This window comes from Ideonella sp. (assembly GCF_041287625.1).
GTDB lineage: Bacteria > Pseudomonadota > Gammaproteobacteria > Burkholderiales > Burkholderiaceae_C > Ideonella.
Genome location: NZ_JBGGNH010000043.1, coordinates 57672 through 113579, shown reverse-complemented (window position 1 = coordinate 113579; position 55908 = coordinate 57672). Strand labels below are relative to the sequence as shown.

Annotated in this window: 54 protein-coding genes (2 of these 54 running past the window's edge); 33 read left to right on the top strand and 21 right to left on the bottom strand. The window is 68.6% G+C overall.

All coding sequences use genetic code 11. The annotated features are described in order from the left end of the window. From rsfS to ACAH41_RS17285, 5 genes are all read right to left on the bottom strand, one after another. Positions 1 to 546, bottom strand: the 5' portion of a protein-coding gene (gene rsfS / locus ACAH41_RS17305) for a ribosome silencing factor (RefSeq protein WP_325656651.1). It extends 318 nt beyond the left edge of the window; the window shows 546 of its 864 coding nt (coding positions 1-546); it begins with the start codon at positions 544 to 546; the stop codon falls past the left edge of the window. Further along, positions 547 to 1143, bottom strand: a complete 597-nt coding sequence (nadD, locus tag ACAH41_RS17300) for a nicotinate (nicotinamide) nucleotide adenylyltransferase (RefSeq protein ID WP_325656654.1) — start codon at positions 1141 to 1143, stop codon at positions 547 to 549. It lies immediately after the preceding gene. An 89-nt stretch (positions 1144 to 1232) separates the two neighbouring features. Then, entirely contained in the window at positions 1233 to 2168 is a 936-nt protein-coding gene (hemF, locus tag ACAH41_RS17295; protein ID WP_325656656.1) for an oxygen-dependent coproporphyrinogen oxidase, read from the bottom strand. Between the two features lie 7 nt (positions 2169 to 2175). Next, complete coding sequence (purD, locus tag ACAH41_RS17290; RefSeq protein ID WP_325656658.1) at positions 2176 to 3465, bottom strand: phosphoribosylamine--glycine ligase; 1290 nt, start codon at positions 3463 to 3465, stop codon at positions 2176 to 2178. A 5-nt stretch (positions 3466 to 3470) separates the two neighbouring features. Next, positions 3471 to 4193, bottom strand: a complete 723-nt coding sequence (locus tag ACAH41_RS17285; protein ID WP_325656660.1) for a YebC/PmpR family DNA-binding transcriptional regulator — start codon at positions 4191 to 4193, stop codon at positions 3471 to 3473. Positions 4194 to 4306: 113 nt separating this feature from the next. Between ACAH41_RS17285 and ACAH41_RS17280 the strand changes: the two genes are divergently transcribed. After that, positions 4307 to 5875, top strand: a complete 1569-nt coding sequence (locus tag ACAH41_RS17280; protein WP_325656661.1) for a helicase HerA-like domain-containing protein — start codon at positions 4307 to 4309, stop codon at positions 5873 to 5875. A 6-nt stretch (positions 5876 to 5881) separates the two neighbouring features. Here the strand turns inward: ACAH41_RS17280 and ACAH41_RS17275 are convergent, their stop codons facing one another. Beyond that, positions 5882 to 6826, bottom strand: coding sequence for a hypothetical protein (locus ACAH41_RS17275; protein ID WP_325656662.1), 945 nt, complete (start codon positions 6824 to 6826; stop codon positions 5882 to 5884). A 122-nt stretch (positions 6827 to 6948) separates the two neighbouring features. Here ACAH41_RS17275 and ACAH41_RS17270 point away from each other — a divergent pair, with 122 nt between their 5' ends. From ACAH41_RS17270 to ACAH41_RS17245, 6 genes are all read left to right on the top strand, one after another. Further along, positions 6949 to 8094: a histidine kinase gene (locus ACAH41_RS17270; protein WP_325656663.1), complete on the top strand. Its 1146-nt coding sequence runs from the start codon at positions 6949 to 6951 to the stop codon at positions 8092 to 8094. 24 nt (positions 8095 to 8118) lie between these two features. After that, positions 8119 to 8934: a LytTR family DNA-binding domain-containing protein gene (locus tag ACAH41_RS17265; protein WP_325656665.1), complete on the top strand. Its 816-nt coding sequence runs from the start codon at positions 8119 to 8121 to the stop codon at positions 8932 to 8934. A 115-nt stretch (positions 8935 to 9049) separates the two neighbouring features. Next, positions 9050 to 9358 (top strand): 2TM domain-containing protein, encoded by a 309-nt coding sequence (locus ACAH41_RS17260; RefSeq protein WP_325656667.1) that lies wholly within the window; start codon positions 9050 to 9052, stop codon positions 9356 to 9358. A 180-nt stretch (positions 9359 to 9538) separates the two neighbouring features. Beyond that, the gene (locus ACAH41_RS17255) at positions 9539 to 11365 is read left to right on the top strand and encodes a glutamine--tRNA ligase/YqeY domain fusion protein (protein ID WP_325656669.1); all 1827 of its coding nucleotides are present in this window, start codon (positions 9539 to 9541) and stop codon (positions 11363 to 11365) included. Positions 11366 to 11526: 161 nt separating this feature from the next. Further along, entirely contained in the window at positions 11527 to 12696 is a 1170-nt protein-coding gene (locus ACAH41_RS17250; RefSeq protein ID WP_325656672.1) for an acyltransferase, read from the top strand. A 231-nt stretch (positions 12697 to 12927) separates the two neighbouring features. Next, positions 12928 to 14016, top strand: coding sequence for a porin (locus ACAH41_RS17245; RefSeq protein WP_325656674.1), 1089 nt, complete (start codon positions 12928 to 12930; stop codon positions 14014 to 14016). A 67-nt stretch (positions 14017 to 14083) separates the two neighbouring features. Here ACAH41_RS17245 and ACAH41_RS17240 read toward each other — a convergent pair whose 3' ends face one another. Next, on the bottom strand, positions 14084 to 14776 hold the full coding sequence (locus ACAH41_RS17240) for a TetR/AcrR family transcriptional regulator (RefSeq protein WP_370538389.1): 693 nt from the start codon (positions 14774 to 14776) through the stop codon (positions 14084 to 14086). A gap of 164 nt (positions 14777 to 14940) precedes the next feature. On the opposite strand from ACAH41_RS17240, the gene ACAH41_RS17235 reads away from it, so the two are divergent. The 6 genes from ACAH41_RS17235 to treF are packed head-to-tail and all read left to right on the top strand — an operon-like array spanning position 14941 to position 23181. Continuing rightward, complete coding sequence (locus tag ACAH41_RS17235) at positions 14941 to 16113, top strand: isovaleryl-CoA dehydrogenase (RefSeq protein WP_325656675.1); 1173 nt, start codon at positions 14941 to 14943, stop codon at positions 16111 to 16113. Position 16114: 1 nt separating this feature from the next. Beyond that, positions 16115 to 17746, top strand: coding sequence for a carboxyl transferase domain-containing protein (locus ACAH41_RS17230; RefSeq protein WP_325656676.1), 1632 nt, complete (start codon positions 16115 to 16117; stop codon positions 17744 to 17746). 4 nt (positions 17747 to 17750) lie between these two features. Beyond that, positions 17751 to 18539, top strand: a complete 789-nt coding sequence (locus ACAH41_RS17225; RefSeq protein ID WP_325656677.1) for an enoyl-CoA hydratase/isomerase family protein — start codon at positions 17751 to 17753, stop codon at positions 18537 to 18539. A 27-nt stretch (positions 18540 to 18566) separates the two neighbouring features. Then, positions 18567 to 20588, top strand: a complete 2022-nt coding sequence (locus ACAH41_RS17220) for an acetyl/propionyl/methylcrotonyl-CoA carboxylase subunit alpha (protein ID WP_325656679.1) — start codon at positions 18567 to 18569, stop codon at positions 20586 to 20588. Position 20589: 1 nt separating this feature from the next. Then, on the top strand, positions 20590 to 21510 hold the full coding sequence (locus tag ACAH41_RS17215) for a hydroxymethylglutaryl-CoA lyase (RefSeq protein WP_325656681.1): 921 nt from the start codon (positions 20590 to 20592) through the stop codon (positions 21508 to 21510). A gap of 51 nt (positions 21511 to 21561) precedes the next feature. Further along, positions 21562 to 23181: an alpha,alpha-trehalase TreF gene (treF, locus tag ACAH41_RS17210; protein WP_325656683.1), complete on the top strand. Its 1620-nt coding sequence runs from the start codon at positions 21562 to 21564 to the stop codon at positions 23179 to 23181. Here the strand turns inward: treF and asd are convergent. Both asd and ACAH41_RS17200 read right to left on the bottom strand, forming a co-directional pair. Continuing rightward, the gene (gene asd, locus ACAH41_RS17205; RefSeq protein ID WP_325656685.1) at positions 23178 to 24032 is read right to left on the bottom strand and encodes an archaetidylserine decarboxylase; all 855 of its coding nucleotides are present in this window, start codon (positions 24030 to 24032) and stop codon (positions 23178 to 23180) included. The genes treF and asd overlap by 4 nt on opposite strands. 81 nt (positions 24033 to 24113) lie before the next feature. Beyond that, positions 24114 to 24692, bottom strand: coding sequence for a DUF1415 domain-containing protein (locus tag ACAH41_RS17200; protein WP_325656687.1), 579 nt, complete (start codon positions 24690 to 24692; stop codon positions 24114 to 24116). A gap of 102 nt (positions 24693 to 24794) precedes the next feature. On the opposite strand from ACAH41_RS17200, the gene ACAH41_RS17195 reads away from it, so the two are divergent. Together ACAH41_RS17195 and ACAH41_RS17190 are read left to right on the top strand one after the other, a co-directional pair. After that, positions 24795 to 25610 (top strand): ParA family protein, encoded by an 816-nt coding sequence (locus ACAH41_RS17195; RefSeq protein ID WP_325656689.1) that lies wholly within the window; start codon positions 24795 to 24797, stop codon positions 25608 to 25610. 43 nt (positions 25611 to 25653) lie between these two features. Continuing rightward, positions 25654 to 26049 (top strand): methylglyoxal synthase, encoded by a 396-nt coding sequence (locus tag ACAH41_RS17190; protein ID WP_325656691.1) that lies wholly within the window; start codon positions 25654 to 25656, stop codon positions 26047 to 26049. Between the two features lies 1 nt (position 26050). Here ACAH41_RS17190 and ACAH41_RS17185 read toward each other — a convergent pair whose 3' ends face one another. Continuing rightward, on the bottom strand, positions 26051 to 26584 hold the full coding sequence (locus ACAH41_RS17185) for a M48 family metallopeptidase (protein ID WP_325656693.1): 534 nt from the start codon (positions 26582 to 26584) through the stop codon (positions 26051 to 26053). Between the two features lie 81 nt (positions 26585 to 26665). Between ACAH41_RS17185 and ACAH41_RS17180 the strand changes: the two genes are divergently transcribed. From ACAH41_RS17180 to ACAH41_RS17160, 5 genes are all read left to right on the top strand, one after another. Beyond that, positions 26666 to 27076: a heme-binding protein gene (locus tag ACAH41_RS17180; protein ID WP_325656695.1), complete on the top strand. Its 411-nt coding sequence runs from the start codon at positions 26666 to 26668 to the stop codon at positions 27074 to 27076. Positions 27077 to 27218: 142 nt separating this feature from the next. Next, the gene (locus tag ACAH41_RS17175; protein ID WP_325656697.1) at positions 27219 to 27605 is read left to right on the top strand and encodes a response regulator; all 387 of its coding nucleotides are present in this window, start codon (positions 27219 to 27221) and stop codon (positions 27603 to 27605) included. Further along, entirely contained in the window at positions 27602 to 28288 is a 687-nt protein-coding gene (locus ACAH41_RS17170) for a hypothetical protein (protein ID WP_325656699.1), read from the top strand. The genes ACAH41_RS17175 and ACAH41_RS17170 overlap by 4 nt, the downstream gene beginning before the upstream one ends. 141 nt (positions 28289 to 28429) lie before the next feature. After that, positions 28430 to 29317: an HDOD domain-containing protein gene (locus ACAH41_RS17165; RefSeq protein ID WP_325656701.1), complete on the top strand. Its 888-nt coding sequence runs from the start codon at positions 28430 to 28432 to the stop codon at positions 29315 to 29317. A 243-nt stretch (positions 29318 to 29560) separates the two neighbouring features. Continuing rightward, positions 29561 to 30646 carry a hypothetical protein gene (locus ACAH41_RS17160; protein ID WP_325656703.1) on the top strand — a complete coding sequence of 362 codons (1086 nt, stop codon included), beginning with the start codon at positions 29561 to 29563 and terminating at the stop codon, positions 30644 to 30646. A gap of 106 nt (positions 30647 to 30752) precedes the next feature. Here the strand turns inward: ACAH41_RS17160 and minE are convergent, their stop codons facing one another. From minE to ACAH41_RS17130, 6 genes are all read right to left on the bottom strand, one after another. After that, entirely contained in the window at positions 30753 to 31013 is a 261-nt protein-coding gene (gene minE, locus ACAH41_RS17155) for a cell division topological specificity factor MinE (protein WP_141290049.1), read from the bottom strand. A 5-nt stretch (positions 31014 to 31018) separates the two neighbouring features. After that, a complete protein-coding gene (gene minD, locus ACAH41_RS17150) occupies positions 31019 to 31834 on the bottom strand; it encodes a septum site-determining protein MinD (RefSeq protein ID WP_325656707.1) in 816 nt (271 codons plus the stop codon). 157 nt (positions 31835 to 31991) lie between these two features. After that, positions 31992 to 32816, bottom strand: a complete 825-nt coding sequence (minC, locus tag ACAH41_RS17145) for a septum site-determining protein MinC (protein WP_325656710.1) — start codon at positions 32814 to 32816, stop codon at positions 31992 to 31994. Then, positions 32716 to 33894 carry a tRNA-dihydrouridine synthase gene (locus ACAH41_RS17140; RefSeq protein ID WP_325656711.1) on the bottom strand — a complete coding sequence of 393 codons (1179 nt, stop codon included), beginning with the start codon at positions 33892 to 33894 and terminating at the stop codon, positions 32716 to 32718. The genes minC and ACAH41_RS17140 overlap by 101 nt, the downstream gene beginning before the upstream one ends. Before the next feature lie 105 nt (positions 33895 to 33999). Further along, complete coding sequence (locus ACAH41_RS17135; RefSeq protein WP_325656713.1) at positions 34000 to 34236, bottom strand: hypothetical protein; 237 nt, start codon at positions 34234 to 34236, stop codon at positions 34000 to 34002. 79 nt (positions 34237 to 34315) lie between these two features. Next, complete coding sequence (locus tag ACAH41_RS17130; protein WP_325656714.1) at positions 34316 to 34528, bottom strand: hypothetical protein; 213 nt, start codon at positions 34526 to 34528, stop codon at positions 34316 to 34318. 31 nt (positions 34529 to 34559) lie between these two features. Between ACAH41_RS17130 and ACAH41_RS17125 the strand changes: the two genes are divergently transcribed. From ACAH41_RS17125 to ACAH41_RS17085, 9 genes are all read left to right on the top strand, one after another. Then, a complete protein-coding gene (locus tag ACAH41_RS17125) occupies positions 34560 to 35570 on the top strand; it encodes a hypothetical protein (protein WP_370538385.1) in 1011 nt (336 codons plus the stop codon). Positions 35571 to 35789: 219 nt separating this feature from the next. Further along, a complete protein-coding gene (locus ACAH41_RS17120) occupies positions 35790 to 36752 on the top strand; it encodes a hypothetical protein (RefSeq protein WP_325656721.1) in 963 nt (320 codons plus the stop codon). A gap of 198 nt (positions 36753 to 36950) precedes the next feature. After that, entirely contained in the window at positions 36951 to 38069 is a 1119-nt protein-coding gene (locus ACAH41_RS17115; RefSeq protein WP_325656723.1) for a hypothetical protein, read from the top strand. A 13-nt stretch (positions 38070 to 38082) separates the two neighbouring features. Next, complete coding sequence (locus ACAH41_RS17110; RefSeq protein ID WP_325656725.1) at positions 38083 to 38703, top strand: DUF938 domain-containing protein; 621 nt, start codon at positions 38083 to 38085, stop codon at positions 38701 to 38703. A gap of 127 nt (positions 38704 to 38830) precedes the next feature. Further along, positions 38831 to 40876 carry a prolyl oligopeptidase family serine peptidase gene (locus ACAH41_RS17105; RefSeq protein ID WP_325656727.1) on the top strand — a complete coding sequence of 682 codons (2046 nt, stop codon included), beginning with the start codon at positions 38831 to 38833 and terminating at the stop codon, positions 40874 to 40876. 232 nt (positions 40877 to 41108) lie between these two features. Further along, positions 41109 to 42008: a hypothetical protein gene (locus ACAH41_RS17100; protein WP_325656729.1), complete on the top strand. Its 900-nt coding sequence runs from the start codon at positions 41109 to 41111 to the stop codon at positions 42006 to 42008. Positions 42009 to 42020: 12 nt separating this feature from the next. Continuing rightward, on the top strand, positions 42021 to 43250 hold the full coding sequence (locus ACAH41_RS17095; RefSeq protein WP_325656731.1) for a choice-of-anchor X domain-containing protein: 1230 nt from the start codon (positions 42021 to 42023) through the stop codon (positions 43248 to 43250). A 243-nt stretch (positions 43251 to 43493) separates the two neighbouring features. After that, positions 43494 to 44819: a M20/M25/M40 family metallo-hydrolase gene (locus ACAH41_RS17090; protein WP_325656733.1), complete on the top strand. Its 1326-nt coding sequence runs from the start codon at positions 43494 to 43496 to the stop codon at positions 44817 to 44819. Between the two features lie 80 nt (positions 44820 to 44899). Then, a complete protein-coding gene (locus ACAH41_RS17085; RefSeq protein WP_325656735.1) occupies positions 44900 to 45463 on the top strand; it encodes a peroxiredoxin in 564 nt (187 codons plus the stop codon). Positions 45464 to 45470: 7 nt separating this feature from the next. On the opposite strand, the gene ACAH41_RS17080 is transcribed toward ACAH41_RS17085, so the two are convergent. Next, complete coding sequence (locus ACAH41_RS17080) at positions 45471 to 45701, bottom strand: RNA-binding S4 domain-containing protein (RefSeq protein WP_325656737.1); 231 nt, start codon at positions 45699 to 45701, stop codon at positions 45471 to 45473. Between the two features lie 349 nt (positions 45702 to 46050). Here ACAH41_RS17080 and rsgA point away from each other — a divergent pair, with 349 nt between their 5' ends. Further along, the gene (gene rsgA / locus ACAH41_RS17075) at positions 46051 to 47127 is read left to right on the top strand and encodes a ribosome small subunit-dependent GTPase A (protein WP_325656739.1); all 1077 of its coding nucleotides are present in this window, start codon (positions 46051 to 46053) and stop codon (positions 47125 to 47127) included. An 84-nt stretch (positions 47128 to 47211) separates the two neighbouring features. Here rsgA and ACAH41_RS17070 read toward each other — a convergent pair whose 3' ends face one another. Both ACAH41_RS17070 and ACAH41_RS17065 read right to left on the bottom strand, forming a co-directional pair. Beyond that, positions 47212 to 49476: a TonB-dependent receptor gene (locus tag ACAH41_RS17070; RefSeq protein ID WP_325656741.1), complete on the bottom strand. Its 2265-nt coding sequence runs from the start codon at positions 49474 to 49476 to the stop codon at positions 47212 to 47214. A 254-nt stretch (positions 49477 to 49730) separates the two neighbouring features. Continuing rightward, positions 49731 to 49877, bottom strand: coding sequence for a hypothetical protein (locus ACAH41_RS17065; RefSeq protein WP_325656743.1), 147 nt, complete (start codon positions 49875 to 49877; stop codon positions 49731 to 49733). Between the two features lie 484 nt (positions 49878 to 50361). Here ACAH41_RS17065 and ACAH41_RS17060 point away from each other — a divergent pair, with 484 nt between their 5' ends. Further along, on the top strand, positions 50362 to 52092 hold the full coding sequence (locus tag ACAH41_RS17060; RefSeq protein ID WP_325656745.1) for a DEAD/DEAH box helicase: 1731 nt from the start codon (positions 50362 to 50364) through the stop codon (positions 52090 to 52092). Here the strand turns inward: ACAH41_RS17060 and ACAH41_RS17055 are convergent. Next, the gene (locus ACAH41_RS17055) at positions 52008 to 54077 is read right to left on the bottom strand and encodes a M3 family metallopeptidase (RefSeq protein ID WP_325656747.1); all 2070 of its coding nucleotides are present in this window, start codon (positions 54075 to 54077) and stop codon (positions 52008 to 52010) included. The two genes, ACAH41_RS17060 and ACAH41_RS17055, sit on opposite strands and share 85 nt — an antisense overlap. Positions 54078 to 54239: 162 nt before the next feature. Between ACAH41_RS17055 and ACAH41_RS17050 the strand changes: the two genes are divergently transcribed. Together ACAH41_RS17050 and ACAH41_RS17045 are read left to right on the top strand one after the other, a co-directional pair. After that, positions 54240 to 55349: an oxidoreductase gene (locus ACAH41_RS17050; RefSeq protein ID WP_325656749.1), complete on the top strand. Its 1110-nt coding sequence runs from the start codon at positions 54240 to 54242 to the stop codon at positions 55347 to 55349. 9 nt (positions 55350 to 55358) lie between these two features. Next, a complete protein-coding gene (locus ACAH41_RS17045; protein WP_325656751.1) occupies positions 55359 to 55859 on the top strand; it encodes a nuclear transport factor 2 family protein in 501 nt (166 codons plus the stop codon). Between the two features lie 9 nt (positions 55860 to 55868). On the opposite strand, the gene ACAH41_RS17040 is transcribed toward ACAH41_RS17045, so the two are convergent. Further along, positions 55869 to 55908, bottom strand: the final stretch of a protein-coding gene (locus tag ACAH41_RS17040; RefSeq protein ID WP_325656753.1) for a methyl-accepting chemotaxis protein. Its footprint extends 1514 nt past the window's final position; the window shows 40 of its 1554 coding nt (coding positions 1515-1554); its start codon lies beyond the right edge, outside the window; the stop codon is at positions 55869 to 55871.

Here is a 55908-nt window from a genome sequence, read left to right as displayed (position 1 = left end):
GGCCAGCTTGCCGCCGCTGGTCTTGCGGGCCGGACGCGAGGTCGGTGCCGCGGCCAGGCTGTCGTCGCTGCGCTTCTTGCCCTTGACCGGCGCCGCCAGCGCTTCGGCCTTGGCCGAGGACATCTTCGGCTTGGCGGCCTTCGCCGGCTTGGCCGCCGGTTCGTCTTCCTCTTCGGAAGCCTTGACCAGCGAGACCTTGCTGCTGCCGAGCTTCATGTTGACCGGCTTGCCGCCCCAGATCTCTTCGAGGCGGTAGTAGTCGCGAATGGCGGGCTGCATGATGTGGGCGACGGCAGCGCCGCAGTCCACGATGATCCATTCGCCGTTGTCCTGGCCTTCGGTGCGCAGCACCTGCAGGCCGGCACCCTTGACCGACTCGCGCACACTGGAAGCGAGGGCCTTGGTCTGGCGGTTGCTGGTGCCCGAGGCCACGATGACACGCTCGAACAGCGGCGACAGGTGCTCGGTGTTGAAGACCACGATGTCCTGGGCCTTCACATCTTCGAGGCCATCGACGATGGCGCGTTGCAGTTTGCGGATGTCCATTCAGCGGCCGGGGGGCGCCCGGTAGAGGAGGTGTTGATCAATATAGCGCGCCACCGCCTCACCGACCAGCGGTGAAACCGGCTGCCCGGCAGCGATGCGTTCGCGGATGCCGGTGGCGCTGATGTCGGTACGGGGCAGCGGCAGCACGTTCATGGCGTGCGGCAGGCCCGACCAGGCGGCCGGCGGACTGGGACTTCGGCCCTCGCGAGCAGCGACGGCAAATGAGACCAGGGAGCGCAATTGTGCCGCATCGCGCCAGGTGTCGAGCCTGGCGTACTGATCCTGCCCGATCACCAGCACCAGTTCGGCCTCTGGAAACTCGGCTTTCAGCTCGCGCGCGGTGTCCACCGTGTAGCTCGGCCCCTGGCGCTGAAGCTCGCGCACATCGAGTCGTTGCCGAGGCTCGGCGGCCATCAACAGTTGCACCATCGCCGCCCTGTGCTCTGCTGGCGCCAGCGCACCCGCGGGCTTCTGCCAGGGCGCGCCGGCCGGCAACCAACGCAGCTCGTCCAACTGAAGCGCCTGCACCGCAATGCGGGCCAGCGCCAGGTGTGCCAGATGCGGCGGGTTGAAGCTGCCGCCGAACATTCCGATCATTGGCGCCGCTCGCCGAACGGGTACGTTCGCCGATCCCCCGAGGGGATGCGGGCCGGCTTGGGGCGGCCCGGCGCTCGGCCCGCGGCGCCTCACAGTGCCTCGTCGGCCCAGTTCGCCCAGTCCCGCGGGCGCAGGAAGTCGCTGTAGAGCCGCGCCTCGGCGGTGCCGGTCTCGGGCGCCCAGTCGTAGCGCCAGTTGGCCATCGGCGGCATGGACATCAGGATGGCCTCGGTGCGGCCACCGGACTGCAGGCCGAACAAGGTGCCGCGGTCCCACACCAGGTTGAACTCGACGTAGCGCCCGCGCCGGTAAGCCTGGAAATCGCGCTCTCGCTCGCCGTACGGCATGTCGCGGCAGCGTTGCAGGATGGGCTCGTACGCGGCCAGGAAAGCGTCACCCACGGCACGGGTCATCGCGAAGCTCTGCTCGAAGCCGAGCTCGTGGAAATCGTCGAAGAAGATGCCGCCAATGCCGCGCGGTTCCTGCCGGTGCTTCAGGAAGAAATACTCGTCGCACCACTGCTTGAAGCGCGGGTACAGCGCCGGGCCGAACGGCGCCAGCGCGTCGCGGCAGCTGCGGTGGAAGTGCGCCGCGTCTTGCTCGAAGCCGTAGTACGGCGTCAAGTCCATGCCGCCACCGAACCACACCACCGGCCCACGGCCCTCGGGCTTGGCGACAAAGCAGCGCACGTTCATGTGCACCGTCGGCACATAAGGGTTGCGCGGGTGGAAGACCAGCGACACGCCCATGGCCTCGAACGGCGCGCCGGCCAGCTCGGGCCGGTGCGCGCTGGCCGAAGGCGGCAGCTGCTGGCCCTGCACATGGCTGAAGTTGCAGCCACCGCGCTCCATCAGCTGGCCGCCTTCGATCAGCCGCGTGATGCCGTCGCCCGTCAGCCGGCCGCCGGGCTCGCGCTGCCAGGCGTCGGTGAGAAAAGCCTGCCCGTCCAGCTCGGACAGGCGGGCCACGATGCGTTCCTGCAGGCCCAGGAAGTAGGCCCGCAGCGCCTGGGTGTCCACGCTCATGCCCGGTTCAGCGCTTGATCGCGCGGTGGCCGATGTCGGTGCGCCACTGCGCGCCGTCGAAGGCAATGCCTTGCATCAGCTCGTAGGCGCGCTGCTGCGCGGTGCGCGCCGAGTCGCCCAGCGCGGTCACGCACAGCACCCGGCCACCGGAGGTCAGTGTCTGGCCGTTCTTGGCCACGGTGCCGGCGTGGAAGACCATGCCGTCCTCGGTGCCGGCCGCATTCGCCGGCAGGCCGGCGATGGCATCGCCCTTGCGCGGTTCGGCCGGGTAGTTGGCGGCGGCCATCACCACGCCCAGCGCGAAGCGCCGGTCCCATTGCAGCGTGACCTGGTCCAGCGTGGCGTCGGTCGCGTGCAGCATCACGTCGACCAGGTCGCTCTTGAGCCGCATCATGATGGGCTGGGTTTCCGGGTCGCCCATGCGGGTGTTGAACTCCAGCGTCTTGACCTGGCCGTCGGGCGAGATCATCAGCCCGGCATACAGGAAACCGGTGAATGGAATGCCGTCCTTGGCCATGCCGGCAATCGTCGGCAGGATGACCTCGTGCATCGCGCGGGCGTGCACATTGGGCGTGACGACCGGGGCCGGCGAATAGGCGCCCATGCCGCCGGTGTTCGGACCGGTGTCGCCGTCGCCAATGCGCTTGTGGTCCTGGCTGGTGGCCAGCGGCAGCACGTTCTTGCCGTCGCACAGCACGATGAAGCTGGCCTCTTCGCCCTGCAGGAATTCCTCAATCACGACCCGCGCGCCGCCGGCGTTGTGCACCACGCCCAGCGCATTGCCTTCGAGCATGAAGTCGATCGCCTCGTGCGCCTCAGCCAGCGACATGGCCACGACCACGCCCTTGCCCGCCGCCAGCCCATCGGCCTTGACGACGATGGGCGCGCCGATCTTGTCGACATAAGCGTGGGCCTGGGCCGCGTCGGTGAAGGTGCCGTAGGCCGCGGTCGGAATCGCATGCCGCTGCATGAAGTCCTTGGCGAAGGCCTTGGAGCTTTCGAGCTGGGCCGCCGCCTTGGTCGGGCCGAAGATGCGCAGGCCGCGGGCGCGAAAGATGTCGACCACGCCCTGCGACAGCGGCGCCTCGGGGCCGACCACCGTCAGGCCGACCTTCTCCTTCTGCGCGAAATCGGCCAGTGCCGTGGGGTCGGTGATGGGCACGTTGGTCAGCCGCTTGTCGAGCGCGGTGCCGCCGTTGCCGGGCGCCACGAAGACGCGCTGCACCTTCTGGCTTTGCGCCAGTTTCCAGGCCAAAGCGTGTTCACGGCCGCCGGAGCCGATGACGAGAATGTTCATGGCAATCAGCCCAGTTCGGCGTTGTGAAACACATCCTGCACGTCGTCGAGGTCCTCGATTGCGTCCAGCAGTTTTTGCATGCGCTCGGCGTCGTCGCCGGTCAGTGCAATGGTGTTTTCAGCCCGCATCGTGACCTCGGCGATTTCCGGCTTCAGGCCGGCGGCCTCCAGCGCGTTTTTGACCGCTTCGAATTCGGTCGGCGGCGTGAGCACCTCGATGGCACCGTCGTCGTCGGTGATGACGTCATCGGCGCCGGCTTCCAGCGCCACTTCCATGACCTTGTCTTCCGACACGCCCGGCGCGAACACCAGCTGGCCGCAGTGCTTGAACTGGAAGGCCACCGAGCCTTCGGTGCCCATGTTGCCGCCGTACTTGCTGAAGGCATGGCGCACGTCGGCCACGGTGCGCACACGGTTGTCGGTCATGCAGTCGACGATGATGGCCGCGCCACCGATGCCGTAGCCCTCGTAGCGGATTTCCTCGTAGTTCACGCCTTCGAGGTTGCCGGTGGCCTTGTCGATGTTGCGCTTGACCGTGTCGACCGGCAGGTTCACCGCCTTGGCCTTTTCGACCGCCAACCGCAGCCGCGGGTTGGCCGACACGTCGCCGCCACCCAGCCGGGCCGCGACCATGATTTCACGGATGACCCGCGTCCAGGCCTTGCCCCGCTTTTCGTCCTGACGACCCTTGCGGTGTTGGATATTGGCCCATTTCGAGTGACCAGCCATGACAGAGTTCTCCTGCGCCCGGGCACGCCAAAGCCGGCCCGGGGCATTTCAAGTTTCTTGGATAGACTGAGATTTTACTTGGTGGCCCTGTGGGCCGCCACGAGGAGACTTCGATGGCCGACCCCCTGCTCGTCGCGCGGCATGGCAACACAAGCTGTGAGCTGCTGCCCGAACTGGCCAACCGCCACGGCCTGATCACCGGCGCCACCGGCACCGGCAAGACCATCACGCTGCAAACCCTGGCCGAGGGGTTCTCCCGCATCGGCGTGCCAGTCTTCATGGCCGACGTGAAGGGCGACCTGACCGGCATCAGCCAGGCCGGCAGCCTGAGCCCCAAGCTGGCCGCGGTACTGAAGGAGCGCGGCCTGGACGCGCCCACACCTACCGCCTGCCCCACCACGCTGTGGGACGTGTTCGGCGAGCAGGGCCATCCGGCGCGCGCCACCGTCAGCGACATGGGCCCGCTGCTGCTGGCCCGCATGCTGGCGCTCAACGAGACCCAGGCCGGCGTGCTGAACCTGGTCTTCAAGATCGCCGACGACCACGGCCTCCTGCTGCTGGACCTGAAGGACCTGCGCGCGATGCTGCAGCACGTGGGCGACAACGCCTCGCAGTTCACGACCGAATACGGCAACGTCAGCGCCGCGTCCATCGGCGCCATCCAGCGCGGCCTTTTGCAGATCGAGCAACAGGGCGGCGACCAGTTCTTCGGCGAGCCGATGCTGAACATCGCTGACTTCATGCAAACCTCGGATGGATCAGGTGTGATCAACATCCTGTCTGCCGACAAGCTGATGAACGCGCCGCGGCTCTACGCCAGCTTCCTGCTGTGGATGCTATCTGAGCTGTTCGAGACGCTGCCCGAGGTCGGCGACCTGGAAAAACCCAAGCTGGTGTTTTTCTTCGACGAGGCCCACCTGCTGTTCAAGGACGCCCCGTCGGCACTGGTCGAGCGCATCGAGCTGGTGGTCCGCCTGGTGCGCTCCAAGGGCGTGGGCGTCTATTTCGTGACGCAGAACCCGCTGGACGTGCCCGACAGCGTGCTGGGCCAGCTTGGCAACCGGGTGCAGCACGCGTTGCGCGCCTTCACGCCGCGTGACCAGAAGGCCGTCAGGAGCGCCGCCGAGACCATGCGCGCCAACCCGGGGCTGGACATTGCCACGGCCATCACCGAGCTCGGCGTGGGCGAGGCGCTGATCAGCTTCCTGGACGCCAAAGGCCGGCCCTGCATCACCGAGCGGGTGTTCGTGCTGCCGCCCGGCGGCCAGATCGGCCCGATCACGCCGGCCCAGCGCCAGGCGCTGCGCGAAGGCTCGCTGGTGGCGGGCGTGTACGAGGCCGCGGTGGACCGGGAGTCGGCCTACGAGAAGCTGCGCGGCGGTGCCGCGGCATCGCCAGCGCCGGGTGCCAGGCCCACCGCCACCAGCATGCAAACGCCAACCGCCGGCCAGCCCGCGCCCAGCGAGGCCGAAGGCCCGGGCTGGATGGCCGGGGTGAAGGACGGCCTCAGCGACCTGCTGTTCGGCTCGACCGGCCCACGCGGCGGCAGGCACGACGGGCTGGCGCAAACCGTTGCCAAGTCCGCCGTGCGCACCATTGGTTCCAGCGTCGGCCGCGAGATCGTGCGCGGCGTGCTGGGCTCCATCCTCGGCGGCGCCACGGCCAGCCGGCGACGCCGCTGAGCCCCGTCAGAAATACAGCGCCACGACCTCGCTGACCTGGTCGCTGTCGGCACCTGCCTGCACCAGCGGGATGGCGACCACGGTGCGCAGCCCGACTGCGTCCAGCTCACGGGCCAGCGCCTGGCCTGCCGGCTCTGGGCCGGTGCAGACCTGGGCCACGCCGGTGGACAGCGCCTTGCCGATGGCGCCCAGCGCCTGCACCGGCAGGCTTTCGGTGGACAGCCGGCCGCGCGCCTCGCAAAAGCCGAAGCCACGCTGCAGCATCGGCCCGTTGGCATCCGGCAGCCAACCCTCCACTCGCCTGGCAATCGGCGTGGCCTGGGAAGACAGCAGGCTGAGCACCCAGCTGCGATCAGGATCCCGGCCAGTGCAGGGCTGTGCCAGGCCGCGCACCAGCCCGGCATCGGCCGCAGTTTCGGCGCGCAGGAAATGCGGTGCCTCGTCCAGTTGCGCCATGAACACCGCCTGCTCGCGTTGCCAGGCCAGGCCGGGCAAGCCGCTGCCCCGCGGCAGGAAGGCGTCGCGGGTCAGCGCCTCCAGCGCAGTGTCGCCACCGAAGATGCCATCGTCCAGCCTCAGGTCGGACGTGATGCGAGGATCGTTGCGCCAGAGCTCGATCGCACCGGCCTGGACCTGGACTTCGCCGCACAGCAGCACCAGCACCGAGCTCAGCGCCCGGTTCAGGAACACCGGCAGCGCCAGCGCGCAACTCAGGCCGCCGGCCCGCGCCGCGTCGATGCGGCGGAAATAGCTGCCCTCGAACTGCCGCAGCAGGATCGGCCGGCCCTCTTCCCAGGCCCGGCCCGGCAGGCCCTCGTCCCGGCCGAAACACATCTCCCGGCTGATCCGGCCAAACGCCGGTGCGTTGTCGAACCACCCATCGGCCAATTCCAGTACACCGCCGTCAGCCGAGGGCACCCAGACTTCTGCGACGCGAATGAAGGTGCTCATGCTGCTGAACCAAGCAAGCTCCGCACCCGCGTTTCGCGCCTCGACCGGCCGCCTTCGCGCGCCATGGCGGCCAGCCGTCGCATCGCGGTTGCAGGCCCGCGCCCCCGCTGCAGAATCGCCCCATGCCCTTGCCCGATGCTTCCCCTGCAACGCCCTCGCCCATCCCGCGCGCCTGGTTCGCCGAGCTGTTGCGTACCCTGCGCCATGTGCACCTGAGCACACAGGCCTTCTGCGTGCTGATCGCCGGTTTCCTGGCGCTGACTGGTTCGTCCTTCTGGGTCTCGCTGGTGTATTCGCTGCTGATCGGCAACCTCTGCTCGGTGCTGATCAACCTTGGCCGCTTCAGCCTGGCTCGCTGGCGGCTGTCGCAACCCGGGCCTCACCCGCCATCCTTGCACGAAGGCTGGCCCGGCTGGGAGTGGATGGTGCCGGTGGTGGTGGTCGGTGGCGCGGGCGGCTACATCCTGGGCGCCCAGTTGGGCGACGTGGTGACCGGCGCACAAAGCGCGATGCCCTGGCGCAGCTCATGGCGCGCCTGGTTGGCCATCCTGGCGCCGTCAACGATCGCCGCGCTGGCCGCCACTTGGTTCTTCTACACCCGCGGGCGGCTGGCCGCAGCAGAGGCGCAGGCCGCGCAGGTTGGCCGGCTGGCGGCGGAGACGCAGTTGCGCCTGCTGCAAAGCCAGCTGGAGCCGCACATGCTGTTCAACACGCTGGCCAACCTGCGGGCACTGATCTCGCTCGATCCGCCCCAGGCGCAGGCCATGCTGGACCGGTTGATCGACTTCCTGCGTGCCACCTTGAACGCCAGCCGCAGCGACGCCCACCCGCTGTCGGCCGAGTTCGACCGGCTGGCCGACTACCTCTCGCTGATGCAGATGCGCATGGGCAGCCGGCTGCGCACCGAGCTCTCGCTGCCGCCCGAGCTGGCCACCTTGCCAGTTCCTCCGCTGCTGCTGCAGCCGCTGGTCGAAAACAGCATCAAGCACGGCCTGGAGCCGCAGCGCCGCGGCGGCCTGCTTTCGGTGCAGGCCCGGCGCGAAGGCGACACGCTGATCCTCACGGTGCGCGACGATGGCCGCGGCCTGGCCGCCGCCCGCATCGCCGCCGAGACCGACCCGACCGCACCCCACGGCACAGGCTTCGGCACAACCCAGGTGCGCGAGCGCATGGCCACGCTGTATGGCGAACGCGGCCGGTTCGAACTCACCGACCAGCCCGAAGGCGGTACGCTGGCCACGCTGAGGCTGCCGCTCCCCAACGCCTGACATCACCTCTCACTCAGCCCCACCATGCCCCTCACCGCCCTCATTGCCGAAGACGAACCGCTGCTGGCCCAGGCCCTGGCCGCCGAACTGGCCCGCGCCTGGCCCGAGCTTCAATTGCTGCCGCCGGCCATCGACGGCGACGACGCCGTGGAACGCGCGCTGGCCGACACGCCCACGCTCCTGTTCCTGGACATCCGCATGCCCGGCCGCACCGGTCTGGAAGCCGCGCAAGCCATCGTCGAGGACTGGCCGGCCGGCAAGCCACTGCCGCTGATCGTCTTTGTCACCGCCTATGACCAGTACGCGCTGCAAGCCTTCGAGGCCAGCGCGGTGGACTATGTGCTCAAGCCCGTGCAGCCGGCCCGCCTGCAGGCCACCTGCGAACGCCTCAAGGGCTTGCTGGCACAGCGGGACGCCGCCGGCGCATCGGCGCCCGCAGCCACCGCACCGTCCGACGAGGCGCTGCTGGCGAGGCTGCGCGGGCTGCTCGGTGGCGGCGCAGCGCCCGCGGCGGCGCCGCTGCAGCTGATCCAGGTCGGCGTGGGCAACAGCATCCACATGGTGCCCATCGACGAGGTCGTCTACTTCGAGGCTGCCGACAAGTACGTGCGCGTGCTGACCGCCACGCAGGAGCACCTGATCCGCATGTCGCTGCGCGAACTGCTGCCGCAACTGGACGAGCAGCGCTTCTGGCAGGTGCACCGCGGCACCGTGGTGCGCGCCGCCGCGATCAGCCAGGCGCAACGCGACGAAGCCGGCCGCCTGCACCTGCTGCTGCGCGGCCGGCCCGAGCAATTGATCGTCAGCCGCCTGTACGCCCCGCGCTTCAAAAGCATGTGAGGCCCGTCAGGAGGCGATTCGCGCCTGCCGGCGACCAACCGTCGCATGCCGCTGGATTCGCGCTGGCCAGCACCTGAAGATGCGCCCATCGACACCTGCCTCACCGGAGACACCCATGCGAGACCGCGACCGCGACGCCACTTCCGACAGCCCCGAAGACGCGCTGCTGCGCCAGGCCAGGCGCCGGGTTCGGCTGAAGACCGGCTTCCTGACCCACCTGCTGGTCTACGTGCTGGTCAATCTCGGCCTGTTCCTGCTGAATGCCAGCGTCGGCGGACCGCACTGGCACCAGTTCCCGCTGCTGGGCTGGGGCATCGGACTGGCGATCCACGGCATCGTGACCTTCTTCTCCCTGAGCGGCGACGACTGGCGCCAGCGCATGCTGGACAGCGAAGTGCGACGTCTGCGCGAGCGGCAGCGCTGAAGTCCCGGCGGCGCGCCGGGCGAGCGCCGCCTACAATGGCTCGCTTCTGTGGCCGCCCTGTTGCGGCCGCGCGAACCCTTTGATAACAAAGCGCTTTTTCATGAGAAAACGTAGGGCCGTCCCAAGTTTTATCACCCCCCTGGGGGGCGGACGACGCTTGTCGGCGGCCTGGGGGCAGTCATGAGCGACTCAAAGAACGCCCCGTCCGCCGAGCCCGTCAAGCCGGCCAATTTTCTGCGCGCCATCATCGAGCGCGACCTTGAGGCCGGCACCTACGCCCAGCGCCCCTTCGGCGGCCAGCCCGGAGATGCCGCCGCGCACGCTGCAGGCCAACCGGACCCGGCCCGCGTGCGGCTGCGCTTCCCGCCCGAGCCCAACGGCTACCTGCACGTCGGCCATGCCAAGAGCATCTGCCTGAACTTCGGCCTGGCGCGGGACTACGGCGGCGTCTGCCACCTGCGTTTCGACGACACCAATCCGGAGAAGGAAGAGCAGGAATACGTCGACGCCATCGAGGAGATGGTCAAGTGGCTGGGGTGGGACTGGAGCGCCTTCGGCACCAGCCACCTGTACTACGCCAGCAACTACTTCGACTTCATGTACCGCGCCGCCGAGTACCTGATCTCGCAAGGCCTGGCCTACGTGGACGAACAGAGCGCCGACCAGATGCGCGCCAACCGCGGCGACTTCACGACGCCCGGCACCAACAGCCCGTTCCGCGACCTGCCTGTCGAACACCACCTGGCCCGTTTCCGCGAAATGCGCGCAGGCCAGCACCCGGACGGCGCGATGGTGCTGCGGGCCAAGATCGACATGGCCTCGCCCAACATCAACCTGCGCGACCCGGCCCTCTATCGCATCCGCCGCGCCACGCACCACAACACCGGCGACCAGTGGTGCATCTACCCGATGTACGCCTACGCGCACCCGATCGAGGACGCGCTGGAACGCATCACGCACAGCATCTGCACGCTCGAATTCGAAGACCAGCGCCCGTGGTACGACTGGCTGCTCGAAAGGCTTGCGGAGGGTGGCCTGCTGTCGCACCCGCTGCCCAAGCAGTACGAGTTTGGCCGCCTGAACCTCAGCTACGTCATCACCAGCAAGCGCAAGCTCAAGCAGCTGGTCGACGAGAAGCATGTCGAAGGCTGGGACGACCCGCGCATGCCCACGCTGGCCGGCATGCGCCGCCGCGGCTATACCCCCGCATCCATCCGCAAGATGGCCGACGACTCCGGCGCCAGCAAGAGCAACATCTGGCTGGACTACTCGGTGCTGGACATTACGCTGCGCGCCGACCTGGAAGAGCAGGCCCCCCGCGCGATGGCGGTGATCGACCCCGTGGCGCTGAAGCTGACGAACTACGCCGAAGTCTTCGGCAGCGACAGCTTCCACGAGCCCTGCCACGCGCCCGCCCACCCGCACAAGCCCGAGCTCGGCCAGCGCCAGTTCAGCCTGGGCCCGCAGCTGTGGATCGAGCGGGACGACTTCGCCGAAGTGCCGGCCAAGGGTTTCTTCCGCCTCTTCCCGCCGCGCACCGACGCGGCGGGCCAAGTGACGCCGGGCAACAAGGTGCGGCTGAAGTACGGCGTGATCATCGAGTGCACCGGCTGCGAGAAGGATGCCGACGGCAAGGTGACCGCCGTGACCGCCACCGTGATCCCCGACACCAAGAGCGGCACGCCGGGTGCCGACAGCATCAAGGTCAAGGGCACGATCACCTGGGTGGGCGCGCACGAGGCCGTGGCCTGCGAGATGCGCCTGTTCGACCGCCTCTTCACCGAGGCCCAGCCGGACGCCGGTGGCCGCGATTTCCTCACCGTGCTGAACCCGAACAGCAAGCACGTGGTGCGCAGCTACCTGGAGCCCAGCCTGGCCAGCGCCAAGCCGGATGACAAGTTCCAGTTCGAGCGCCACGGCTACTTCGTGGCCGACCGCAAGGACCACTGCGCCGACGCGCCGGTGTTCAACCGCATTGCCGGCTTGAAGGACAGCTGGGCGCGCTGAAGCGCCGCCCTGGCTGCCTTGCGCGACCGGCCGGTGCCGGTCGCGGCCATCTCCCTTTGATCCCCGTCCTCGCCACGCCCTACCGGCGTGAACAGGCTGCGCATCGCCTCCCGGCCCACCAGGCCGGCGCCGTGCGCGTTGGCTTTTTCGTTTGCTTGCCCATGCCCCGAGTTACCGCACCGCCCGCACCCGCCGCGGCCCGCCAGGGCCTGCCGCTGATCACGCTGGGCAAGGCCATCGCCTCGCAACTGATCGTCTGGCACCACCTGGCCATCTACAGCCCGATGCGCGCCGTGGTCGACCCATTGGCACCCGAGCTGTTCGCCTGGCTGGCCAACCCGGCACGCATGGCCGTGCAAGTCTTCCTGGTGATGGCCGGCTTCCTCGCCGCCCGCTCACTGCTGCCGTCGCCTGGCGCGCCCGCGAACCTCGGCCTGGGCGAACTGCCAGGCAAGCTGCGCCAGCGCTACCGCAGGCTGGTGCCGCCCTGCCTGGTGGCGATGCTGCTGGCCATCCTCAGCGCCGCGCTGGCGCGCACCTTCAGCGACGACCCGCAACTGCCCGGCATGCCCACGCCCACGCAGCTGCTGGCCAACCTGCTGCTGCTGCAGGACATCGTCGGCGAAGAAGCGCTGAGTGCCGGGCTCTGGTATGTCGCCATCGACCTGCAATTGTTCGCCATGCTGCTGGCCGTGCTGGGCCTGCGCCGCTGCATGCCAGCGCGCTGGCGGGCCGCGTTGACGCTGCTCTGTGTCGCCGGGCTGGCCGCGCTGTCCTGGCTGCTGCTGAACCGCGACCCGAACTGGGACGCCTGGGCGCCCTACTTCTTCGGCGCTTATGGCGCCGGCCTGCTGGCTGCCTGGGTGCGCCAGGCACGCGCAGGCTGGGCTCGCCGTGCCGCCTGGCTGGCGCTGGGTGCCCTGGTCGCCCTCAGCCTGGCACTGGCCTGGCGCGACCGGGTGCTGCTGGCGGGGCTTTGTGCACTTGCGCTGGCCCTGCCGCTGGAAGGCCACGGTGCCGGCGCCTGGCTGCGCGCGCTGCCGGGTCGCCTGGCCCGGTTGCCCGCAGTGGACTGGCTGGCGCGGGTCTCGTACAGCGTGTTCCTGGCGCATTACCCGGTCTGCCTGCTGATCGGCGCGCTGGTCGCCTGGGCATGGCCCGAGGCCTTGCTGCTGAACAGCCTGGGGCTGATCGCCGCCTGGTCGCTGAGCCTGCTGGTCGGTTGGCTGCTGCACCTGAAGGTCGAACTGCCCGCGCAGAGCAGCGGTGGCTCACGGGCTGCGCCAGCACCCAACAAACCCAGCTGGGCGGGTGCACGCGCCGCGCGCTGAAGCGCTCGGCCGGCCGGCTGGCCAGGCACCAGCCGCGTCGCCCCTGCGACACCATTTGCCACAAAAACGGCCAGCACCGGCGCGTCACCTGGGCGACACTCTAGGGGGTTGACACAACCCTTAAGGTATTTCCCCAGGCGGGAAACCTCGCGTGAGAGGCTTGCAACAAGCCCCTGTGCTGCGTTGCGCGCAACTTACACAATGAAGTCTGATCAACAGGAGACAGACCTCATGAAAAGAACCGTACTGTGCGCAGCGGCCTTGTGTGCCCTGGGTTCCAGCGCCTGGGCCCAATCCACCGTGACCCTCTACGGCATCGTCGATTCCGGCGTCCGCATCCAGACCAACGATGGCCCCAAAGGCGCCAACAGCGGCGATGACAGCAAGTCGGTCACGCCTGGCGGCATGTCGCAAAGCCGGCTGGGCTTCAACATCGTCGAAGACCTCGGCGGCGGCATCCAAGGCCTGGCCAATCTGGAGCATCGTTTCCTGATCGACACAGGCGCCGTGGCCGCGACGGACTTCTGGCGCCAGGCCTGGGTTGGCCTGAAGACCCCGTATGGCCGCATCACGCTGGGCCGCCAGTACAACGTGCTGTTCGACGTCTTCACGTCGACCTTTGCCTCTTTCAAGTACTCGCCGTACATCGAAGCGTTCAAGCCCGAGATCGGCATGTCGCTGGGCGCACGCCACAACAACATGGTGAAGTACCTGGTCGAGTTCAGCGGCCTGCGCATCGGCCTGGCGGCGAGCGCCGCCGAAGGCAACACCAACGGTTCGAACTCGACTCGTGCGGGCTACCTGCGCTACGAGATGGGTCCCTTCGCAGTCGGTGGCGCTTACGAGCAATTGAAGGACACGGCCAACAACAAGGTCACGGCGGCAACCGTCGGTGGTGCCTATTCCTCTGGCCCGTGGTACGTCACCCTGGCCTGGGCCCGCACCGACCCGGACGACAAGTTCAGCCGTCCGACGCTGAACGCACTGCTGGGCAACGCCGGCACCAACGGCAACTTCGGCGTGTCCACGAACATGGACAAGCGCGACATGTGGTCGGCCGGCGTGACCTACCAGTTCACGCCGCAGTGGAACATTGGCGGCCACTACTGGAACGCCAAGCAACACTCCCGCGAAGGCACCACCGATGGCGCCGGCAAGGCCATCTTCGCCGCTGGTGTGCTGGACTACGCATTCTCCAAGCGCACCGACGCCTACCTCGAGGTGGACCACACCGAGCTGAGCGACAACCCGGCGTTCACCTTTGCCAACGGCGAAACCAAGCGCCTGGGCTACATGGTCGGCCTGCGCCACCGCTTCTGATCGGGCCCGGGCCGGGTGTCGTCGCACCCGGCTTCCGATCAACTTCACAGGCCCCATCGGGGCCTTTTTACGTCTGGGCCAGCGCCTGGCGCAGCGCGGCCTTGAGCTCGCGCAAGGCTTTCAGCTCGGCCTCCGGCGCCGCGAGCGCGGACCACAGCATGCCGACCAGCGCCGTGGCCGTCGCATCAATGTCGATGGCCCGCTCCTGCAGGCCCACGGCCTCCCACAAGATGTGCTCCATCGGCCCCAGCACCAGCGAGCGCATCAGCCGCAACGGCAGGTCGCTGCGCACCTCGCCGCTGGCCTGGCCGCGCGCCAGCAGGTCCATCAGCGGTGCGGTGTAGCTGCGCTGCAGCGGCAGCAGGCTGTCGGCCAGCACCTGGCCCTTGCTGCGGCCTTCGGACAGCACCAGCGCGCACAGTCCCGTGCCCTGGATCAGGAACAGCCGCAGGTGCGTGGCGACAAAGGTTTCCAGCTGCGCCCGCACCGGCCGGTCCTTCGGCAGGCCCGCTTCCATCGCGCCGATGATCTCGTCGTACCAGTCCTCGATCACCCGCAGGCACAGCTCGCGCTTGCCGCGGAAATAGGTGAAGACCGTCGCCTCGGACACGCCCAGGCGTTGCGCGATGTCGGCCGTGGTCGCGTGTTCATAGCCCTTCTCGGCAAAGACCTCGCGGCCCACGCGCAGGATGTCGCGGATGCGCTGTTCGCTTTTCGCGCTGGCCGCGTTGCGGCGCGCCGATGGGGCTGGGTTGACCATTAATTGAGTATCGCTCAAGTCATCCTTGTGTCGCAATCCGGATACTGCTAGATTTCGCTCCGATCACACTGTAAATTGGCTGCGCCATGGCACGCGATTGAGCGTTACTCAATACAGCCTGAGAAAACCCGTCAGCCGACACTGCCCGCACTGGAGACACGCCGATGTTCGAATCCACCTTCACTTTCCCGCTGGGCGACGACGTCGCGGCGCTGCGCGACGCAGTGCGCCATTTCGCCCAGAGCGAGATCGCGCCGCGCGCCGCCAAGATCGACCAGGACAACCTGTTCCCGGCCGACATGTGGCGCAAGCTGGGCGAGCTCGGCGTGCACGGCTTGACCGTCTCCGAAGACTTCGGCGGCACCGGCATGGGCTATGTGGCCCACATGGTGGCGATGGAAGAAATCAGCCGCGCCAGCGCCTCGGTCGGCCTGTCCTACGGCGCGCATTCCAACCTGTGCGTGAACCAGATCAACCGCAACGGTACGGACGCGCAGAAGCGCAAGTACCTGCCCAAGCTGATCAGCGGCGAACACACCGGCGCACTGGCGATGAGCGAACCCGGCGCCGGCTCCGACGTGGTCAGCATGAAGCTGCGTGCCGAGAAAAAGGGCGACCACTACGTGCTCAACGGCAGCAAGATGTGGATCACCAACGGCGGCGACGCCGACACGCTTGTGGTCTACGCCAAGACCGAACCCGATCTCGGTGCACGTGGCATGACGGCCTTCATCGTCGAAAAAGGCTTCAAGGGTTTCAGCCACGGCCACCACCTCGACAAGCTGGGCATGCGCGGCTCCAACACCTTCCCGCTGTTCTTCGACAACTGCGAAGTGCCGGAAGAAAACGTGCTGGGCGGTGAAGGCCAGGGCACCAAGGTGCTGATGAGCGGGTTGGACTACGAGCGCGTGGTGCTCTCCGGCGGCCCGCTGGGCATCATGGCGGCCTGCCTGGACGCGGTCGTGCCCTTTGTGCACGAGCGCAAGCAATTCGGCCAGAGCATTGGCGAGTTCCAGCTGATGCAGGGCAAGCTGGCCGACATGTACTCGACCTTCCAGGCCTGCCGCGCCTATGCCTACGCCGTCGCGCAAGCGTGTGACCGTGGTGACCACAGCCGGACGCTGCGCAAGGACGCTGCTGGCGTGATCCTCTACACCGCCGAAAAGGCGACCTGGATGGCCGGCGAAGCGATCCAGGCGCTGGGCGGCGTGGGCTACACCAACGAGTTCCCGGTCGGCCGCCTGTGGCGCGATGCGAAGCTCTACGAGATCGGCGCCGGCACCTCGGAAATCCGCCGCATGCTGATCGGCCGTGAACTGTTCGCGGAGACCTGCTGAAATGGCCATCATCGCGTCGAAGCTGAACCCGCGCAGCGAAGAGTCCAGGGCCAATGCCGCGGCGATGCGCGCGCTGGTCGAGGACCTGAACACCAAGCTCGCGAAGATCGCCGAAGGCGGCGGCGAAGCGGCACGTGCCAAGCACCTGGCGCGTGGCAAGCTGCTGCCGCGCGACCGCGTGGAAATGCTGCTGGACCCGGACACCGCGTTCCTCGAAATCGCGCCGATGGCCGCCTTCGAAATCTACAAGGAAAAGGACGGCAGCGACTCGGCGCCATGTGCGGGCGTCATCGCGGGCATCGGCCGCGTGGCCGGCATCGAGTGCGTGATCGTCTGCAATGACGCCACCGTCAAAGGCGGCACCTACTACCCGCTGACGGTGAAGAAGCACCTGCGCGCGCAGGAGATCGCCGAACAGAACCAACTGCCATGCATCTACCTGGTGGACTCCGGCGGTGCCAACCTGCCCAACCAAGACGAGGTCTTCCCGGACCGCGACCACTTCGGCCGCATCTTCTACAACCAGGCCAACATGAGTGCGCACGGCATTCCGCAGGTTGCTGTGGTCATGGGCTCGTGCACGGCGGGCGGCGCCTACGTGCCGGCAATGAGCGACGAGACCGTCATCGTCAAGGAACAGGGCACGATCTTCCTCGGCGGGCCGCCGCTGGTGAAAGCAGCCACCGGCGAGGTCGTGACCGCCGAGGACCTGGGCGGCGGCGACGTGCACACCCGCCTCTCCGGCGTGGCCGACCACCTTGCGCAGGACGACACGCATGCCCTGGCGATTGCGCGGCAGATCGTGTCGCACCTGAACCGGCCCAGGCAGGCGCACCTGGCACAGATGGCGCTGCGCGAACCGCGGCCGCCGGCCTTCCCGGCCGAGGAACTGCTGGCCGTAATCCCTACCGACACGCGCAAGCCCTTCGACGTGCGCGAGATCATCGCCCGCGTGGTGGACGGCTCCGAGTTCGACGAGTTCAAGGCCCGCTACGGCGCCACGCTGGTCTGCGGCTTCGCCTGGATCGAAGGCATGCCGGTCGGCATCGTCGCCAACAACGGCATCCTGTTCGCCGAGAGCGCCAACAAGGGCGCGCACTTCATCGAGCTGTGCTGCCAGCGCAAGATCCCGCTGGTCTTCCTGCAGAACATCACCGGCTTCATGGTCGGCCGCAAGTACGAGAACGAAGGCATTGCCCGCGCCGGCGCGAAGATGGTCACCGCGGTGGCCTGCGCCAACGTGCCGAAGTTCACCGTCATCATCGGCGGCAGCTTCGGCGCCGGCAACTACGGCATGTGCGGCCGCGCCTATTCCCCGCGCTTCCTGTGGATGTGGCCCAACGCGCGCATCTCGGTGATGGGCGGCGAACAGGCCGCCAGCGTGCTGGCCACGGTGAAGCGCGATGGCATCGAGCTCAAGGGCGGCCAATGGAGCGCCGACGAAGAAACCGCCTTCAAGGACCCCATCCGCCGCCAGTACGAGGTGCAAGGCCACCCGTACTACGCGAGCGCCCGGCTGTGGGACGACGGCGTGATCGACCCGATGGACACCCGCCGCGTGCTCGCGCTGGGCTTGTCCGCCAGCCTGAACGCGCCGATTCCCGATGCGAAGTTCGGCGTTTTCCGGATGTGAAGCCATGAGCACCCTGATCGAACTGAAGCGCCCCTCGGCTCATGTGGCCGAGGTCTGGCTGAACCGGCCGGACGTGCGCAATGCCTTCAACGACGAAGCCATTGCCGCCCTCAGCGCCACCTTCCGCGAGTTGGCGCAGGACTCCGCGCTGCGCGTGGTCGTGCTCGCTGGCCACGGCAAGGCCTTTTGTGCCGGCGCGGACCTGAACTGGATGCGTGCGATGGCCGACTACAGCTGGGACCAGAACCGCGACGACGCGCAGGCGCTGGCCGACATGCTCTGGACGCTCAAGCAATGCCCTGTGCCCATCGTCGGCCGCGTGCAGGGTGACTGCTACGCCGGTGGCGTTGGCCTGGCGGCGCTGTGCGACGTGCTGGTGGCCGTGGACAGCGCGAACTTCTGCCTCAGCGAAGCCAGGCTGGGCCTGATGCCGGCGACCATCGCACCGTACGTGATCGCCGCGATGGGCCAGCGCGCTGCGCAGCGTTACTTCACGACGGCAGAGCGCTTCAGCGCCGCCGAAGCGCAGCGCATCGGCCTGGTCCACGAACTCTGCAGCGCCGAGCAACTGGACGAGCGCGTGGCCGCCATCGTGCAGGCCCTGGTCGCCAACAGCCCGGCCGCCGTGCGCGCCGGCAAGCGCCTGGTGCAGGACCTGGCCGGCCAGCCCAACACACCCGCGCTGCGGGAAGACACCGCGCGCCGCATCGCCGACATCCGCGGCAGCGACGAAGGCAAGGAAGGCGTGTCCGCCTTCCTGCAGAAACGCCCACCGGGCTGGCTCACGCACTGAGCCGAGAACGGCCAAGGAGACCACAAGATGTTCAAGAAGATCCTGATCGCCAACCGCGGCGAGATCGCCTGCCGCGTGGCCAAGACGGCCAAACGCATGGGCATTCGCACGGTTGCGGTCTACTCCGATGCCGACGCACAAGCGGCCCACGTGCAGGCCTGCGATGAAGCAGTGCACATCGGCGGCGCCGCGGCCAAGGACAGCTACCTGCAGTGGCAGCGCATCCTCGAAGCCGCCAAGGCGACCGGTGCGCAGGCGGTGCATCCGGGCTACGGTTTCCTGAGCGAAAACGAGGCCTTCGCGCGCGCCTGCGCCGAGGCCGGGCTGGTCTTCATCGGCCCGCCGCCCGAGGCGATTGCCGCAATGGGCAGCAAGGCCGCCGCCAAGTCGCTGATGGACAAGGCCGGCGTGCCGTTGGTGCCCGGCTACCACGGCGACAACAACGAGCCCACGTTCCTGCTGCAGCAGGCCGAGCGCATCGGTTTTCCTGTGCTGATCAAGGCCAGCGCCGGCGGTGGCGGTCGCGGCATGCGGCGCGTGGACAAGGCCGAAGACTTCATCGCCGCGCTGGCCTCCTGCCAGCGCGAGGCGAGCAGCAGCTTTGGCACCAACCATGTGCTGGTCGAGCGCTACGTGACGCGCCCGCGGCACATCGAGATCCAGGTCTTCGGCGACACGCAAGGCCACTGCGTCTACCTGTTCGAGCGCGACTGCTCGGTGCAGCGCCGCCACCAGAAAGTGCTGGAAGAAGCGCCGGCGCCGGGCATGACTGCCGAGCGCCGGGCAGAGATGGGCGCCGCAGCGGTGGCGGCTGCGAAGGCCGTGGGCTACGTTGGCGCCGGCACTGTCGAATTCATCGCCGAGGAAATCGATGACGGTGACCTGCGTTTCTATTTCATGGAAATGAACACGCGGCTGCAGGTCGAGCATCCGGTCACCGAGGCCATCACCGGCCATGACCTGGTCGAGTGGCAGCTGCGCGTGGCCAACGGCCAGCCGCTGCCGGCGCAGCAGAACGAGCTGCGCATGCACGGCCATGCCATCGAGGCCCGCATCTGCGCCGAAAACCCGGATGCCGGCTTCTTGCCCGCGACCGGCCGTCTCGACGTGCTGCGCTGGCCCGCGCACGTGGCCTTCGAGCGCACCGGCGGCACAGATGTCACCGCGCCCGTGCGCGTGGACGCCGGTGTGCGCGAAGGTGACGCCATCAGCCCGTTCTACGACTCGATGATAGCCAAGCTGATCGTCTGGGGCGAAGACCGCCAGCAGGCGCTGGCCCGGCTGGACGCCGCGCTGCGCGACACCCACATCGTCGGCCTGGCCACCAACGTGGCCTTCCTGCGCCGCGTGGTGCAGAGCCGGGCGTTTGCCACGGCGGACCTGGACACTGCGCTGATCGAACGCGAACGCCCCGCGCTGTTCGACCAGCCCGGCCTGCCCTTGCCCGTGGCCGCCGCTGGCGTGGCCGCGCACCTGCTGACTGCAGAGGCGGCGGCGCCGGACGCCGACCCCTGGAGCCGCCGCGACGGCTTTCGCCTGCACGGCAGCGCCCGCCGGAGGCTGGACCTGGCCACAGGCAAGACGCACCACGCGGCCACGCTGGAACGCAGCCACGACGGCGCGCTGTGGCTGGCCCTGAACGGCCGGCGCCACGTGCTGCAGACCCGCGCACTGGGCGCGGACCGTTTCGAGGTCAACGTCGACGGCCAGCGCGAAGTGCTGAGCGTCTACGCCCGCGGCGAGCAGCGCGCGCTGTTCGGCGAACACGCCTCGCTGGAACTGCAGGAGTTCGACCCCATCGCCCACGCCGGTCAGGAAGCCGGCGGCCACGGCGGCAGGCTCAGCGCGCCGATGCCGGGCAAGGTGATCTCCTTCCTGGTCAAGGCCGGCGACAGCGTGGCCGCCGGCCAGCCGCTGGCCGTGATGGAGGCGATGAAGATGGAACACACGCTGAACGCCCCGCGCGACGGCGTCGTCGGCGAACTGATGTTCGCGGTGGGCGACCAGGTTGGCGAAGGCGCCGAGCTGCTGACGTTGGCGGAGGCCTGAGATGGCCGCCGCCAACCTGCCCTCTCATGTCACCCTGGTCGAAGTCGGCCCTCGCGACGGGCTGCAGAACGAAGCCCAGCCGGTGGACACGGCCACCAAGGTCGAACTGGTGCATCGGCTTCAGGCGGCCGGCCTGCGGGAGATCGAGGTCACCAGTTTTGTCAGCCCGAAATGGGTGCCTCAAATGGCGGACGGTGCGGCGGTGATGGCCGCGGTGCAGCGCCAGCCCGGTGTGCGCTACTCGGTGCTCACGCCCAACCTGAAGGGCTGGGAAGCAGCGGCGGCCACGCAGCCGGACGAGATCGTTGTCTTCGGCGCCGCCAGCGAGGCGTTCAGCCAGAAGAACATCAATTGCAGCATTGCCGAGTCCATCGAACGGTTTGCGCCGGTGGTGGCCGCAGCGCGCGCCGCAGGCGTGAAGGTGCGCGGCGCGATCTCGTGTGCGGTCGGCTGCCCTTATGAAGGCGAGGTCGCGCCGGAGCGGGTCGAGCTCGTGGCGCGGCTGATGGCCGGCATTGGCGTGCAGCACGTGGGCGTGGCCGACACGATTGGCGTGGGCACGCCGCGCAAGGTGCAGGCCGCGCTGGAGGCCGCGCTGCGGCACTTCCCGCTGCACGAGGTGAGCGGCCATTTCCATGACACCTATGGCATGGCGCTGGCCAATGTCTACGCCAGCCTGGAACTCGGCATCACGACCTTCGATGCCAGCGTGTCCGGCCTCGGAGGCTGCCCTTATGCCAAGGGCGCGACCGGCAATGTCGCGACCGAGGACGTGGTCTACCTGCTGAACGGCCTGGGCATCGAGACCGGCATCGACCTGGACGCGCTGATCGACGCTGGCGCCTACATTCGCGGCGCGCTGGGCCAGCCGAACGGCTCGCGCGTGGCCCGTGCGCTGCTGGCCAAACGGATGGCTGGCTGACAGGCTGCGCCGCAGCTTCCGTGGCATGCTCGGCACATGCCGCCTGCCATCGTGCCTGACCTCGCCCTGCCTGTGGTGGACCGCCCGCCGGTCCCCTCGCCGCTGCCGGACACCCTGTCCCCTGCGGACCGTTACCAGGAACTGTTCGTCGCCGTGCAAAGCAGCGCGGTGTTTGCCGACAGCAAGACTTTCGTCGACTGCGCGCCGCTGCTGGAACCGCAGGCCATCATGGCCGCGTACCGCGCGCAGCACCTGCGCGCAGGCTTCGACCTGAAGGGCTTTGTCGCCGGGCATTTCGACTGCGTCGAGCCGCCGGTGCACGAGTACCAATCCCGGCCCGGCCAGGCCATCGAGGCGCACATCGAGGCTTTGTGGCCGGTGCTCACACGCCATCCGTCCGGCCACGCCTCGCGCTCCTCGCTGCTGCAGTTGCCGCGCCCGTATGTCGTGCCCGGCGGCCGCTTCCGCGAGCTGTACTACTGGGACTCGTATTTCACGATGCTCGGGCTGGACAGCACGGGCAATGCCACGCTGCTGGTCGACATGCTGGACAACTTCGCCTACCTGATCGACACCTACGGCCACGTGCCCAACGGCACCCGCAGCTACTACCTGAGCCGCTCGCAGCCGCCGGTCTTCGCGCTGATGTTGGCGCTGGCGCAGCCGCGCCTGGGCCAGCGCGTGCTGGACTACCTGCCGCGCCTTCAACAGGAACACGCCTGGTGGATGGCCGACGCGCACGACGCGCCGGCCGGTGGCGCCCGCCGCCGCGTTGTGCGGCTGCCCGATGGGCGCTTGCTGAATCGCCACTGGGACGACCGCGACACGCCGCGCGAAGAGTCCTGGCTGGAGGACGTGACCACCGCCCGCGCCAGCCAGCGCGAGCCGGCCGAGGTCTACCGCGACCTGCGCGCAGCCTGCGAGTCGGGCTGGGACTTCAGCACCCGCTGGCTCAGCGAGCAGGCCCCGCCGGCCTCGCCTTCCGGGGCCTCGCCACGGCCAGCTTCGGGTGCCTGCCTGTCCACCATCTGCACGACGGACATCGTGCCGGTCGACCTGAACGCCTTTCTCTACAAACTGGAGATCCGCATTGCCGAGCTGGCCACGCTGGCCGGTGCCCACACCACCGCGCGGGACTACCAGGAGCAGGCCAGGCTACGCAAGGCAGCGATGAACGCGCTGATGTGGCACGAGGCGCAAGGCGCGTTCTTCGACCACGACTGGCGCCGCGGCGAGCAGCGCCGCAGCCTCACCGCCGCGACCGTGGTGCCGCTGTTCGTTGGCCTGGCCAGCGCCGCGCAGGCCAGGGCCGTCGCCGGCACGGTTTCACGGCGCCTGCTGGCCCACGGCGGGCTGGCCACCACCGAGCACACCAGCGCCCAGCAATGGGACCAGCCCAACGGCTGGGCGCCGCTGCAGTGGATGGCGGTGCGCGGACTGGCCGACCACGGCGAGACCGAACTCGCTAACACCATCGCCCAGCGCTGGCTGGCCACGGTGCAGGCGGTCTACGACCGCGAGGGCCGGCTGGTCGAGAAATATGCGCTGGACCAGGCCGCGCAGGATGACCCGCACGGCGGCGGCGGCGGCGAATACCCGCTGCAGGACGGTTTCGGCTGGACCAATGGCGTCACTGCCGCGCTGCTGGCCCGGCAGCGCAACAAGCCTTAGGCGTGCCAGTTCGCCATGGCTTCGCCCAGCCTCACGGCGCCGCCGGGTTGCCATTCCGGGTTGAACAGCAGCGGCCCGGCCGGGTACAGCAGCACCACGGTCGAGCCCAGCAGGAAGCGGCCCATCTCGGCGCCTTGCGCGAGTTCGATGGGCGGCTGCTCCGGGCCATAACGCCACTCGCGCAACTCGCCGGTGCGCGGCGGGTTGACCACGCCGTGCCAGACCGTGGCCATGCTGCCGACGATGGTGGCCCCCACCAGCACCAGCACGAACGGGCCATGTGCCGTCTCGAACTCGCAGACCACACGCTCGTTGCGTGCGAACAGCCCGGGCACGCCGCGCGCGGTCGTCGGGTTCACCGAAAACAGATCGCCCGGCACGTAGACCATGCGCAGCAGCCTGCCGGCGCAGGGCATGTGGATGCGGTGGTAATCGCGCGGGCTGAGGTAGACGGTGGCGAAGTGGCCGTTGGCGAACTTGGCGGCCAGCGCAGCGTCCCCGCCAACCAGGGCCCGGGTGCTGTAGTGGTGGCCCTTGGCCTGGAAGATCTGGTCGCCCTGGATGGGGCCGAACTGGCTGATCGCGCCGTCCACCGGGCAGACCTGGCCGGCCTGGGCCAGCGGCCGGGCACCTTCGCGCAATGCACGGGTGAAGAACTCGTTGAAGCTCTTGTAGGCGGCAGGATCGGGCTGCGCCGCCTCGGCCATGTTCACGCCGTAGCGGCGGATGAAGTCGCGGATGATGGCCGTGGTCACCGAACCGCGCTCATGGCCGGCGACCCAGCCAGCGAACGAGGTCAGGGCCTGTTTCGGGAACAGGTACTGGGGCAGCACGCGCAGGCGGTCGGACATGTGGGAAGAGCGGGAACAGTGAAAGGCGGCGGATTGTAGGAGTGCCTGAGCACGCGGCGTGCCTGGCTTCCGTGCGGGGATTCAGCGCGGCGGGAACAGCGCCTGCCAGCCGGCAGGACCCAGCTTTTCCAGCGTCTCGATGTTGCGTTCGTAGATGGCCTCGGCTTCGGGAAACGCTTCCACCGCACGGTCGATGCTGTCTTCGCGCAGCAGGTGCAGCGTGGGGTAAGGCGAGCGGTTGCTGAAGTTGCCCATGTCGTCGGGCGCGGTGCCTTCGAACTGGAACTGCGGATGGAAGCTCGCGACCTGCAGTTCGCCCTCCAGGTCCTCGTCGACCAGCACGCCATCGGCCACGCCGAGGAAGTCGTTGAAGTCCAGAAAGTCCTGCAGCACGCGCGGGTGCACGATCAGCGTGGTGTCCGTCGTTTCGGCATCGGTCGCGGCCAGGTGGCGCAGTTCGGTGCGCAGCACCTCAACCAGCGCCTCGGGCGAGTCCACGTCGGTCACCACGATGCGCACTTGCTGTTTGGCCCACACGGCCTTGGCAAACGGGCACAGGTTCAGGCCGATGACGGCGGTTTCCAGCCAGCGCTGGGTGGCCAGCAGGGCGTTGGCCGAGTCGTCGGCAGAGAAAGGCAAGGAGGTGTCGGAAGCAGGCATCGCCCGATTGTCGTGCCGAGCTGCCGCCGCCGCATGCTGCGATGCACAATCAAGGTTCCGCGGCGGTCCTTCGGCCACCGCTGACCTGCGAGGGAGCGGCAGATGCGTTACGTGGTGTTCAACCAGAAGGGCGGCGTCGGCAAGTCGACCATCACCTGCAACCTGGCGGCCATCAGCGCCGCGCAAGGCCGGCGGACGCTGGTGGTGGACCTGGACCCGCAGGGGAATTCCACCCGCTACCTGCTGGGCGACGGGGCCGACGAAGCGCCAGCCGGCGTGGCCGACTTCTTCGAGCAGCAGCTGAAGTTCAGCGTGCGCACCCCGGCGCTGCAGGACTTCGTCAGCGCCACGCCGTTCGACGATCTGGACGTGATGGCCTCCAGCCCGGCGCTGGACGAGATGCACGGCAAGCTGGAGTCGCGCTACAAGATCTACAAGCTGCGCGACGCGCTGGCCGAGCTGGGCCAGGACTATGCGCAGATCTGGATCGACACGCCGCCGGCGCTGAACTTCTACACCCGCTCGGCGCTGATCGCCGCGCAGGCCTGCCTGATCCCGTTCGACTGCGACGACTTCTCGCGCCGCGCGCTCTACGCGCTGCTGGAGAACGTGCAGGAGATCCAGGCCGACCACAACAAGGAACTGGTGGTGGCCGGCATCATCGTCAACCAGTTCCAGGCCCGCGCCCGGCTGCCGCAGCAGCTGGTGCAGGAACTGGTGGCCGAAGGTCTGCCGGTGCTGCAGCCCTACCTGGGCGCCAGCGTGAAAGTCAAGGAATCACACCAGCTGGCCAGGCCGCTGATCCAGATGGCCACTTCGCACGGGCTGACACAGGACTTCATCGCGCTGCACGCGTTGATCACCAGGCCGCCTGCACCCAAGCCCGCCCGTAAAAACGCCAGGGCCGCGGCCGGCTGATCGTTGTGACAGCGTAACCAGCGCTGGCTAGCATGGCGCCATGATGAACATCGCGCTGATTGCCCACGACGCCCGCAAGGAACAGATCGTCGGCCTGGCCACCCGCCATGCGGCCTGGCTTGCCACCTGCACCCTGATGGCCACCGGCACCACCGGCAGCCGCCTGAAAAACGAAGCCGGCCTGACCGTCGAATGCCTGCTCAGCGGGCCGCTGGGCGGCGACCTGCAGATCGGCGCCCGCCTGGCCACCGGCGGCGTGGACGGCGTGATCTTCCTGCGCGACCCGATGACGCCGCAGCCGCATGAGCCGGACATCAACGCGCTGGTGCGGGCCTGCGACGTGCACAACATCCCTTGCGCGACGAACTTGGCCAGTGCCGAGCTTCTCCTGCAGGCTTGGCAGGCCGGAAAGTCTGCCTCGCCGCTCGCCGCAGACTGATTCAGCCTTCGGTCGCTGGCTTTGGCTTGCTCGCCAAGGCCCGCTGCAGCAGCCACAGCCGGGTGTCGAACTCCAGCTGGTGGTAGTCCGGCGCGAGGTGCTCGCAGAGGCTGTAGAAGGCCTTGTCGTGCTCGGCTTCGCGCAGGTGGGCCAGCTCGTGCACGACGATCATGCGCAGGAAGTCGGCCGGGGCGTCCTTGAACAGGCTGGCAATGCGGATCTCGCGCTTGGCCTTCAGCTTGCCGCCCTGCACGCGCGAGATGCGGGTGTGCGTGCCCAGCGCCTGGCTCAGCACCTTGAGCTTGGTGTCGTACACCACCATTGAAACCGGGCTGCTCTGGCGCATGCCGCGGGCCTTCATGTCCTGCACGTAGGCGTACAGCGCGGCGTCGGTGCGCACCGTGTGCGCCTCGGGGTAGCGGGATTCGAGCACCGCGCCGAGCCGGCCCTCCTCGGCCAGTTTCAAGGCCTGCGCCTGCAGAGAGGCCGGGTAGCCGCCGAGGTATTGCGGGATCAGCGAGACGGGCGTGGACATGGCCGGATTGTCGCCGCGGGATACTTGCGGCTGTCCCCCTCAACCCTCATCCCGCCAACACACGCGAAGGAACCCGCCGCCATGATCACCAAGCATGTCCTGCAACACGAAGACGTCGTCACCATCCTGAACGCGGCCCGCGCCGAAGCGCAGGCCAACAAGTGGGCCGTGACCATCGCGGTGGTCGACGACGGCGGCCACCTGCTGGGCCACTACCGCCTGGACGGCGCGCCGCCGATGTCGGCCCAGATGGCACCGGCCAAGGCCCGCACCTCGGCGCTGGGCCGCAAGGAAAGCGCGGTCTACGAAGACATCATCGCCAAGGGCCGCTTCGCCTTCCTCAGCGCGCCTGGCCTCGAAGGCATGCTGGAAGGCGGCGTGCCAGTCATCGTGCGGGGCCAGGTCATCGGCGCGGTCGGCGTCAGCGGCGTGAAGTCCAGCGAAGACGCGCAGATCGCCAAGGCCGGCATCGCGGCGCTGACGCTGCCCTGACCACACGGCGCGGCGGGCACGCGAACGCGGGACTGTCCGGCGCCGAATGTAGGACTGCGCCGACAAGACGTCGAAGAGGCGGCCACTACACTCATCGACAGATGCGCCCTGCTTGTTCAACCCTTCGCAACGCCGCCTCCACATGCAGCCGCGCCCGAACGTCCTGATCGTCGACGACGGGCTGGACGCGGCCGAGCTGCTGGGCGAGCTGCTGGCCTTCGAGGGCTACCAGCCCCACCTGGCCCACCTGGCAGCCGACGGTCTGGCGCTGGCCCAGGCCACACCCATGGCCGTTGCGCTGATCGACCTCAGCCTGCCGGACAACCCCGGCAGCGAGCTGGCGCGAGAGCTGCGTGCACGGGCCACTGCCGCACGACCGGCTCCGTTGCTGATCGCCGTCAGCGGCCACGACAGGCTGGGCCCGTACGCCGCTCAGATCGAGGCCTGCTTCGATCACTTCCTGCAAAAGCCGGTGGACATCGACGCCTTGCTGGCGCTGTTGCCGCCGCCGGGCCGGTCAGGCGAATGAGCGCACCCGACGCGGTTTCACTGTCCCACTGGATCGCCCAGGGCGTGCGCCATGAGCTGCTGTTGCGCCTGCTGCCATCGATCCGGCATGACATGCTGGGGCCGATCTCGGTCGCGCGCATGGGCGTGGCGGTGCTCGTCAAGCGCCTGGGCAGCGAGCCGCCCAACCTGGAAGGCACGCTGGCGCGGGCGCAGGAGCTGAACCAGCACCTGGCCCAGGTCACGCAGCAACTGCGCGAGTTTCGCCATTGGGACCCGGCGCAGGCTGGGCGCGTCAGCCTGCCGGCCGCCGTGGCGCAGTGCAGCGCGTGGCTGCAACCGGCGATGGCGCTGCAAGGTTTCGAGCTGGACCTGGCACCGCCCGCCGAGCAGACTGCCGGCAGCCCCCTCATCGACTGGCCACGCGACGACATGCTGTTCCTGGCCGCCGGGCTGATCTGCCATGTGCTGGACAGCTGGGCGCCCTGCGTGCTGCATGTTGCGGCCAGCGCGACCGGCGTGGTGCTGCGCGCCGGCGAGCGCCGGCCGGTGCCAGAGGTCGAACACCAGCGCCCTCTGCCGCCGACGCGCCAGATTCCGCTGTCGGCACTGGTGGCGCTGGTGGACGCCAGCCAAGCTGTGCTGACGACCGGGCCTGGCCGGGTGGACCTTCAGATGGAAGAGCAGGTGGCGGTGCAGGCATGACTGCAGATGGCAAGCCAGGCCGCAGCTGCAGGGCCAGCGGCGGACTGCCGGCAACCCGAAGGCAGCGTCGGAACCGGGCTTGAGTCGGACCGCCAGCGGCCGATAACGCTGGCAGTTGCCAACTGCCCAGACGTGTTGCCCATGCATTTGACCGCGTCCCCGTTCTCCGCCCGCTCCCAAGCCGTTGCGCAGGAGCTGGACAAGGTCCGCGCCAGCGGACCGCTGAAAACCATCCAGATTCCACCCTGCCCCGTGCTGCTCACCGAGCTGCGCATGGCACTTTCGCAAGCCGAACCTGACCTGCAGGCCGTGTCCCGCATTGCCAGCAGCGATGTGGCCATGGCCGCAGTGCTGCTGAAAGCGGCCAACAGCCCGGCGTTCTCGACCGGCCAGCCGGTGAACACCGTGGGCCAGGCCTTGTACCGGCTCGGGCTGGACCAGTCTGCAGCGCAGATGACGGCTTTCCTGATCCGCAGTGCGCTGCCGGTCAAGGCACCACAACTGCAGCGCTTCTGGGAACGCTCGGGCAAACGCGCCAGCGCGATGGCCTTCATCGCGCGGCAGCTGCCCGGCATGTCGGAAGACCTCGCGCAGACCTACGGGCTGTTCTGCCACGTCGGCCTGCCGGTGATGCTGCAAAGCCTGCGCGGCTATGCCAGCACGATGACCGAGGCCGCGGCCCGCATCGACCGCTCCTGCATCGCCACCGAAAACGCCAACCACCGCACCGACCATGCCGTCGTCGGCGCGCTGGTCGCACGCATCTGGCGCCTGGCGCCGGAGGTGATGGTGGCCCTGCGCCGCCACCACGACCTGGACATGCTGGGCGACCGCGAGACCGACCCCGAAGTCCACACCCTGGTCGCCGCCGGCCTGGTCGCCGAACACCTGATGCGCCGCCACGAAGCCCTGCCGCCGGATGCCGACTGGCAGGACCACCGGGGCCGCGCGATGAACTGGCTGCAGATCGACGAAGGCGACGTCGAGCACTGGGAAGATTTGCTCACGGGTGAGCTGGAAACGGCCTGAGCGCCAGCGCCAAGCGCCGCATCGAGACGACTGCGCACGGCCGGCACCGGGCTGCCCCAGGGCGGCCGTGCCAATCCGTTCGGTGGGTGGGGATGACACCCCAACCCGCAACCGTATCGGTCAATCCACGGCAGCGGCAGGTTCTTCGGCCCCTAGGTTGACCTTGTGGCAAAGCCCGCAAAAGGCATGGCTCTTGCGTTGGCCGCACCGCCGGGGAAAACCGCCGGTCAAGGGAGAAGACCAATGAAGAACGGACTCGACGCCGCCGCGCTGCGGCGCAGCTTGCTGCTGGCCGCCACCTGGCCAACGCTCACCTGCTCATCGGCCAGCGCCGCCGCGCCGCCGACGGACACCCCCGCGAAGGCCGCCTACGGGGTGCCCAGCAGCCTCAGCCTGGCGGCGGCCATTGCCACCGCAGCGAACAACCCGCTGTGCAGCAACGGCCGCCTTGGCCCCTACTACTGGGAGATCGGCAATGCCGAGGGTGCGCTGGTGAGCGGCTCCACCGGACCCGGCGCCGGCACGGTGATGAGCGTGGCCTCCGGCTCCAAGTGGCTGTATGTGGCCTACGTGTTCGAGAAGCTGAGCTCCACACACCCGCTGGACCCGGAAGCCGACCTGCCCTACCTGCACTTCACCAGCGGCTACACCCGGCTGGGCAACATGGTGTCTGCCGCCTTTTGTGGCCTGGGTGAGGTGATCACCGTGGATGACTGCCTGAACGCCACGCCCGTCACCGGCCAGCAGGACCCGGCCACCGTGGGCAAGTTCGACTATGACAGCGGCCACATGCAAAAGCACGCCAGCCTGCACGGCCTGGGTGCGGTGGACGGCCCCATGCTGAGCCAGGCCGTGGGCCAGGCGCTGGGCGTGAGCCTGAACTACGCTCAGCCGCTGGTGGCGGCCGGCGTGCACATCAGCGCCGCGCAGTACGCCGTGTTCCTGCGCAAGCTGCTCAAGGGCGAGCTGAACCTGGCGGCCAGCCTGGGCGCCCATGCCGTGTGCACCAACCCAACCGACACCGCGCACGGCTGCTCGCCGGATGCCTCGCTGCCCGCGCCCATTCCTGAAAGCGAGAGCTGGCACTACGCGCTGGGCCACTGGGTGGAGGACGACCCGGTGATGGGCGATGGCGCGTTCAGCAGCCCCGGTGCGCTGGGTTTCTACCCCTGGATCGACAGCGAGAAGCGCTTCTACGGTGTCATCTCCCGCCAACGCGATGGCGACGAGCAGGGCTTTGCCTCCGGCTACGAATCGGCCCAGTGCGGACGGCTGATCCGCCAGGCCTTCGTCACGGGCCGCGAACAGACCGGCACGCAGCCGGACTGAAGTGCCCCGGCGGGCGGCTCCGCCAACCTCGGCCACCTGCTGCAGGCCCATGGCCAGGTGGTCTCGTCGGCCGCACTGCCGCCGGACGGCCGACGGGCAAGCCCGCCTACTTCCGGTCAGGCAACTCGATCTTGACTTCCAGCACTTCCAGGTTGTCCTGCCGTTCCAGCAGCACCTTGATGTCTTCCGGATTGATGGAGACGTACTTGGAGATCACCGCGACCAGCTCACGCTGCAGCGCCGGCAGGTAGTCGGGGGTGGCGGCACTGCGGCCGCTGCGCTCGTGCGCGAGGATGATCTGCAGGCGCTCCTTGGCCACGCTGGCCGTGGCCTTCTTCTCGCCGAGCAGGAAAGAGAGAAAAGACATGCCGCTCACCTCCCGCCAAACATGCGCTTGAAGAAGCCGGGCTTGGCCGCGTCGACAAAGCGCATCGGCTTGTCTTCGCCCAGGAAGCGGGCGACCACGTCCTGGTAGGCCTCGGCCACGTCCGTGCCCTTCAGGTGCACGGCGGGCAAGCCCTGGTTGGACGCGTCCAGCACGCTTTCCGATTCGGGGATCACGCCGATCAGCTCGATGCGCAGGATTTCCTGGATGTCGTCCAGCGACAGCATCTGCCCGCCGACCACGCGGCTCGGGTTGTAGCGGGTGATCAGCAGGTGCTCCTTGATGGGCTCCTTGCCTTCGATCGCGCGCTTGGTCTTGCTGGCCAGCATGCCCAGGATGCGGTCCGAGTCGCGCACCGAGGAGACCTCGGGGTTGGTCACGACCAGCGCCTCGTCGGCGAAGTGCATGGCCATCAGCGCGCCGGTCTCGATGCCGGCCGGCGAGTCGCACACGATGTACTCGAAGTCCATGTCGGACAGCTCCTTGAGCACCCGCTCGACGCCGTCCTGCGTCAGCGCGTCCTTGTCGCGCGTCTGCGAGGCCGCCAGCACGAACAGGTTGTCGCACTGCTTGTCCTTGATCAGCGCCTGGCTGAGCTTGGCCTCGTTGTGGATCACGTTGATCAGGTCATAGACCACGCGGCGCTCGCAACCCATGATCAGGTCCAGGTTGCGCAGGCCGACGTCGAAGTCGATCACCGCGGTCTTGTGGCCGCGCAAGGCCAGGCCAGACGCAAAGCTGGCGCTGGTGGTGGTCTTGCCCACGCCGCCCTTGCCTGAAGTCACCACCACGATCTTGCTCATCTCAAACACATCCTTTGCAGCCAACCGGCAAGCCGCCAAGGCCGGCCGGATAAACGACAGAACTCAAAAAACTCACGGAAACGCTGGGCCGCCCCAAGTTTCCTTGACCCCCTCGGGGGGCCTGACGCGAAGCGGCAGGTCTGGGGGCATTCATCACTCAGAACTTCAGCGGCTCGAACAGCAGCTTGTCACCGTCCAGCCGCACTTGCGAGGGCTTGCCCACCACGTCGGCCGGCAGCCCGTTTTCCAGCGTGCGCCAGGTGCCGGCGATCGACACCAGCTGCGGCTCCATCACGGCGGCGAAGATGCGCGCCGAGGTGTCGCCCTGGGCGCCGGCCAGCGCGCGGCCGCGCAGCGGGGCATAGACATGGATGCTGCCGTCGGCAATCACCTCGGCACCGAAACTCACCACTGCCAGCACGATCAGGTCGCCACCCCGGGCGTAGACCTGCTGGCCCGAGCGCAGCGGCTTGTCGATGATCAGCGTGCGAGCCTGTACAGCAGGTGCGGCAGCTGCCGCCGCCGCCGCTTCGGCGACCGGCACCGGAGCCGCAACGGGCTCGGCCGGCGTTTCAACCGCCACCTCGGCCACCGGTTCGACAGCTTGCGGCAAATCTTGCGCGGGCTCGGCACGCGGTGCCACCTCGTCCGGCGCTTCGCTCAAGCCCGCGGCCCGCGCCGCGGCCATCTGCTCTTCGCTGCCACCGCGCGCCGCCACCGGATTGAAGCCGTGGCCACGCAGCAGCGCCAGCAGCGCCTCGAAATCCAGCGGCCGGGCGGCTTCGCGCAGCGCGGAGAGGTCAATGCACAGGGGTTCCTGCTCGAACACGCCGGGTGTCGCGCCATAGCGCTGGGCCAGCGCCTCGCGCAGGGCTTCCAGTTCAGGCGTCTTGAGCAGCAGCGCCAGCACGCTCAGCTGCGCGCTCTTCAGGTCGAACACCGCGGTGGCGTTCGCTTTGGATGCCTTGGAGGAAACGGCCATTGGCTGGAAGGGACTCTGGAGGAGGCAGCTGGGCGGATTTGCCTGCGTGCGGCAGCGCCGCAGCGAAGCCCGCAGTGTACCGGCCAGCCCCCATCGGCCCGGCAAGGCAGGCCTGCGGCAGCTCGGCCAGCAGCGTGGTGGCCAGCCGTTCCGCGTCCTGCTCGGTGCGCAGCGCCTGGTAAGCCCGCTCGGCCTCGGGGTAGCGCCGGCGCAGGTGCTGCAGCCACTGCTTGAGCCGGCCCGCCTGGTAGCGCGGCACGATGTGCGCCCGCACGATGTCCCAGTAGGCAGCGAACAGCTGCAGCACTTCGGGCCAGCTCAGCGTGGGCGCCCGGGCATCATCTGCGTCGCCCACCAACTGGTCGTGCAGGATGGCCAGCGCCAGGCCTGGGTCGGCCACCTGGCCGCGGCCCAGCATCAGGTCGCGGCAGCCGGACTCGGCCAGGCAGCGCCTGGCATCGGCCACGCGCCAGATTTCGCCGTTGGCGATCACCGGCACCTTCACCGCTTCTCGCACCTCGCCAATGCGCGCCCAGTAGGCCGGCGGCCTGTAGCCCTGCAGCTTGGTGCGGCCGTGCACGACGATTTCCATCGCCCCGCCATCCGCCAGCGCACGCGCGCAGTCCAGCGCCCGGCTGTCGTCCTGCGTGCCCAGCCGCATCTTGGCCGAGACCACGGTGCCAGCCGGCACGCTGCGGCGCACCTCGGCGAGGATGCGGTGCAGCAGCTCGGGGTCGTCCAGCAACGAGGCACCGCCGCCGTGGCGATTGACGATCTTGGCCGGGCAGCCGAAGTTCAGGTCCACGCCATGCGGACTGAGCGACACCAGGCGAGCGGCGTTGTCGGCCAGGCAGGCCGGGTCCGAGCCCAGCAACTGGCCGCGCACCGGAATGCCAACCGGCGTGAAACCGCCGTTGGCCAGCTCGGGCATCACGCGCTCGTAGACCCGTTCGGGCAAGAGCATGTCGGTGATGCGGATGAACTCGCTCACGCAGCGGTGAATGCCGCCGGCGCGTGTCAGCACGTCGCGCAAGGTGAAATCGAGCAAGCCCTCCATCGGGGCCAGCAGCAGGTTCATCGTCTCGTCCACATCGCCTTGGAAAAGGTGGCGAGCGCCACCGTCAAGAGGCGAACGATACCTGCTGCACAAACCGCGGCCCGAAGCCGGGCCACCCCGCGAGGGTCAGTGGTACAGCGGCACGACGGCCGGCACCGCGTACTCGCGGCCGATCACCGCGCGGGCATAGAAGTAGTTGTCGCGCGCCGCTTCGCTCAGCGCGTCGAGGTCCACGTGGCCGGCGGCGTCGCACGGAAACGCCATCGCCCGGCCCTGGTTGAACAGCGACTGGAAGCGCAGCTGGTAAATCACGGCGGCCGGCAGAGACGAGGTCTGCTTTGCTTGGGTCAAGGTGATGTCCATGAGGATCTCCTTTTGATCCCTTCAACGCAGTGCCTCGACATTCGGCGCGCGAGCAAACGGGATCGGCTTGGAATGCACTCTAGGCTTCCTGCAGAGGCTGCCCATCGGCGCAACGCCGCGCCGGATGTCGGCGACTGGCGCCGGCCCCTGTCAGTGCTTGTCCGACAGGCTTGTACGACGGCCCGATCAAGGCCGCCGCGGCATGCAGCTTGCCGAAACGCGCCCCGAAGCGCTGGCGATGGTGCGCAGCGCGCCTGCTTTCTTTTTCCTTTTCCGCGTTGGGAATCACCATGTGCAAGTCTCAAGTCCGTTCAGGGGCGGTCGTGGCCCCGCTCGCCCTGCTGTTGGCCGCTCACGGGACCGCGTTCGCCGGCCCTCCGAACGGGTTCGCCGGTCCCACGGCCAACAGCGTGCTGGCGGCCAAGGCCACCGCGCAGAACAACGCCATGTGCAGCCAGGGCCGCCTGGGACCGTACTACTGGGAGATTGGCGACGCTTCGCAGGTGTTGGCCAGCGGCCAGGCCGGCGCGGACCCGGTCCAGCCGATGCGCGTGGCTTCGGCCTCCAAGTGGGTCTACGGTGCTTATGTCGTCGAGCTGCGCGGTGGCCAGGCTTGGCTGGATCCTGAAGCCGACCTGCCCTTCCTGAACTTCACCAGCGGCTACACCAACATGGGCAACATGTCCGCGGCCCAGGCCTGCGCCGCCGATGGGGTCGACACGGTTGACGACTGCCTGCGCGCCGTGCCGGGTGGCGGCCAGAAGAACGACGCAACCGTTGGCAAGTTCGACTACGACGGCGGGCACCTGCAAAAACATGCCAGCCTGAACGGCATGGGCACACTGACCAACCCGGATCTGTCGACCACCCTGCTGGGCACGCTGGGCGTGCCCTTTGTCTACGGTGAGCCGCTGCTGGCCGGGGGCCTCTACACCAATGCCGACACCTACCGGCAGTACCTGCAGCTGCTGCTGGCGGGCTCGCTGAAGATGCGCAACGCGCTGGGCACGCACGCTGTCTGCACCAACCCCAGCGACCTGCAGCACGGCTGTTCGCCGGCGCTGGCGCTGCCCGGCCCCATCCCTTCCAACGAGAGCTGGCACTACTCGCTGGCGCACTGGGTGGAAGACGACCCTGCGGTGGGCGACGGCGCCTTCAGCAGCCCCGGCTCGTTCGGTTTCTACCCGTGGGTGGAGGCCGGCAAGCACTACTACGGCATCCTCGCGCGCGACTACGACGGTGACCAGCAAGGCTATGTCTCGGCGCAATGCGGACGGCTGATCCGCCATGCCTGGATGACCGGCCGCGAGCAGAAGAACGGCACGCCGGACTGAAACGCCCAGTCACAAACTACCCCTGGTCGACGAACTGCCTGGCAAGTGCCAGCAGGTAACGTCAGCGGTAACCCTATTGCTTTTTTGGAGTCTGCCTTGCTACCTCGTTTCACCCTGGCCTGGATGGCCCTGTCGTCCGCCCTTGCCGTGACTGCCTGTGGCGGTGACGACAATGCCGTCAGTGCACCCGCGCCTGCGCCTGCGCCGTCACCTGCCCCGGTGCCGACCCCGCCGACGGGCACCAGCGCCGCTGCCGCCACGGCCACCGCGCAGCACAACGCGCTGTGCAGCACCGACCTGCTGGGCCCCTATGCCTGGCAGATCGGCAATGCCGACGGCGCGATGGCCTCCGGCGAGCTTGGCACCGGCACCACCGACACCACGCCGATGAGCATTGCCTCGGCCTCGAAGTGGCTCTACGGGGCCTACGTGGTAGAGCGCCGCGGCAGCGCCGAGGCACTCAGCAGCACGGCCGACCTGCCCTACCTGAACTTCACCAGCGGCTACACCAACCTCGGCAGTGTCTCGTTCTCATCGGGCCTGATCTGCAGCGCGGACAGCATCCACACCGTGGATGAGTGCCTCAACAACTCGGCCACCAGCGGCGAACAGGACCCGTCGACCGTCGGCAAGTTCGATTACGACAGCGGCCACATGGAAAAGCACGCCAGCCTGCTGGGTCTGGGCAGCGACACCGCGCAGACGCTGGGCACCGAAATCTCGTCGAAATTGGGCACGAACTTCGTCTACCGCCAGCCCCTGCTGGCCGGCGGGGTCTACACCACCGCCAACGACTACGCCAGCTTCCTGCGCGCGGTGCTGAAAGGCAGCCTGAAGATGAACGGCGCGCTGGGCTACGCCGCCGTCTGCACCAACCCGCTAGACACCGCGCACGGCTGCGACTCGACCAACGCCGTCGTCGGCCCCATCCCCACCACCGAGAGCTGGCATTACGCGATGGGCCACTGGGTGGAGGACGACGGCGCGGTGGGCGACGGCAGCTTCAGCAGCCCCGGTGCACTCGGCTTCTACCCATGGATCGACCAGAGCAAGACCTGGTATGGCGTGCTCGCGCGCCAGCAGGAAGGCGAGCAGCAGGGCTATGCCTCGGTCCAGTGCGGCCGGTTGATCCGCCATGCGTGGATGACCGGCGTCGAGCAGACCGGCAGCACGCCGCAGTGAAGCTGCCATCGGCGGGCCGGCCGTTCCGAGGGTGATGCCGCGGTGCGCCACTGTTGCGCGGTGGTGCCGAAGCTGGCCAGGGATTGACACCGAGGACGGAGACAGACGGTCACAGGCCGGGGCTGGGCGGCGTGCGGTTTCAAGGACGCCAGCGGGTAAGCTGCCCGGCTGCAGTACAGCCCGATTTGGAGATTCGCCTTGCCGCCACGTTTTGCCCTGGCCTGGATGGCCTTGTGTTCCGCTCTTGCGGCGACCGCGTGCGGTGGCGGCAGTGGTGGCGACGTCAGTCCGCCGCCCCCACCTGCGCCTGCGCCAGGTCCCACGCCACCTGCGCCACCTCCGCCGCCGCCCTCGCCCCCGCCGCCCGCCCCCGCCGCACCCACGTCCACCAGCGCCGAGGCCGCCGCGGCCACCGCGCAGCACAACGCGCTCTGCAGCACCGACAGGCTGGGCAGCTACTTCTGGCAGATCGGCAACGCCGATGGCGCGCTGGCCTCCGGCGAGCGCGGCGCCAGCGCCAGCACGCTGATGAGCATTGCCTCTGCCTCGAAGTGGATCTACGGCGCCTACGTGGTGCAACGCCGTGGCAGCGCCAGCGCACTGAGCGCCACGGCCGACCTCCCCTACCTGCACTTCACCAGCGGCTACACCAACCTGGGCAACCTGTCGTCCGCCGTGGCCTGCGGCGCGGACAGCATCACGACCGTGGACGAATGCCTCAACAGCACAGCCACCAGCAGCCAGCAGGACACCAGCACCACCGGCAAGTTCGACTACGACAGCGGCCACATGGAAAAACACGCCAGCCTGGTGGGCCTGGGCAGCTACACGGCACAGGCGCTGGGCGCCGAGGTCTCGTCGGCGCTGGGCGTGACCGTTGGCTACGGCCAGCCGCTGCTGGCCGGCGGCGTCTACACCACCGCCGATGGCTACGCCAGCTTCCTGCGCGCCATCCTCGGCGGCCGGCTGAAGATGAATGGCGCACTGGGCTACGCCTCGGTCTGCACCAACCCGCTGGACGCAGCGCACGGCTGCAGCACCGCCAACGCCGTCGTCGGCCCCATTCCCACGGCCGAGAGCTGGCACTACTCGGTGGGCCACTGGGTGGAGGACGACAGCGTGGTGGGCGACGGCGCCTTCAGCAGCGCCGGCGCCTTCGGCTTCTATCCGTGGATCGACCAGAGCAAGCGCTGGTACGGCGTGCTCGCGCGCCAGCAGGAAGGCGACAAGCAGGGCTTTGCCTCGGCCCAGTGCGGCCGGCTGATCCGCCATGCCTGGGTGACCGGCGTGGAACAGACCGGCGACACGCCGCAATGACGAGGCTCACGCCATGAGCTCGTCCGCAATGCGCTACAGCCCGGCCGCCGAGCGCAACCGCGGCCCCATCGGCGAAGCCTTGCTGGGCCTGCTGCCGGCCCACGGCCACGCGCTGGAGATCGCCAGCGGCAGCGGCCAGCATGCCGCCTGGTTCGGCGCGCTGCTGCCCGGCTGGCACTGGCAGCCGACCGACGCCGACGACGGCAACTTCGCCTCGGTCCGCCACTGGTGCGCGGCGCAACCCAATGTCGCGCCACCTTTCGAGCTGGACTTGCTGGCCCTGCCCGCCGACCTCGCCGAGGTCCCCGTGGCGCCCGACAGCCAGGCCCTGGTCTTCTGCGCCAACATGCTGCACATCTCGCCGTGGCCGACCTGCGACGCGCTGATGCGGCTGGCCGCCACCGTGCTGCAGCCCGAAGGCCAGCTCATCGTCTACGGCCCGTTCATCATCGAAGGCGAACCGCTGGCGCCCAGCAATGCCGCCTTCGACGAGGACCTGCGCCAGCGCGACCCGGCCTGGGGCCTGCGCCGCCTCGCCGCCGTGCAGCAGACCGCGGCGAAACACGGCCTGCTGCTGGCCGAGCGCCGCGCGATGCCGGCCAACAACCAGCTGCTGGTGTGGCGCCGAGCCTGAGCCGCTGAGCGGCAGATCGTGGCGGATTGCGGCGGTACAGTAGCCCACCGTTCTTCGCCGCCCGCGCGCTCCTGCGCCAGGGCGCTTCCGGCCCACGGGCCACCTTCGTCGCCACGAGCTTCGACCCATGCGCACCTTGTCCGTCCTCTGCCTGCTGGGCGCCACGCTGGCTGCAGCCTGCAGCAACCTGCCCACCTCGCCTGCCGACAACGGCGTGCTCGCGCCGAATGCCAACCTGGTCGTGCAAGGCATTCCGCCCGTGCCGATGGCGCTGGTCAACAGCGTGCAGCGTTACACCGAGTTCCGCGGCACGGCGTTCGTGGACTGGCATCCGAACCAGCGCGAGATGCTGGTCGCGCACCGCCTGGCCGGCGCCAGCGTGCCGCAGCTGTTCCGCCTCAGCGGACCGATGGCCGACCTGGAGCCGCTGACCGAAGGCAACGAGCCCGCCACCACCGGCAGTTATGACCCGCGCGACGGCCACTACATCGTCTTCCAGCGCAGCGCCGGTGGCAGTGAGGCCGACCAGCTCTACCGCCTGGACCTGGACACCCGCCTGGTCACGCCGATCGGCGAGCCCAACCAGCGGCATGCGATCAATGTCTGGCTGCACGGCCAGGAACGCGCACCGGGCGCCGCAGCCAAGCCGCCTGCGCGCTTGATCTCCAGCTCGGTGCCGCTGGACCGGACCGCCGAAGGCGGCAAGCGAGCCAGCGTGGACACCGCCATCTGGCTGACCGACCCGCTCAAGCCTGAGGAACGCCGCAAGCTGGCCGAGCTGCCCGGCGGTGGCTGGGAAGCGACCGCCGTGTCGCCCGACGACCGGCAGCTCGCGCTGACCCACTACATCTCCGCCAACGAGTCGGAAATCTGGCTGCTGGACATGGCCTCCGGCCAGCGTCGCCAGCTGCTGCCCGCAGCGGGCACCGCCGCGGCCAAGGCCAGCTACACGCCGGCCGCCTTCCAGCCCGACGGCAAGGGCCTGATCTTCACCAGCGACCGCGACGGCGAGTTCCAGGAACTGATGCGGCTGGACCTGGCCAGCGGCGCGGTGATGCGCGCCAGCCGCCACATCCACTGGGACGTGAGCGTCAGCAGCCAGACCGAGGACGGCACGCTGCTGGCCGTGCTGGCCAATGAAGACGGCATGGGCACGCTGCACCTGTTCGACGGCCGCACGGTGGCCGAAGTGCCGCAGCCCAAGCTGCCCGAAGGCACCGTCGCCCAGTTGCACTTCCACCCCGCCACGCGCGAACTGGCCTTTGCGGTCAACAACTCGACCGGCCCGGGCCAGCTCTACAGCCTGAACCCGGCCAGCGGCCAGGTGCAGCAATGGACCCGCGCCTTCGCGCCCGAGGGCCTGGACGCCAGCAAGTTCGCAGCGCAGCAGATCGTCCGCTGGAAGAGCTTCGACGGACTGGTCATCTCCGGCCTCATCACCCGCGCCCCGGCCGCGCGGTTCCCCGGCAAGCGCCCGGTGCTGATCGACATCCACGGCGGCCCCGAAGGCCAGTCCGAGTTCGGCTTCAATGGCCGCGGCAACTACTTCATCGACGAACTCGGCGTCACGCTGATCCGGCCCAACGTGCGCGGCTCCAGCGGCTATGGCAAGACCTTCCTGGCGCTGGACAACGGCTTCAAGCGGGAAGATTCGGTGAAGGACATCGGCGCGCTGCTGGACTGGATCGCCACCCAACCGGACCTGGACGCCAGCCGCGTGCTGGTCACCGGTGGCAGCTATGGCGGCTACATGAGCCTGGCCGTCGCCACCCACTACTCGGACCGCATTGCAGGCAACATCGACGTGGTCGGCATCTCCCACTTCGTGACCTTCCTGAGCAACACTGAAAGCTACCGGCGCGACCTTCGCCGCGCGGAATACGGCGACGAGCGCGACCCGGCCATGAAAGCCTTCATGGAGCAGATCTCGCCGCTGACCAACGCCGCGAAGATCCACAAGCCGATCTTCGTCGTGCAGGGCAAGAACGACCCGCGTGTGCCCTACACCGAAGCCGAGCAGATCGTCGCCAAGGTGCGCGCCAACGGCACGCCCGTCTGGTACCTGCGCGCCGAGAACGAAGGCCATGGTTTCCGCCGCAAGGAAAACGCCGACTACCAGTTCTACGCGATGGTGCTGTTCATGCAGCAGACGCTGCTGAAGCCGCAGCCCTGAGCGACGGCCCCAAAGCTCACTCACCACACGGCCCTTCGGGGCCGTTTTTCATGGCCCGCCACACCGGGTTGTCCCCGATCGCGCCGTCACGTCACGGCCGTGTCGCAAGGCCCATCCATGCTGCAGGGTGCCGTGCAGGGCTGCGGGAAAGTCCGCGCGCGGCCGGGCGCCGGCCGCGGCGATAGTGCGCTCCGATCCTTCCGCCTTCCCACCACACAGAGGAGCTCGAAGCATGGCCGGACATGGACGCACGAAACGCTGGGCGCTGGGCGCCGCCGGCTTGCTGGCGGTGATGGGGATGGCCCATCTCGCGGGCGCCACCAACTACGCGCTGTGGGTCAACGGCCGCGGCGGTGGTGGCCAGCTCGGCAACTACGCCGACTTCACCTACTGGGGCCCCGCCAGCACCGCTGCGGGCGTCAACAAGAAGTCGGTCAACTGGGACGGCTACAACCACATCGCCGACCAGAACTACCTGGTGCGCAACGCGCTGGACTGCTACTGCACCGGCAGCAACTGGTGCTACGTGGCGGCGCACAGCGCCGGCGACCTGATGATGGGCTACACCCTGGCGATGTACGGCGGCTCGACCCGCAACGTGAAGAGCGCCACGCCCGCGGCGGATGGCACCTGCAGCAACGCGGGCACCAGCACGCAGACCGGCTGGAACATCAAGTGGATCGACATCGCCGGCGGCGCTGCCGGCGGCTCCGAGCTGGCCAATGCCGGCGACTGGGCGCTCAGCGAGCCGCTGGTCTCGGACCTGAAGACCGCCACCGCCCGCGCGATGTACGACCACAACAGCACCCGCAGCAAGTGGTTCTACATGTACGCCGGCGCCAGCGGCACGCTGTATTCGGCGGTGCTGCCGGGGCAGGACGACGAAGCCATCGCCTACCACTCCAGCGGCGGCATCTCGGGCACAGGCGGCCAATCGCTGTGCAACCCATCGGACTGGTTCTGCAACGACCTGAACCTCGGCAGCGCGGCCAACGAAGGCGGCAGCACCAAGTGGAGTTACCACTCGGTGAGCTTCCGCGACAGCAACGAGGCCTACAACCACTACACCAACGGCAACTGGGCCGGCATCACCTCGCTGATGCGCCAGGACATGGTGACCAACGCCCAGTAAGGTCAGCCCGAGATGAACCGACGGCGCATGATCGCCGCGCTGGCCGCCACCGCGCTGCTCGGCGCAGGCGGATGGCTGGCTGCCGGCAGTGCCACACAGCAGCCGGCAGCCACGGCCCTCGCGATGGCGGCACCGCCCGTGGCGCAGCAGCCTGGCTCAGCGCCTGCGCCAGCCGCCGGCCCAGGCCCGCGTCGCGTGCGCGACCCGGCCGAACTGGCCGCGCAGCGCGAGCTGTGGCAGCAGCGCCTGGCACGTTCGCAGCAGGTGCGGGACGCCTACGCGGCAGCCACGCGCTACCCGCCCGAATCCCGCCCGGCTGCGGAGCATGGCGACCAGCTGCACCCCGGCCGGCCTGTGCAGGAAACCATGCCCTTGCGCATGCCCGGCGCGCCGGCCAAGGACGGGTTCCAGCTGCGCACCTCGCAGGACCGCATCTACCTGCAGGGCGACGCAGCCGTGCGGCTCAGCGTGGCCGCGGTGGACGACACCGGCCAGGCGCTGCCATTGGCCGTGACGCGCGCCATCGCCCACGAAGCCGCGCAAGGCCAGCAGCGCGCCAGCCGCTACGGCCAGGTCGACGTGAGCTTCCGTGACGATGGCCAGAACGGCGACGCGCAGGCCGGCGACGGCGAGCTGACGCTGCGCTGGCAGCCGGCCACGCAAGGCTTTGCCGAGCTGGACGGGCTGATTCGCATCGAGCTGTCGCTGCAGTCCGGCGAACAAGCCGGCTACGCGTATTTCGACGTGATCTACACCCCCGCCGCGCCAGCCACCTGGCTGCCCGGCACGCGGGAGGTGGTGCAGGACGGCTCGCTGAACCTGCTGCTGAAACTCCAGGTGCAGCAGGCCGGCCGCTATGTGATCAGCGGCCGGGTAGACGATGCCAACGGCAAGCCGTTTGCGCTGGTCGGCTTCAACGACACGCTGGCCGCGGGCACGCGCGAACTGGCGCTGCCGGTCTTCGGCAAGCTGCTGCGCGACGGCCAGCCGGCCTTCCCGCTGACGCTGCGCGACGTGACCGGCTTCCTGCTGCACGAAGACCGTTTCCCGGACCGCGCGCTGCTGGCCGCGCGCGAAGGCAAGGTCTACACCACGCGCAGCCACGTGCTGGCCGAGTTCTCGAACGCCGAATGGCAGAGCGAGGAACGCAGCCGTTGCCTCACCGAATACGACAAGGACGTGGCCCAGGCCGAGGCTCAGTTGCGCCAGCTGGGCGAGCCGGCCACCGTGGCCGGACCCTGAGCCAGCGACAGCGGCCTGGCCCTCACGCCTCGGCCGCCTGGTCCCGGCCGCGACCCGTGGCCGGATGGTGACGCTCGGACTGCACGGACTAGGGATGGGCAGGCGGCGCGGCGTGGACATACTCGCGGCGCCTGATGTCGCACAAGGGTCACAAAACCCAGCGGCACGGCCAAGTCCACGGTGCCAGCGCATCGCCCAACCGGCGGCGCGCGCGAGCATCGATTCCAACTCACGAGGTTCGCCATGCTCCGTTTCGTCTCCCCCGCCCTGCGCCTGACCCACCTGGCCGCCGCCCTGATGCTGGCCACGCCGCTGCTGGCCACCACCGCCCAGGCCGCGCCCGCCGCCGCCACGGCCCAATCCCAGACCTGGATCACGCTGGGCGAACAAGCCTTCGGCCTGCTGCGCAAGATCGACCCGGACGTGCGCAGCCAAGCCCAGCGCGAATGGATCATGCAGACGCCCAAGCCCGGCAGCCACAGCGCCGCGCTGCAGGAAAGCCGCGAGCTGGTGCACGTGGTGCACATCGACAACGCGCTGCTGCCCGCCTTGAGCGAAGCCATCCACACCGACACGCACCGCTGCGCCGGCTTCGTGGCCCATGCTTCGCGCGCCGAGGCCTTCAGCGCGCTGAACTCGCAGCAGGAAGCGCAGAGCCTGGCCCGCCAGGTCGTGGTGCCGAGCTACACCATCGACAACCAGGACCAGGTCGCGCCGATGATCACGCAGGTGCAGGACAGCCAGATCCTGTCGACCATCCAGACCCTCTCGGACTTCCAGAACCGCTACTACACCAGCACCTACGGCGTGGCGGCCTCGGACAAGATCATGGCGATGTGGAAGGCCCTGGCCGGCACCCGCAGCGACATCACGGTCGAGCAGTTCACGCATGCCGGCTGGCCGCAGAAGTCGGTCATCCTGACCATCAAGGGCACCGCCAAGCCCAAGGAAATCGTCGTGATGGGCGCCCACCTGGACTCCATCGTCTCCGGCAAGGTGACCAACGAGACCCGCGCGCCCGGTGCCGATGACGACGCCTCCGGCATCGCCACGCTAACCGAGGTGCTGCGCGTGATGGTGGCCAACAACTACAAGCCGCGTCGCACCATCCAGTTCATGGGTTACGCCGCGGAGGAAGAAGGCCTGCTGGGTTCGGCCGAGATTGCCAAGTCCTACAAGCGCCAGCTGAAGAAGGTCGTCGGCGTGCTACAGCTGGACATGACCAACTACCAGGGCAGCGCCAAGGACATCTACATCTACACCGACTACACCAACGGCGCGCAGAACACCTTCCTGGCCAACCTGGCTTCGACCTACCTGCCCACGCTGACCGTCGGCTACGACAAGTGCGGCTACGGCTGCTCGGACCATGCCTCGTGGTATGGCAAGGGCTACGCCGCTTCGCTGCCTTTCGAGGCCGCGTTCACCGACGACAACCCTTACATCCACTCGGCCAATGACACGCTGGCCAACATGGGCAACCAGGCCAGCGATGCGGCAAAATTCGCCAAGCTGACGCTGGCCTTCGGGGTCGAGCTCGGCACCGATGGCCCGACCGTGAAGCCCTGATGGGTTGAACGGGCGGCACCGTGCAGAGGCCCCCGCCGGGGGCCGCATGGCCGGGCCATCGCATCACCTGGAGTGAGCCAATGTGGGTTCGTCGTGCATGCCTGGGCATGCTGGGTTGTGTGCTGGTGGCCTCGCTGGCCGTGGTCGGTCAGGCCAAGGCCGCACTGGCCCCGGGCGACAAGGCCCCTGACTTCAACGCCGACGCCGCACTCGGTGGCCAACCCTTCAAGTTCTCGCTCTCCGGCGCGCTGAAGAAGGGCCCGGTGGTGCTGTACTTCTTCCCGAAGGCCTTCACCAGCGGCTGCACGCTGGAAGCCCACCTGTTCGCCGAGGCCACGCCGAAGTTCGCTGCGCTGGGCGCCACGGTGATCGGCATGTCGCGCGATTCACTCGAAACCCTGCAGCGCTTTTCGGTCGAGGAATGCCGCAACAGCTTTGCGGTGGCGGCAGACCCCGAGTCGCGCACCATCAAGGCCTATGGCGTGGGCCTGACGCTGCTGCCCGACGTGGCCGACCGCATCTCGTTTGCCATCAGCCCACGTGGCCAGGTGCTGGACACGCTGGTCTCCGGCGACCCGGAAGAACACGTCACCGCGATGATGAAGGCGGTGCAGGCCTGGCGCGCGGCGAATCCGAACCCCTGAAACTGGCTCAGACCTGGGCTGCCCGCAAGGTGATGCGACCGTCGCCCAACTGGACCTGCTGACCGACGCGGATCTTGCAGGTCTTGCGCAACTCGGTGGCGCCATCCACTTGCACCTGCCCGTCGGCGATCAGCTGCTTGGCATGGCCGCCACTGGTCGCCAGCCCGGTGGCCTTGAGCAAGGCGTCCAGCGTGATGTATTCGCCGCGCAGTTCGAAATCGATGTGGGTGTTGTCCATTGGCCGCATTGTCCCTGCTTGACATCGCGGCGTACCAGCGCGACAGTCGCGCCTCACGTTTTCCGTTCCACCCGACTTGCAGGAGGCTGAGCATGACGAATACCCACCGCACCCCCACCCTGCTGGCTGCCTGCTGAGCGCCGCGTCGGAACCCGGACTTCGCTTTCTCTGCTGGCCGCGCCTTGCGGCCCGCCTGATCCGCAGCCAAGCCTGCTGATCGTTCCCCTCCCCGTCTGATCCGTCGCGGTGCTCGCCGCACAGCCCGTTCACCGCCAACCACTGGCGGTGGTTTGCCGCGCCACGCCTGTTGTGCGCGGCTGTCGAGCCCCAACGGATTTCAGACACACCCATGATCGAGACCATCGATTTCGAGGCCCTGCGTCGCATCGGCCTGCAACAGGCGCTGCTGGCGCAAAGCCTTTCCCTTCCCCACGAAGCCGGCGACCGGCTGATGCGCATCACCGAGGTCCAGCGCGACCGCTTCACGCTGCACGACGGCCACCAGCCGCAACGCGCGCAACTCTGGCCCACGCTGCGCCTGGCCCTGCAGATGCAGGACGAGCAGCTGGTGGTGGGCGACTGGGTCAGCGTGCGCGACACGGCGCCTGGCGAAAGCTGGGTCGCCGCACGCGTGCCGCCGCTGAACCGGCTGCTGCGCCGCGACAGCAGCGGCCGCCGCCAGGCCCTGGTCAGCAACGTGGACACCGCATTGCTGGTGATGACCTGCGGCCACGACTTCAACCTGCGGCGGCTGGACCGCTACCTGGCACTGGTGCGACTCGCAGGCGTGCAGCCGGTCGTCGTGCTGACGCAGGCCGACCTGCACCCCGACCCGGCGAGCCGGCTGCGCGCAGTGCGCCAGCACCTGGGCAGCCTGGGCGCGACAGTGCCCGTGGTCGCGGTCAACGGCCTGGCGGCAGAGGCGGCCGAATCGCTCAAGCAGTGGCTGTCAGTGGGTCAGACCCTGGTGCTGCTGGGCTCCAGCGGCGCAGGCAAAAGCACGCTGACCAACACCTTGACCGGCGACAAGGGCCAGTCCACCGGCGCCGCACGCGAAGGCGACGGCCGCGGCAGGCACACGACGACCGCTCGCTCGATGCACTGGTGCACCGACGGCGCCTGCATCATCGACACGCCAGGCCTGCGCGGCCTGCAGTTGGACGCTGGCGGCGACGAACTGGACAGCGCCTTCGACGACGTGGCCCGCCTCGCGCCCAACTGCCGCTTCCGCGACTGCGAGCACCGCGACGAACCCGGCTGCGCGGTGCGCCCGATGATCGCGCCCGAGCGCCTGCTCAGCTACCAGAAGCTGCAGCGCGAGGCCCAGCGCCACGAGCTGACACTGCAGGACAGGCGCGAACAGCTGGCGGTGTGGAAGGCCCGCGGCCGAGAGGCCAAGGTGGCGATGCGGGCCAAGCGAGGGTGAGGCCAAGTTGCCGCCGGGCCGTCCCAAGGCAACTTGCTCCCCTCGGGGGGCGGGCCGGACAAAGCCCGGCCCTTGGGGCAGAAGTCAGAGCTTGAGCTCTAGGCCCAGGCGCCAATTGAGGTAGCTCTGGGACTGGGTGGCCACGGTTTCATTGCCAACGATGCTCTCGGTGTCGTTCTCGCGCGGCGCGAGGTTGCTGGCGGTGAGCCGCAGGCGGGCGGTGGGGCTGAGCTGGTACATCGCGTACAGGTCCACCACCCGCTTGGCGTTCTGCTTGGCGTACTGGTCATACTCCAGGCGGGTGGTGTAGCCGGGCTGCCAGTTGAAGTTGCCGCCGATGGTGAGCGGCGTGCCGGGCAGCTTGTAGTCGCCGCCGAGGTTGAACGAGCCAGCGGCCTGCTGGTCCAGCCGGTTGTTCGGGCCGGGCACCTCCTTGACCTTGGAGTTGTACAGCGCAGCATTGGCACGCAGGTCCACCGCGGGCGCGTCGGGCCACAGCTCGGTGAGGCGCAGCTTGCCGTCGATCTCCACGCCTTGCGTCATCGCATCGCCGATGTTCTGAGGTTGGGTGTAGTACTGTTTGCTGCCGTCCGGGTTGAGCCGCGAAAAAGGGACGGTGCGCATCAGGTCCTGGATGTCGCGCCGGAAAGCGCTGATGCTGAGCATGCCGCCACCGGGCAGGTAGTACTCGTAGGCCAGGTCGATGCCGGTGGCCAGCTCGGGCTTCAGGTTCGGGTTGCCGATGCGGTCCGGGCTGGTCTCGGAGTTGTGCTTGGACGGGGCCGTGCTGGCGATCAGGTTGGCCAACGGTGGCGAGCGGTAGCTGCGCGTCAGGCTCATGCGGACCTGGTCCGCGCCCTTGGGTTCGGGCTTCCACACGGCGTGCAGCAGTGGCGTCCAGACGCTGGAGCTGCTGTCGCCAACCACCGTGCTGCCGTCGGATTTCGGCGCCTCGCTGTGCGTGCGGATGCCCTCCCAGCGCAGGCCGGCGTAGGCGGACCAGTTCGGATTGATCGTCCACTCGTCCTGGCTGTAGACGGCCGTGCGCATGCTGCGGGCCTGCAGGTTGTCACCGGGATCGCTGACCTGTTCGAGGTTCGCATCCAGCAGCGGTGTTCCATCCTGCAACTGAGTGCGGTTCTGGCTCAGGTGCGAACGATCCAGCTCCAAACCGGAGACGATGTTGTGGCCGTTCTCCAGCAGCAGCGAGTACTTGGTGTTCAGGCTGGCACTGCGCTCGCGTGACAAGGTGCGGTCGTCGAAAGTGGCTACGCCACCGTTGCCGGCCGTTGCGTCTTCACTGTCCTGCTCCACCCGATGGGTATTGCTGAGGCTGCGTGACATGCCCAGGCCAACGCGGGCTTCCAGCCGCCCGTCGCCGATCTGCGCCTTGTACATGCTGTTCAGCCGGCCCAGCGTCAGGCTGCTGTCCGAATGGCTCTGGCTGGTCGAGAACGGCAGCATCGGCACCGCCGTGCCGATCACCTGGCCCGTCTTGTCGCTGTCGCCTTCGGAATGCACGATGAACGGCATCACTTGCAGCGAGTCGCCACCCTCGAGCTTCCATTGCAGCTTGCCGCCGAGGTTCACGCCGGTGCGCTGGCTGCGCGAGGTGTCGGTCTCGGTGTAGTCCTTGGTCGGGCTGGTGGTGGTGACCACCGACCTGTCGTCCGTGTCGCGCCGGTTCACGCCCATGTTGAGGTTGTAGTCCAGCCCCAGCGCCTCGAACTTGTCCTCGCGGGACCAGTTGAGCTGCGGCTGCACGCGGCCATTTTCATAGGCGACCGAGGCCTTCAGGTCGTTCAGCTTCCGGGTGAAACCTTCGCGGGTGATGATGTTGATCGTGCCGCCAATCGCGCGGCCGCCGGTTTCGGCCGTGGGCGCACGGATGATCTCGATGCGCTCGATCTGGTCCGGGTCCAGCGAGTCCAGCGACAGGCCGCCCTGCACGCGCTCGCCGTCCAGCAGGATCTGGGTGTAGCCGTTGCCCAGGCCGCGCATGCGGATCTGGCCGCCGCGGCCTGGCGTGCCGCCGATGGTCACGCCCGGCAGGCGCTTGAGCAGGTCGCCCACGGTGCTGTCGCCGAACTTCTCGATCTCCTCGCGGCCGACGATGATCTTCGAAGCGGTGGAGCGGCGGCGCTGTTCGGTGTCGCTGATGCGCGCACCATTGATCTCGACCTTTTGCGTGGCACCAGCGGCGGCCGGCAGAGTCGCTTCGGCGGCAGGCGGCGTCGGCTCGGTGGGTGCGGTCTGGGCATGCAGGCCTGCAGCGGCCAGCCAGAGGCCGCAGCTCAGCGCCAGCGGCAGGCGTTTGAGGGCGAAAGGAGCACGGCTTTGATGAAGCATGGAGGGGCAACGCTGGCAAGGCCGCCCGCGCAGGCAGCCGGCCGGCCGCAACCACTGCGGCCACGGCACGGTGCCAAGGCGAACGGCGAAAAAGAGGAGGCTGGCGCGGGCGGCGAGGTTTGGCGGCTGCGGGCAGGCCGACGCGCTGATGCGGCGCAGCAGCGGCCGAATTCGGCCGGCCCGCGCCCTTGGAAAATGAATGTTACCTGCGGGCCGTGAAGCTTTGTAAACGCGGCGGCAGGGCCACTTGCTGATCAGCTGGCGGCCGGTTGCGCCAGCGCAATCTGGCAGCGGCCGGCGCGCTTGGCGGCACACAGCGCCGCATCGGCCTGGCGGTAGAGGGGCTCGGCATTGCAGCGGTTGCCGTGGCCGGCCACAAGCGCGACACGTTGCCGGTCCATCTCGGCACCGTGAGATTAATCACGCATCGGAGTGCAGGGAAAGGGGTGCAAAGATTCAGGGTTTACGCTAGAATCCACAGCTTCGACGACTGCAGCCGTCTGCACAAGCTCAAAAGCGCCTCAACAGCGTGGTGTGCTTGGCAGCGTGAACGCAACAAGGCAAGACCCGGCAGGCCGCCAGCCACTTCACAGTGACGGGCAGCAAACGGCCGGGGCCAGGTTCGCAAGAACCGGGTATTTTCCAGCCCACCCGTTGTGTCGCGCAAAGCGATGCGCCCGTCGGATTTCGTCCATCCCCTTCGACCTCCCGGTTTTGGTGCCGCCCTTTTGGGGTGAGCGTTGTAGCAGGTCTTGCCTTTGGCCTTTGCACTTTGCGGTGCATCGGATCGTTGGCAGACGCGGTCGGTGGCGATGTTTTTATGCCCCACCGCGTGCCCAACCTGGTTGCCAACTGTGCAACGGACGGCCGCTGAGGATCGAATCCATGACTTTTGAAACCTTGGGCCTCGACGAGGCCCTGGTGCGCGCCTTGACCGCCGCCGGCTATGAAAACCCCACCGACGTGCAATCGCGAGCCATTCCGGCCGCCCTTGCCGGCCGTGACCTGCGCGTGTGCTCCAACACCGGCAGTGGCAAGACCGCGGCCTTCGTGCTGCCGGCCCTGATGAAGGTGCTGGCCGCCCGCCAGGACCCGGCGCAGAAGCCCAAGAAGGGCGAAGTGCGCGGCCCGCGCATCCTCGTGCTGGTGCCCACCCGTGAACTGTCGATGCAGGTGGCCAAGGCCGCTTCCAGCTACGGCCGTTTCGTCAACTACCTGAGCGTGACCAGCGTGGTCGGCGGCGTGCCCTACCCGGCGCAGCTGAAGGCCTTGCGCAGCCCGCTGGACATCCTGATCGCGACCCCGGGCCGCCTGATCGACCACATCGGCAGCGGCAAGGCCGTGCTGGAAAACGTCGAGATGCTGGTGCTGGACGAAGCCGACCGCATGCTGGACATGGGCTTCATCGAGGACATCGAGCACATCGCCGAGCAGTTGCCCGCCGGCCGCCAGACCCTGATGGCCAGCGCCACCTTCGCCGGTGAAGTCGGCCGCCTGGCCCAGCGCCTGCAGAAGGACGACGTCGAGCGCATCGAGATCACCGACCACACCGAGAAGCACGAGAACATCTCGCAGGAAATCATGTGGGCCGATGACCTCGACCACAAGCATGCCCTGCTGGACCACATCCTGACCGACCGCGATGTCGACCAGGCCGTCGTCTTCACCAGCACCCAGATCGACGCCGACCGCCTGGCCGACCGCCTGAACGAAATGGGTCACTCGGTCGCCGCGCTGCACGGCGGCATGCCGCAAGGCCGCCGCAACCGCGTGCTGCAAGGCCTGCGTTCGCGCCATGTGCGCATCCTGGTTGCCACCGACGTGGCCGCCCGTGGCATCGACGTGCCGACCATCACGCACGTCATCAACTACGGCCTGCCGCTGAAGGCCGAGGACTATGTGCACCGCATCGGCCGCACCGGCCGTGCCGGCCGCTCTGGCCGCGCGATCACGCTGGCCGAGCGCCGTGACGTGTCGATGATCCGCCGCATCCAGCACTACACCACGCAGCCGATCCCGGTCGCCATCGTGGCGGGCCTGGAACCCAGCCGCCCGGCACCCGACATGTTCGGCCAGCGGCCTGACCGCGGCGGCATGGGTCCGCGCGGCAAGGGTGGCTTCGGCAACCGTGGCGGTGGCGGCTACCAGGGCAACAAGCCCTTCGGCGGCTTTGCCGGCCCGCGTGGCAACGACTTCGCCCCGCGCGGCGGTCCGCGCCCTGAGCGTGGCCCGTTCGACCGTCCGCAAGGTGACCGTCCGCAAGGCGAGCGCAGCTTCGGCGGCGACCGCCCGGCTTTTGCCGACCGCGGCGAACAGCGTGGCGGCGGCTACTTCGAGCGCAAGGCAGCGAATGCCGGCGGCGACCGTGGTGGCTTCGCGCCGCGCGGTGACCGCGGTGGTTTCGGTGGGGATCGCCCGGCGTTCAGCAATGACCGTCCGAGCTTCAACGGCGAACGCCCGGCCTTCAACGGCGAGCGCCCGGCGTTCAAAAGCGAGCGCCCGGCCTTTGCCGACCGCGGCGAACGCGCGCCTTACGCCGGCAAGCCCGGCGCCAGCAAGCCGCGTTTTGCCAACAGCGGTGACAGCTTCGGCAAGCGTCCCCGGAAGGACGTGTAAGCCGTGCGGGGGTCCACCGTGTCCCCCGCTGCGTAGATGTGGCGGCGCAGCCGTGCCGCCACCTCCACGTCAAATGGATCGCCGGCCTCGACAAACGCGTTGAACGCGTCGGCATCCAGCACCTCGGCCCACAGGTACACGTAGTAACCGGCGGCATACGCTGAACCGGAGAACAGGTGCTGGAAGTGGGCCAGCCGGTGCCGCATGCCGATTGCCTCCGGCATGCCCAGCCGCTTCAGCGCCTCGCGCTCGAAGGCGGTCACATTTGCCGGTCCGTCTGGATCGGTCAGCGCATGGACCTCCAGGTCCACCCACGCGCTGCCCAAATAACTCACCGTCTCGCAGCCCTGGCCCCAGTGCCTGGCCTTCTGCAGCCGCGCGATCAGCGATGGCGGAATCGGCTCGCCCGTCTGCCAGTGACGCGCATGGCGCTGCAGCACCTCGGGCTCGCCCAGCCAGTGCTCGAACAGCTGCGAAGGCAGCTCGACAAAGTCGCGCAGCACCTGCGTGCCCGAGAGCCGGTGGTAGCTCACGTCCGACAGCAAGCCATGCAGCCCGTGGCCGAACTCGTGGAACAGCGTGCGCGCATCGTCGAACGACAGCAGCGTGGGCTGGCCCGGCGGCGCCTTGACGAAGTTGTTGTTGTTGACGATCAGCGGCCGGCTCACGCCGCGGTTGCGCGACTGGTAGTTGAAGCCGCTCATCCACGCGCCCGAGCGCTTGGACTGGCGCGCGAAGTTGTCCTGCAGAAACAGCCCGGCGCTGCGGCCGGTGGCATCGAACATCTCGTAGACCTTGACGTCCGGGTGGTAGCCCTTCACGTCCGGCCGCGGCTCGAAGCGCACGCCAAACAGCCGCTGGGCACAGTCGAACAAGGCCTCCACCATGCGGTCCAGCGAGAAGTACGGCTTGACCTCGGCGTCATCAATGTCGAAGCGCGCCTGGCGCACCTTCTCCGACCAGTAGCGCCAGTCCCAGCCCATCGGCTCGTGCATCACGCCGCGGCTGCGCATCATCGCAACCAGCGCCTCCCGTTCGCGCTCGGCCGCCGGCAAGGCGCGTTGCCAGACCTCGCCCAGCAGCTCGCGCACGGCCGACTGCTCGCCGGCCATGCTGTCCACCAGCGCGTAGTCCGCATAACTCGCGTGGCCGTGCAGCTGCGCCTGTGCGTGGCGCAGCTGCAGGATCTCGCGCACCAGCTCTCGGTTGTCTGTCTCGCCCGGCACTTCTCCGCGGCCGACCCAGGCGCGCCACGCGGTTTCGCGCAGGTCGCGCCGCTCGGAGAAGGTGAGGAAAGGCTCGATCAGCGAGCGGCTCAGCGTGATCACCCAGGCCTCGCCTTCCAGCCCGCGCTCGCTCGCAGCCTGGCGCGCAGCGGCGCGCACAAACGGCGGCAGGCCCGCCAGATCCGCTTCGCTGCCGAGCACCAGCTGGTAACCGGCCTCGTCGGCCAGCACGTTTTGCGCAAAGCGGGTGCAGCGCTCGGCCAGTGATTGCATGATGGCCGCGTAGCGCGGCTGCGCCACGGCAGACAGCCGCGCGCCGGCGTGCACGCAGTCGGTGTGCAGCCGCTCCAGCAGGCGGCGCTGCTCGGGTGACAGCGCCAGCGACTCGCGCTGTGCATGCAGCCCGTCCAGCTTCGCGAACACGCCGGCATGCATCTTCACCGCGCTGTCGTGCGCGGCCAGCGGCGCGGCCATCGTGCGCTGCACCTCGCGCAGCTCGGCCGAAGTGGCCGAGGCGCTGAGGTTGGCCAGCAGCGAGCAAAGCCGGTAGAGCCAGGCGCCGGCACGGTCCAGCGCGGCGGCGGTGTTGTCAAAATCCGCCGGCGCGGTGTTCGCGGCAATCGCCTCCAGCTCGGCCAGGTTTTCACGCATCGCCAGCCGCATCGCCGGCGCGAAGTGCGCGGGCTGCACCTGCTCGAAAGGCGGCAGGCCAAACGGCCCGGTCCAGTCGGTCAACAAGGGATTGGGCGAAGCATTCATGGCGGGCAGTCACTCCTGGGCAGCAAACGATGATGCCACCGGCCCCACAGGCTTCTCGGGCCATGGGCTTGTGCCGGCAGGCTTTGGCACCGAGACTCGCCGCTCTGGCCAGGAGGAACCCATGCAACTGAAACCCGCGCAGCCATCGAAGGCCCGCAAGCCATGACGGCAACCCAGACCCTGCAGGTCGGCCTGGTCGGCTTCGGCTACGCCGGCCGGACTTTCCACGCACCCTTGCTGCAGGCCACGCCGGGCTTGCGACTGGCCGCAGTGGCCAGTTCACAAGCCGAGGCGGTCAATACCGTGCTCGGGGCAGACGTGACCGTGGTGCCGGACGCTGCGGCGCTGCTTGCGCTGCCGCTGGACCTGATCGTCATCGCATCGCCGAACGACACGCACTATCCGCTGGCGCGCGATGCGCTGCTGGCCGGCAAGGCGGTGGTGATCGACAAGCCGATGGCGCTGGACGTGGCCGAAGCCGCCGAACTCGTGGCCCTCGCAGCCGGGCAACAACGCCTGCTCAGTGTGTTCCACAACCGGCGTTGGGACGGCGACTTCCTCAGCGCCGCCGCGTTGCTGCAGGACGGCCGGCTTGGCCGCTTGGTGCAGGCAGCGCTGTGCTTCGACCGCTTCCGCCCCGAGGTGCGCCAGCGCTGGCGCGAATCCAGCGCGCCAGGCGGCGGGCTGTGGGCCGACCTCGGGCCACATCTGCTGGACCAGGCGCTGCAGCTTTTCGGCGTGCCGGCGAGCCTGCAATGTGAACTGGCGATGCAGCGCAATGGCGCGGTGGCCGATGACTGGTTCCAGGCCCGCCTGGGCTACGCCAGCGGCTTGCGCGTGTTGCTGCAAGCCAGCACATTGGCTGCCCTGCCCGGCCCGCGCTTCGAGCTGCACGGCACCGCGGGCAGCCTGCGCATCTGGGGGCTGGACGGCCAGGAAGACGCGCTGAAAGCCGGCCAGCGGCCCGACCCGGCGCGCCTGGCGCAATGGGGCCGCCACCCCGGCCATGCCGAGCTGGCGCTGCCGCAGGCCGGCACACCGGCCGAACTGCAGCCGCCGCAGTCGCTGGCGCTGCAGCAGGGCGACTACACACGCTATTACGCAGGGGTGCGGGACGCCTTGCTGGGCCTGGCCGCCAACCCGGTGCCGCCGGCGCAAGCGCTGGCCGTGATGCAGCTGCTGGACCTGGGCCGTGCCAGCGCCAGGGCGGGCCACGCGTTGCCGGTCACGGGCCTGGCAATCCCCGAGCCAGCGGCCGCCGTCGCCGCCTAAACTGCGCCGATGCCCAACCCCACGCTGGCCACTCCGGCCGAACTCGCCACTCGCTTCTACGACGCCTTCGCCCGGCGCGACGGCGTGGCCATGCAGGCCTGCTACCACCCGCAGGCGCACTTCACCGACCCGGCCTTCGACCTGCATGGCGCCGAGATCGGCATGATGTGGCGCATGCTGTGTGCCAGTGCGCGCGACTTCCGGCTCGAATACAAGCTGCTGAGCAGCACCGAAACCGAGGCCACGGTGCACTGGGAAGCCTGGTACACCTTCAGCAGCACCGGCCGCCCGGTGCACAACATCATCACCGCCAAGCTGCAGCTGCAGGAAGGCCTGCTGCTGCGCCATGTGGACGTGTTCGACTTCTGGCGCTGGAGCCGCCAGGCGCTGGGGCCTGTCGGCCTGCTGATGGGCTGGAGCGGCTGGCTGCAGGCCAAGGTGCGCGCCAAAGCCGCGGCCGGCCTGGCGCAGTGGGAACTCAAGCAGGCCGAAGAAGCAAAGAAGGGCTGACGAAGAAGCTCAGGCCGCCACGCGGAAGCGCGCGGTCACGTCCGCCAGG

Coding starts and splice junctions, on each gene's coding strand:
- ACAH41_RS17285 (WP_325656660.1), bottom strand. CDS start 4,193: ATGGCTGGTCACTCGAAATGGGCCAATATCCAACACCGCAAGGGTCGT.
- rsgA (WP_325656739.1), top strand. CDS start 46,051: ATGATCGAGACCATCGATTTCGAGGCCCTGCGTCGCATCGGCCTGCAA.
- ACAH41_RS17270 (WP_325656663.1), top strand. CDS start 6,949: ATGCCCTTGCCCGATGCTTCCCCTGCAACGCCCTCGCCCATCCCGCGC.
- ACAH41_RS17140 (WP_325656711.1), bottom strand. CDS start 33,894: ATGAACCTGCTGCTGGCCCCGATGGAGGGCTTGCTCGATTTCACCTTG.
- minC (WP_325656710.1), bottom strand. CDS start 32,816: ATGGCCGTTTCCTCCAAGGCATCCAAAGCGAACGCCACCGCGGTGTTC.
- ACAH41_RS17130 (WP_325656714.1), bottom strand. CDS start 34,528: ATGGTGATTCCCAACGCGGAAAAGGAAAAAGAAAGCAGGCGCGCTGCG.
- ACAH41_RS17065 (WP_325656743.1), bottom strand. CDS start 49,877: ATGGACCGGCAACGTGTCGCGCTTGTGGCCGGCCACGGCAACCGCTGC.
- ACAH41_RS17055 (WP_325656747.1), bottom strand. CDS start 54,077: ATGAATGCTTCGCCCAATCCCTTGTTGACCGACTGGACCGGGCCGTTT.
- ACAH41_RS17080 (WP_325656737.1), bottom strand. CDS start 45,701: ATGGACAACACCCACATCGATTTCGAACTGCGCGGCGAATACATCACG.
- hemF (WP_325656656.1), bottom strand. CDS start 2,168: ATGAGCGTGGACACCCAGGCGCTGCGGGCCTACTTCCTGGGCCTGCAG.
- ACAH41_RS17110 (WP_325656725.1), top strand. CDS start 38,083: ATGAGCTCGTCCGCAATGCGCTACAGCCCGGCCGCCGAGCGCAACCGC.
- ACAH41_RS17200 (WP_325656687.1), bottom strand. CDS start 24,692: ATGCCTGCTTCCGACACCTCCTTGCCTTTCTCTGCCGACGACTCGGCC.
- ACAH41_RS17170 (WP_325656699.1), top strand. CDS start 27,602: ATGAGCGCACCCGACGCGGTTTCACTGTCCCACTGGATCGCCCAGGGC.
- ACAH41_RS17085 (WP_325656735.1), top strand. CDS start 44,900: ATGTGGGTTCGTCGTGCATGCCTGGGCATGCTGGGTTGTGTGCTGGTG.
- purD (WP_325656658.1), bottom strand. CDS start 3,465: ATGAACATTCTCGTCATCGGCTCCGGCGGCCGTGAACACGCTTTGGCC.
- asd (WP_325656685.1), bottom strand. CDS start 24,032: ATGTCCGACCGCCTGCGCGTGCTGCCCCAGTACCTGTTCCCGAAACAG.
- ACAH41_RS17090 (WP_325656733.1), top strand. CDS start 43,494: ATGCTCCGTTTCGTCTCCCCCGCCCTGCGCCTGACCCACCTGGCCGCC.
- ACAH41_RS17195 (WP_325656689.1), top strand. CDS start 24,795: ATGCGTTACGTGGTGTTCAACCAGAAGGGCGGCGTCGGCAAGTCGACC.
- ACAH41_RS17215 (WP_325656681.1), top strand. CDS start 20,590: ATGGCCGCCGCCAACCTGCCCTCTCATGTCACCCTGGTCGAAGTCGGC.
- ACAH41_RS17260 (WP_325656667.1), top strand. CDS start 9,050: ATGCGAGACCGCGACCGCGACGCCACTTCCGACAGCCCCGAAGACGCG.
- ACAH41_RS17255 (WP_325656669.1), top strand. CDS start 9,539: ATGAGCGACTCAAAGAACGCCCCGTCCGCCGAGCCCGTCAAGCCGGCC.
- ACAH41_RS17280 (WP_325656661.1), top strand. CDS start 4,307: ATGGCCGACCCCCTGCTCGTCGCGCGGCATGGCAACACAAGCTGTGAG.
- ACAH41_RS17045 (WP_325656751.1), top strand. CDS start 55,359: ATGCCCAACCCCACGCTGGCCACTCCGGCCGAACTCGCCACTCGCTTC.
- ACAH41_RS17060 (WP_325656745.1), top strand. CDS start 50,362: ATGACTTTTGAAACCTTGGGCCTCGACGAGGCCCTGGTGCGCGCCTTG.
- ACAH41_RS17230 (WP_325656676.1), top strand. CDS start 16,115: ATGGCCATCATCGCGTCGAAGCTGAACCCGCGCAGCGAAGAGTCCAGG.
- ACAH41_RS17100 (WP_325656729.1), top strand. CDS start 41,109: ATGGCCGGACATGGACGCACGAAACGCTGGGCGCTGGGCGCCGCCGGC.
- minD (WP_325656707.1), bottom strand. CDS start 31,834: ATGAGCAAGATCGTGGTGGTGACTTCAGGCAAGGGCGGCGTGGGCAAG.
- ACAH41_RS17240 (WP_370538389.1), bottom strand. CDS start 14,776: ATGGTCAACCCAGCCCCATCGGCGCGCCGCAACGCGGCCAGCGCGAAA.
- ACAH41_RS17275 (WP_325656662.1), bottom strand. CDS start 6,826: ATGAGCACCTTCATTCGCGTCGCAGAAGTCTGGGTGCCCTCGGCTGAC.
- nadD (WP_325656654.1), bottom strand. CDS start 1,143: ATGATCGGAATGTTCGGCGGCAGCTTCAACCCGCCGCATCTGGCACAC.
- ACAH41_RS17220 (WP_325656679.1), top strand. CDS start 18,567: ATGTTCAAGAAGATCCTGATCGCCAACCGCGGCGAGATCGCCTGCCGC.
- ACAH41_RS17245 (WP_325656674.1), top strand. CDS start 12,928: ATGAAAAGAACCGTACTGTGCGCAGCGGCCTTGTGTGCCCTGGGTTCC.
- ACAH41_RS17160 (WP_325656703.1), top strand. CDS start 29,561: ATGAAGAACGGACTCGACGCCGCCGCGCTGCGGCGCAGCTTGCTGCTG.
- ACAH41_RS17050 (WP_325656749.1), top strand. CDS start 54,240: ATGACGGCAACCCAGACCCTGCAGGTCGGCCTGGTCGGCTTCGGCTAC.
- ACAH41_RS17265 (WP_325656665.1), top strand. CDS start 8,119: ATGCCCCTCACCGCCCTCATTGCCGAAGACGAACCGCTGCTGGCCCAG.
- ACAH41_RS17185 (WP_325656693.1), bottom strand. CDS start 26,584: ATGTCCACGCCCGTCTCGCTGATCCCGCAATACCTCGGCGGCTACCCG.
- ACAH41_RS17105 (WP_325656727.1), top strand. CDS start 38,831: ATGCGCACCTTGTCCGTCCTCTGCCTGCTGGGCGCCACGCTGGCTGCA.
- ACAH41_RS17165 (WP_325656701.1), top strand. CDS start 28,430: ATGCATTTGACCGCGTCCCCGTTCTCCGCCCGCTCCCAAGCCGTTGCG.
- ACAH41_RS17095 (WP_325656731.1), top strand. CDS start 42,021: ATGAACCGACGGCGCATGATCGCCGCGCTGGCCGCCACCGCGCTGCTC.
- ACAH41_RS17180 (WP_325656695.1), top strand. CDS start 26,666: ATGATCACCAAGCATGTCCTGCAACACGAAGACGTCGTCACCATCCTG.
- minE (WP_141290049.1), bottom strand. CDS start 31,013: ATGTCTTTTCTCTCTTTCCTGCTCGGCGAGAAGAAGGCCACGGCCAGC.
- ACAH41_RS17250 (WP_325656672.1), top strand. CDS start 11,527: ATGCCCCGAGTTACCGCACCGCCCGCACCCGCCGCGGCCCGCCAGGGC.
- ACAH41_RS17175 (WP_325656697.1), top strand. CDS start 27,219: ATGCAGCCGCGCCCGAACGTCCTGATCGTCGACGACGGGCTGGACGCG.
- ACAH41_RS17070 (WP_325656741.1), bottom strand. CDS start 49,476: ATGCTTCATCAAAGCCGTGCTCCTTTCGCCCTCAAACGCCTGCCGCTG.
- ACAH41_RS17135 (WP_325656713.1), bottom strand. CDS start 34,236: ATGGACATCACCTTGACCCAAGCAAAGCAGACCTCGTCTCTGCCGGCC.
- ACAH41_RS17190 (WP_325656691.1), top strand. CDS start 25,654: ATGAACATCGCGCTGATTGCCCACGACGCCCGCAAGGAACAGATCGTC.
- ACAH41_RS17225 (WP_325656677.1), top strand. CDS start 17,751: ATGAGCACCCTGATCGAACTGAAGCGCCCCTCGGCTCATGTGGCCGAG.
- ACAH41_RS17235 (WP_325656675.1), top strand. CDS start 14,941: ATGTTCGAATCCACCTTCACTTTCCCGCTGGGCGACGACGTCGCGGCG.